Consider the following 57,671-nt stretch of genomic DNA (forward strand, 5'->3'; position numbering starts at 1 on the left):
GCAATTAAAGTATTAAAATATGAAAAATACACCTTATTATATTATGTCGAGACATGCAGGATGAAATTCAGCTAAAACAATGACAACAACGGAAAAAATCATGAAAAATAAAAAAAAGAATCCCTCTCCCGAATAAGGAGAGGGATTCCATTATAACATTTACTGTAAGAATATATTATTTAACAACAAACTTCTTACCGTTCTTGATGTAAACGCCACGCTGTGTAGCATTCTTCACCTGAACACCCTGGAGGTTGTAGATCTTGCCATCCTTAACAGCTTCTGTATTGTCTGTTACACCATCGATTCCAGTAGGAGTCTGCTCACCGAGGTATGTCAGACGGAAGTTATCAACACATACCCAGTCATTCTCACCACCATTTTCCTTGCTAATACCGAATGAAAGCATACCGTCGTCACCGACCTTAACAAGGAGGCTGTTCTTATAAGCACCTACCTGGAAATAGTTTGTAGCCTGTTCCGGATCGTTCGGAATCCAACCAACTGAAGTATTGCTGTTCCAACCGTATCCAGGTGCATAGTTTGCATACTTCTCAATTGTCACAAGTTTAGTTGATACTTCGTTCATGTCTGCATCATATGCATAGAGCTTAGCATTCTGCTGTGGCTCATAACCACCAGCTGCGATAGACTGTGTGTAATCAACCTCTGTGCAGTCACGATAGTAACCCTGAACTGAAAGAATGTAGTAACCAGCCTTCATGTCGTATATGCTCTGAGTAAGAGTGAGCGGATCCTGGTTGAAGCACTCGAATGCAAAGTCGGTCTTGTTCTGTCCACGACCATAGATAGTACCGTTAACATGCTCCCATGCATAGTCCTGGCCATCAACGTTATCCCAACCGCCTGTGATTTCATATTCACGCTGGTTGAAGTTAGGCATCTTGATGAGATAAGAAGCGTCAACAGGATTTTCCTCAGATGCAGCTTCGAGCAGAGCGTCGCGGTCTGCCTTTGTTACGAGAATCCAATGATTATCAGCAACATCTGCTCCACCCATATCTGTATCTACGGTAGCATAACGTCCCGGACGATATCCAAGATACACATTACCTTCAGCAATCTGCTCTTCACTTGCATTTGTACGTTTAATCAAATAAACGCCTTCAGAAACTTTCTCAAATGTCCAAGGATCCTGAGCGCCAGTATCGCAGTATCCACCATAGTTGAGATAATGTTCATTCTCACCATTGCGCAGACGTGTGTCTATAACGAAAGCACCTTCTGTCTCTGTAGCAACAAGTGTAACTTCGATACCCGGGAATCCGAGAGCTGCATGTGCTCCCCAGTCTTCACCACCGCAGAAGAAGCGCTTCTGACCTACGTTGTAGAGATAGAATGAACCAGCTGCAGGAACATTTCCCTTGAACTTGTTCTCCTGTCTGTCAGCTGCATTGAGGCGACGTGCCATGCGCAGGTTGTCGAGAGCAGAATTGATAGCATCTGCAGTAACACCATTTACAGCAACATCAGCTGCAGTTGTCATAGCCTCACCCTCAACTTTCTCATTCTGTGCAAGAGCTACAGTCTGCTTGAGGAAGCTTGCATTTGTGCTTGTCTCGTTGATAAGCTGAATTGCTGTTGTAATAGCTGTAGCAGCAGAACCGATGGCAGTAGCGTCAGAAGAGCTTGCATAAACATCCTTACCATTTGCCAGAGCTTCGTCGAACATCTTGTTGATGGCCTCAGTAGAGCGTGCTGTGCAAGCCTCTGCGTCCTTAATTGCCTGTGCAAGAGTTTCCTTAACCTGATCGATATCGATTGAAGAACCATAATATGTCAGTTTGAAGTTGTCAAGGATGATCCAGTCGTCGTTCACACCCTGTTCCTTCTTCACACCAATAGTAAGTGTACCATCAGCAACAGAAGTCTTGATCTCGTCGTTCAAATAAGCTCCATAGAACAAAGCATAAGAAGCCTGGTCTGTGCTGTTCGGCACCCACTTGCCACTCTCCATTACATCGAGGAACTCAGGATCGGTCATCTTTGCATTGTACTCATAACCGGTTTCTCTTGCATCCTTAGCACCGTCGAAAATAGACATAAGCGGAGCGCTTGAGCTGTTTGCATAATATGTAGCATAATGGTGTTCAGTTCCTGCAGAATAGAGGTCGTATCCGAAAGGATCAACTCCGTTCCAGTCCTTAACATCATCAGCAGAACCTTCACGGTAGTATCCCTGAACGCTGAGTCCGTATGTTCCTACCGGAAGTTCCTTAACTGTCTGAGTAATAGAAGCTGTATAAGAGCTCCACATCTCATACACACGGTTACAGTTCATCTGTCCGTTTCCGCCATGGCCCTGTGCAGGACCATGAGAACCAGAAGGAAGACCTTCTATAGAAATATTTCTTATCCACTTATTAAAACGCTCGTCCTTATCAGCGAAGTTAGGAGCATTCAAAAGCCATGTAGCGTCTGCACTGCCGTTGAGTTCGGCCTGCTGCTTCATGTATTCAAGACGCTGTTCCTTTGTTACGAGCTGCCATACATCGTTCTCGCCATCATTTGCGCCATCTACAGAAGTTGCAATCCATCCGTCTTCTCCTACATAAAGGTAAGGATAGTCACCTGTATTAGCACAAATTCTGAACGCATTGGATACACCAGCATCATCGGCAGGCTCAAGAATCCACTGTGTCACAGCATCACCCGTATCAAGATAAAGATTTGATGCGTTCATACTGTGGTTGCTACCGAACTTAGGATTGAGCTGGTACATATTGCCATACTCATCAAGTGCAAGACAGGTAACCTCCCAGTCAATACCTCTTGTTCCAACTTCAGCGCGTGTTGTCCACAATGTCGCATTGTTTGGTGGATCAGAAGCATGATCATCATTATTCTGCAGCCACTTACCGGACTTTACATTGTAAAGATAATAATCGGCTCCTTCGCCCACAACGGCAGAAGGCTGCGCACCGGTAAACGGCGAAGACAGCTGAGCCGACATGGTAGCACTACCAAGCAGGCCCAAGCCCAACATAAGTAATTGTTTTTTCATACTTAGCTTTAGTTTTAGTTAATAATATGATAAATCAATAATATCTTTAAAAAGGTATGCGACGTTCTTGAATACGCTGCATATTTATTTTCTCAGATAAAAATCAAGCTTCTTAATAATCTCAATAAAGGTCACCGATTTCCTTCACCATGCTCCTATGTTTTCAGCTATCGGTTTCTCTGTCAAGTTATTAGTTATTCAGTTTCATTTCAATAGTCGTCGGCAAATATATAAAATATTTGTTTAACAGAAGCATTATTGTGAATATTTATTAACACAATAAATGTTAAATATTATTTTACACATTATACCTGAGCACGTTCGTATGAAAACACCACACGGAAAACCGTGAGAGAAGAAACACCATACAGATGATGCACCGAAGCGCATCTGCCACTGCTAACAGAAAAGAAAAAGACAACGTGATTTTCATATACCCGAAGCATGTAACACTTATGTAATATATGTGTCACAGGAACGTAAAATAAAAATATGACCTTTGCAGCGCTGACAAAGAATTCATTAAAACAACAGAAGATACACCATATTTAATTAAATACAAATATCCACAATATGAGTTTAGCAAAAGTACTGGCGATTGCCGCATTCGGCACATGCATTGCCGGCAGTGTTTCTGCCCAAGAGAGCGATAAGACCGACTACAAACCAAATCTTCACGGAACGATAAGAGGCAAATACGAATATCAGACCGAAGAAGGAAAAGGGCGATTCCAGGTGCGCAACGCACGCATAAGCGTTGACGGCAACATCACTCCGATGATATCATACAAAGCGGAAATAGATCTTTGCGACGAAGGATCGATAAAGATGCTTGACGCATACACACGCCTGAAACCCATGAAATCGATGCAGTTCACGATAGGACAGATGCGTGTGCCGTTCACCATCGACGCCCACCGCTCGCCCCATCAGCAGTATTTTGCCAACCGTTCCTTCATTGCCAAGCAGGTGGGCAACGTGCGCGACGTCGGTGCGGCTCTTGGCTACGACTTCAACGTAGGATTCCCCATCAAGCTCGAGGCGGGAGTGTTCAACGGAAGCGGTCTGACCGACCAGAAAGACTTCTGGACAAACAACATCAACTTCTCGGCCAAGGCGCAGATGTTTTTCCCTCACGGATTCAACCTCACGCTGAGCACACAGAAGATCAGACCGGACCATATCAATGTGATGATGTACGACGCCGGAGCCTACTACCACAGCCACGGCTGGCACATCGAAGCCGAATATCTGCTGAAAAAATATGCCGACAACAAGTTTGACGACGTACATGCCTTCGATGCTTTTGCAAGCTACGACTTCAGACTGCGCAAGGGTGCACTCAGATACATCACTCCGCTGGTGCGCTATGACTACATGAGCGACCACAGCGACGGCATGCGCTACACCGACGGAGAGAAAGATCCGGAAGGTTCGCTCATCATCAACGATTACCAGCGCTCGCGTCTGACCGGCGGTCTGACACTGAGTTTCAGCAAACCGTTCATAAGCGACATAAGAATAAACTACGAGAAATACTTCTACCGTGACGGCGCAATAGCCAAACCGTCAGAGCGCGACAAAATTGTTGTGGAGTTCATGACGCGTTTCTAAAACTCCACAACATACATGCATCACTTCCATCTCCATGTCTTGGAGATAACGCGGCCGAGATAGCTGACCACGTGGAAAACTCTTGCCGGAAAGAAAGACTTTCCGGCAACTATTATTATAACGGCTACCAATATAAGCACTATTCCCACCGAAAGACGGAGCGTCAGCTGCTCGCCGAACACCATCACACCTATCACCACCGCCGTGAGCGGTTCGAGAGCTCCCATGACGGCCGTAGGCGTAGAGCCTATCTCATGAACAGATATCACCATCAGCACAAGCGAGAACACTGTAGGCAGAAGCGCAAGCATGAGCGCGCACATCCACATACGCGGTGTAGTGAGCATCTGTATGTGTATGCCTGTGATGAAAGAATTGGCAAGAATGGTGAGCATTCCGAAGAACAGCACATAAAAAGTGAGCTTCAGAGAAGATATGCGCAACGGCGACTTGTTCACCACAACTATGTAAATGGCATAACTGAGCGATGAAAGCATCACGAGCAACACGCCGACCGTACTGAGCGTAGCACCGCCGTCACCCTTATAAAGCAGGGCTATACCGGTAAGGGCAAGCACGATGGCGAATATAGCCGCAGCCGAAAGTTTCTCCTTGAACAGCACAGCCATTATGACCGCCACCATCACCGGATAGACAAAAAGAAGCGTCGAGGCAATGCCGGCATCCATGAAACAGAAACTGAAATAGAGCGTTATGGACGACGTGGAGAACACAACTCCAAGCACAGCGAGCAAAGCCAGCTCCTTCATACTGACAAGCAGCGACTTGCCCTGGGCCATCATCAGCATGCCAAGCATCACCACAGCGAGCGCGAAACGATAGAAAAGCACCGAGTTGGCGTTGATGTTGTCTTCATAAAGATACAAGGCTCCCAACGGGTTGGTGCCATAACACACTGCGGCTCCTATGCCGCACAGATATCCTTTCAACTTAGATTGCATAACAGAAATATAGTGTCAGTCCTGATTCTTTATTCTTATGAGCATGTTTGACAGAATGGCAGCCACTCCGCCTGTGGTGATACCTGACGAGAAGATGCTTGCCACTTCCTTGGGCAGGCCGGAAAGAATGTCGGGCACAAGCTCCACGCTAAGTCCAAGCGAGAAGCTGACAGCCATCACAAGAACCTCCTTGCGGCCTATCTTCTGCGATGCTATGATGCGTATGCCGGCTGTTGCCACCGTACCGAACATCAGCAGCGTGGCTCCGCCGAGCACCGGCTCGGGCATGAGCGAGAACACAAGACTGACGGCCGGGAACAGTCCGAGCAGCACAAGAAACAGCGCAATGAAATAACCCACGTAGCGGCTTGCCACACCGGTGAGCTGTATCATGCCGTTGTTCTGGGCGAAAATGGAATTGGGGAACGAATTGAACACCGCAGCAAGAAATGACGTAAGACCATTGGCCACCACTCCACCCGACACTCTCTTGTCGAACACCTTGCCCTCTACCGGTTCGCCCGAAATGAGCGAATTGGCGGTTATGTCGCCATAAGCCTCTATGGCCGTTATGACGAATATTATGCTCAATGATATGAAAGCCGACCAGTCGAAATCGATGCCATACTTGAACGGCTGCGGAAGATAGAAGCCCGAATAGCTGCCGGCAGCCGAGAAATCTATCATGCCCATGGTCCACGCCACGACATAACCCACCACAAGTCCTATCACAACCGAACTCATGCGCAGCATACGGTTGCGGCAACTGTTGAAGAACACGATGACCAGCAACACCAGTCCGGCCAGCATCAGATTGCGCATGCTGCCGAACGTGCCGTCGGCCATGGCGGCATTGCCTCCACCGCAGGCCGACACTCCCACCTTGATAAGGCAAAGTCCGATGAGCGTAACCACAATACCAGACACCACGGGAGTGATGATCTTGCGTGCATAGCGCAGCATACGGCCTATAATCACCTCGACAAACGAGGCTGCCATACATGTTCCGAATATAACGGCCGGACCGCCTACCATTCCGGCTGCTATCACAGGACCGATGAACGAATAGCTCGTGCCCTGGATGCACAGCAGTCCTGCGCCTACGGGTCCGAACCTGCGGCACTGCACAAACGTGGCAACACCCGAAGCGAACAGTGCCATCGACACCATGTAGCTTGTAGTGTGAAGGTCGAATCCCAACTGCGACGCAATGATGAGAGGCGGCGTCATTATGGCTACAAAGATTGCCAGCAGATGCTGCATGGCTGCAAAGATTGTCTCAAGCAACGGCGGTCTGTCGTTAAGAGCGTAGATTATGTCATTGTTTTTCTCCATATTCATGATATGTGTTTCATTTAGTCGGCAAAATTAGTAAAAAACATCGTAACACAAGAACGCGGCTCTGTAGAAATTCAGCAGCGGCAGGTTTCTACAGGAAACGGCGGCTTCAACAGCGAATCGGCGGCGCAGCTTTCTGCCGGAAAGAGGCCAATCAGGGCACTTACAGTTTTTAAGTATCCTGCGAATTTTCCGCCCGAGTTTTCTGTTCTACCCCGTTTATTTTTCGCGAATTTGCGCGCGGGCTCTCCTTCGGACGCAAATACGCGAAAAATAACAGCTTTGCGCAGTCCACTGAACATCAACAACTTACATTCAAGACAGATTCTTCCGTCATGCAAAAAGCACTGTTTCAGGGTGTGATACAGCCCATTTCAGGGGCTGAAACACACAATATCACACCCTGAAACAGACGTGATCAGACCCTAAAACGGGCATTATCGGAATGTGAAATGAATTGTCGGGGATTACGCTACTGGGTATACGATAAGACAGTAAAGCCCGAACGGGCCTTTCTTATGCTACATTCAACAATCTCTCACATCTGTTTCGCGATTTTATTTTGTCAAAAAAAAGTCAAGAAAAACTGTAAGTGCGTCGTCCAAGTTTTCTTTTAAAAAGCCTATATGAGGCGTGAGAAAAGACACGGTATATATGCACCGGCTGTGCGGTTATGATTTATCGGTTTCTGCAACGTAGATTTTACATGAGGGAAAACGCTGTCTGGTTTTATACCATCAGGCGTTACCCAGACGTTTTCCGTCACTCCGTGGCGGTTAATCAATAAAGGCCGTACACGTCGGATATCTGCCAGATCAAGGATACGCACCCGTCATATATACATAAAAAAACGCGCTTTCTCACGAAAGCGCGCTACCTTAAAGCTTACAATAATACCTAATACCTAATTGAAAAATTTTTGGTCTTCCTGTTAAATTTCTTCACCTAAATGGAACAAACCATAATATCTTATTCTCCTTCCGGAGCTTTGTCTATGAGATCCATAAACTGATCCAGTTTCGGAGTAATGATGATCTGTGTACGACGGTTACGCTGTTTTCCTACTTCTGTAGAGTTGTCTGTGAGCGGGTTGTATTCGCCACGTCCGCCGGCAGTAAGTCTCTTCGGGTTCACACCATAATGATCCTGCAGATACTGCACAACGCTTGATGCACGCAGACAGGAGAGGTCCCAGTTGTTGCGTATGTTCTTCATCAGCGGGCTTGAAGTGTTCACAGGCACATTGTCTGTATTACCCTCGATGAGCACGTCATAGTCTTTGTAGTCCATGATGATCTTGGCGATCTTGCTCAGAGTCTCTGCGGCACGGTCATTGATTTCGTAGCTTCCGCTCTTATAGAGCATGTTGTCGGCAAGCGAGATGTAAACTACACCCTTGAGCACCTGTACGTCAACTTCTTTCAGTTCTTCCTTGCTCAGAGAACGTGTGAGGTTGTTGGTAAGCACGAGGTTGAGTGAGTCAGACTTAGACTTCACCTCAACGAGATGACGTATGTACTGGTTCGACTCGTTGATCTGATCCACCAGCTTCGAAATGTTTATGTTGTTTGAGCCGGCGTTTGTAAGACTCTTGTCGAGCGACTGCTGCAAGGCTGCGTAATCCTTGTTCTGACGCTCCAGCTGATCCTGGAGTGACTGCACGCGTGCCTGTGCTGCGGCAAGCTGTGCGTTTGCGTCTGCCAGTTTATCTTTTGTGCTTTGATAGTTGCCCATCAGTTCTTTATTTTCAAAACGACAGTTCTCAAGATCCTTTTTGCTGGCACAGCCAGTCATGAGCATCATTCCGGCAGCAACAGCCAAAATAACTACGTTTGTTCTTTTCATAAATAATCGTTGTTTAGTTAATACATTATAAACTTTATCGTGAAGCTACATATAAGACGAATTAAACATAACAATGTTGCTCTTTATTTACACTGTTTAACTACATAAATAGTGTTTTAACATTATTTTTTAATTTTCGTTATATTAAGCATCAATATTCTTCTTAAAAAACGGCTGTCTTGCCCATAACAACAAGACAGCCGATCCGTCATATAATCCGGTCAATACCGGTTATTTGTAAAGTTCGAGTTCGTATATACGTGTTGTGCTTTCGTTCACAGACTGTGCCGGTCCTGTGACATACAAACGTACGTAACGGGCCTTAACCGGCTCGATGCTGCGCTCAACGTCGTTGCTCTTGTTGTCGTCTATCATGTCAACAGTCTTCCACTCTTCTGTCAGAGAGTTGCGAACCTGCAACAGACATGCACGTGTGATGTAATTAGATGCTTCAGAACCAGCGTTCACAATCTTCCATCCGCTGAATTCTTTTTCACTGCCCATGTCCAAAGCAACATAGTTAGGAGCTTTGTTTGTGTCACACCACTTTGTTTCCATGTTTCCGTCAACAAGTTTCTCGGCAGCCTCGCCGGCGTTCACCTGACCGGAAACAGAGATTACCTTAGCACCTTTGAGGATGTTTGTACGTGCAGCGCCAGTGTTTGCATCGTCCGACTTGTTGCCAGTACGGAACAGTTTGCCCGCAGGCTCTACAGTGTTGCTTTCATTCACTGCTGTAGCAGCAAACACTACGACATTCTTGTCAGCCGGAAGGATTATCTCGGTAGCACCCTTCGGTATGTCAATGCCATACTTGAACATATATGTGAATTCATATACGCGGTCTTCATATTCTGCATGACTGTGTGTGCCCACGTAAGCCACTTCGGCATCTTTCAGGTAACCCTTGGTGTGGCCTTCATGTCCCCACTGTCCTACGAAGCCTGTATAAGAAGGTACATTAACGGTCTGCTTGTTCTTTCCTGCTGTGAATGTGGCCTTACGGTCGCCGGCAGAAGATGCTGCAAGCAGATATACCTTATTATATTTGCCGTCGGCAGGCAGTTTGATAGTGTCGCCGTCGCATGCAAGTCCGTTGTTTGTATCCATTTCTCCGAATGTGAAGTGTACTCCGTCCACTGTGAGTCCGTCCTTCGGAAGAAGTTCTGCAGCATAGCTGTTGCCACCCTCAAAGTTACCGGCCGCACGGAATTCATTGTATGAGAAGCAGTTCTTGTTGAACGGCAGTTCCAGACTGCGTGCGTCAGCATAGCATACACCGGCTTTCTCTGATGCGTTGCCTTCGAGTTTCAGACGATATGTCTTGACACTGAACGGCTTGACATTCACACTGAGTTTGTTGCCGCTGAACGATGCAGCACCTATTTCCTTCTCTGTACCGTCAGACTCAACAGCCTTCACAATGTTGGAAGCGAATGTGAGGTTTGCAGTCTGAGCCTCCTTACCGGCAGTCTCATAAACACGCACTACGTATTCGTCACCTACCTCAGCCTTCTTCAACGCGCGTACTATCACGTTGTCATTGTCTGAAGATACGAATGAGAATTCACGTCCGAGATCACCTTTATGTTTCGGTGATTCGAATGCTCTGATCGGACTGTTGTAAACAGTTGCCATCTGCACGGCTTCTGTCTTGTTTAGTTTTCCCTCATGTCCTACAAGACTGTAGGTAAACTCATGATATCCGAAATCCTGACGATCCTGATAAGTGTATCCGCCGCCCGGTTTCGGTGAATAAAGGAGTGACAGACGTATTGTGTTGTCATTCGGTTTGTCCCAACCGTACTTAGAGTCGTTGAGTACGGTCACACCGTAATCGCCTGAACGGTCTGTCAGGTCTGTCCATTCGTGAGAATAAACCTCGTAGCTGTTCTCACGGTTGTTGCCACGCTCTACACTTCCAAGACCGATGTCGTATGTTGCCTTCTCATTGCTTACGCTGAGCGGGAACTGAACCTTGAGCAGAGCGTTGAGCGAACGCCAGTCAACCTCATTGTAGAAGTCGATGCGGTCTGCCATACTGCCCTCATACAAACGTATGTACTGGTTTATCTTTGAGTCGCCATAGCTCTTTGTCACACGCAGTGACTTGCGCAGCGGACCATTCTCAACCATTGTCACACTTACGTTCTCCTTTATATCCAGCGGAGCCTTGTCTACAGTGTGCTTGAGAATTTCCCAAGCCGGCCATGCCTCAGACTTACAGTCATCGAATATCACAAGGCCAATAGACTTGCCGGAAGCGACAAGTTCCTTACCGTTACGTTTGTCGATAAGTGACGATATGTTACCTATCTTGTCAACTGTAACCTTATAAACAGAGTTTTCTATTACGTTTGCAGCCTTCTCTACTGCAGGGGCTGCCTTACCTCCGGCCTTTACGCTGTATACAGAGAAACCTGTTCCCGGAACGTTTGCATCAACAAGCAGGCTGCGATTACCCTTCGAGTCGGTCACTACCTGTGATGCAACTTTGCGTCCCTTAGCGTCTGTCACATTGTATGATGCAGCCATATTCGGCAGAGTGATGCTTGTAACTGTGCTTACAGGGAAAGCCTGTGTGTTATACAAAACTACCGGAGTACCCGATACGTTTGTGTTCATTCTGTTTGCAACACCGCTTACCGCTGTGGTAAGATTGTTCGAGAAACGCTGCAATGAAATGAGTTCATCGTTCCATGAGAACTCATAAGCACGTGGGATACTTGTACCCGGCAGGTCATCATGGAACTGATGCAACAGCACGCGCTTCCAGCTTTCGGTAAGATCATTCAAAGGATACTCACCCTGACCGAGCCATTCTGCAACAACGGATGCACGCTCTGCAGCATCACCAAGTTGCTCATTCTGACGGTTATAGAGCTTCATTGCGGCCTGCGATGTGTAACATCCTGTACCATGAACATCCATGAACAGTTCACCGTCGTGCACGGGCAGTTCCGGATGATTCTCATACGGCAGGAAGTCCTTGTAGATCTGATCGCTTGTCGCACTTATTATTTCAATCGGACCGTCACCCTTAATTCCTTTTTCCAAAGCACGTACAGATGCCAGATTTGGCGAACCACCCATATCACCTGTTCCGTAATAACGGTACACCATGTTCAGTGGGCTCTCTGATATTTCTTTCTTCAACATGTCATTATGAGAAAGATCGCTGTCGGGGAATCTTTCGCCATAACCGAATCCGTGTGTCATCATTATACGGCTTCCGTCAATACCCTGCCACAATCCGATTGTGAACGGATATCTTTTTCCGCCCTCATAGAAAGCATGGTTTCTCCATCCGAGTTTCTGTGTAGAGAAACCGATGAGTCCGCAATGCTTTGCCAGTGTAGGAATGAAATAGCTGAATCCGAAACAGTCGGGCAAGAAAATGTCGGTGCTCTCCTTGCCGAACTCGCTGCGATAGAAACTCTGACCGAGCAGGATGTTGCGCAACCATGACTCAGGCGATACAATCATGGTCTCATTGGCATCCCAGCCACTGCCTGTAAGATGCCAGCGGCCGTTGGCGATGTACTTCTTCATCTTTTCGTATTGCAGTGGATAATACTCCTTCATCCACGAATACTTCACGGCACCCTCGAAATTAAATACATAATTCGGGTAATTGTCGAGCAGATAGAGGTTCTGGCTTATGGTATTCCATACATAATGCTTAATGGTGGTCTGAATGTCCCAGTTCCACTGAGTGTCCAAGTGGGCGTCAGCCACCATGTAGGCTTTCATTTTCTTGCCGTCGTTGCTCTGAGCCGACACAGTGCCGAGCGTCATGCACGAAGCAAGAGCCAATACTAAAAATTTTTTCTGCATAACAGTTTTTATTGAATATAATTAGGTTAAAATAAATCCGGATAAGATCAAGTTTTCACATGCAAAGGTAAACAGATAAATCCATTTACACGAAACAACTCATATATAAAAACAATCATAATATGAAAAACAATAAAAAAAAACGGAAAAATAGAGTTGCTTGCATAAAATTGTTCATATATTTCCATTTAATTACATAAATGTAAAATAACATACAACAATGTTGACATTTTGTCCTCTACACATCCATGCACACATTGTATATCAACATCAAAAGGAAGTCAGAACGGTGTCAGAAGCAACAAAAGAACACACAAACTGATTTTTCATGCCAATCACAGACCTTCAACAACCCATCCTAAAGCCACAATATAACATGTATGTAATATTATTTTTATCATATAGCACATTCTTTACAACAATTCCTTATCATTGTCATCCTTTTTATTCCTATATTTGTATATACCAAGCAAGAAACGTTTCATTTTGGTGCAATCAACCTGGATGTTTAATAAAAAACCTGCAAAAGCAAATAACCACAAACCATTACACGTACCCATTATGAAAAAATCAATCATCATGTCGCTGCTGACCGCAGCCTGTACCTTTACCGTTCAGGCACAGTCACCGGCAAAGTACGATCCTTCCGTACAGCCTAAGGAAATGCAGTATTTCACTCCCGCCGGCGGCAGTCAGTTCGTCGGAGACTGTATTCCATTCTTTCACGACGGCACATTCTATCTTTACTGGCTACTCGACGAAGGCCACCATGCCTCGCTCAACGGACTTGGCGGCCATCAGTGGTGTGTCAGTACAACACGCGACCTTAAGACATGGACCCACCATCCCATTGCCATCGGCATAGATGAAGACTGGGAGAAGTCCATATGCACAGGCTCCGTGGTGAGCGACGGCAACAAATTCTACGCCTTCTATGCCACACGTCTGCTCACGGCAGACAACAGTGTAAGCGAACAACTGAGCTATGCCACAAGCACAGATGCACTCACTTTTACCAAACAAAAGCCCAATCCGTTCTACACTTCCGCCCCTGGCTACAGCACACGTCATTTCCGTGACCCCAAGGTTACCATCGACGACAAAGGCATTTTCCACCTTTTCGTATCCAGCGAAAAGAACGAGGCTGACATAAACGAAGGTCACGGTTGCCTGGTACACATGACATCTTCCGACCTCAAGACATGGCAGATAGGCGAACCTGTGCTCTCCGGCACGATACAGGTGCCCGAATGTCCCGATTATTTCGAATGGAACGGCTGGTACTATCTTGTTTACGGTCAGGGCGGTGACACATATTATCTCAAGTCTCGCTCACCTTACGGCCCATGGGAATATCCTGAATCACAGGCATTGCTCGAACCGTGGATCAATGTAGCCAAGACCGCCGCATTCACAGGCGGGCGCCGCATTGTGGCCGGATGGGTGCCAAGTCGCAACGGCAACACCGACTTCGGAGGCGAACTCTTCGGCGGATGTGTGGCATTGCGCGAAGCCGTACAACTCGAAAACGGCGACCTTGCCACCAAATTCCCAGAAGAAGTGATGCCACACACAGCCGAACCGCTCAACCTAGACTTCATACCAACCGAAGGTGCCACCGTCACATCGCCCGGCAACATCACCGTGGACGCACGCGGCAACATCTGTGGAGCCCGTGCCACAGGCGTACCTTACAACTGCATCATAACACTCGACGTAATACCGTCAGGTAATTACGAGGAATTCGGAATGTTCCTGCGTTCGGAAGACAAGGGCATCAACAGTTACAAAATGTCATTCAATCCAGACAACCGCACCGTGCGTCTGCACGACTCTTCCATAAATGCCGTGACCGGACTTGACAAACCTATGAAACTCACCATTGTTATGAAAGACGACATAATAGACGTCTGCATCGACAACCGACGCTGCATCGTCAACCGTCTGCCGGAAAAGAAAGGCGGCCAACTGTGGTTCTTCGCACGCAATGGTGAAGTAAAATTTGAAAATATAAAGGTTTGTCCAATTGTCTGCAGTGACGATAATCTTGCAGAAAACACCTTACTTCCATCCTATCGTATAGACAAATCAAACTACAGTGTCACAGCCATGGTTTTCAACGACAATATTCATTGGAACGACTGGAGCGCAGTAAATGAAGGCAAGACTGGTGTCATCCTCGGCACGCCGCCCACTGACAGCAACGGCCGCAAGTGGTATGAAAACGGTTACACCCTGACCGATGACGGAAAAAGAAAATGGAACACCCTCATTGCTCCAATGGAGACAGGTTCTTGGGCAGACACAGACATTTCCGCAGACATCTATTTTCGAAGAGAGTTCAAGATAGACAAAAACATTGAAGGCCGCTTGATTATCAAGTCGGCCTTTGATGATGCCCCTTGTGAAATATACATCAACGGCACTCTCATCGAACAATATGCCGACGGAGATCCGGACGGATCACTTGCCGCACAACATCTTCTGACTGACGAGCAGATGAAACTAATAAAGACGGACGGTACACCCAACCTGCTTGCCATGCACGTACACAACGACTACGGAGGCTCCAACGCTGACGTAGGACTATATATAGCCGAAAAGCCATACACCATCCTGTCAACCCATGAATACGGTTCGCAATACAATAACATCATTGCTGCCGATTTATTCAATGACGGCAACAAACAAATATGGATAGCCGGCAACGACGGATTCGACGAAGATAAGCCTCACTGGCTGCTCAGAAAAGAGAACGGGGTGTGGAAACAGACGGAAGCGCCCATCAACTGTGTAGACCGTCCGTCACTCAGTGTGTGCGACTTCAACGGTGACGGAATAATGGACATTGTGTGTTTCGAAAACCGTCTTCCGTCCGATGAGGAGACAAGTACCGGCAAATACACATCAGACAAAGGCATTTATCTGGGCAACGGAGACGGGACTTTCAACAGAATGGAAGTCAATATAACCGGAGCGGAGGAGAATCTTCCGTCCAACTTCAGCCGTCCGTTCAACAATATGTATATGATCCGTTCAGGCGCAGTGGCTGACTTCAACAACGACGGACGACCCGACATCGTCGGCATAGGATATTCAGAAAACAACGTAGTGCTTATCAATGAAGGAACAGAAGGCGACCGCGTAACACTCAGACCTATATATTTCGACGACGGCATAATTGAAGGAAGCGCCGAAAGGCGAGGACGTTCCTTCAGTGAAGGTTTTGTCATGACAGCCGACTTTAACAATGACGGCTACTCAGACTTTATCGTTTCGTCCAACAACTGGGACTACCGACAGAATGTTGACGCAGACTGGGAACGGTTCACAGAGGTTTACCTCAATGACGGAACAGGTACAAAATTCAACCGTACTTACTGGGGCAGAAACAATCTTTCTGTATATAATGGAGGCATTGCCATTGCTGACTTCAACAACGATGGATTCCTCGATCTGTTTGTATCCGGTGACGGCGGATTCTGGCCAGGCACACCTAATGCTATAGAACTGACCGGCGCAAGTGATCAGGGATACTGGGAACATACGATGGTTTACATAAATGACGGCACCGGACACTTCAACACCATGCCTGAAGAAAAATTCGACCGTCTGAGAGTAAAGGCTCTCAATTCTGTTTCGAACATGGCCAACGCATTCGACTGGGATGGTGACGGCAACATAGACATTCTACACCAAGGATGGAGTCCTGACAATAACGAACAGGCAGGATATATCTGGATGAACAACGGTGATTCAGGATTCAGCCGCGAAACCGTATATGGAGGTGGTTCGGAGTCGTCTGCCATAATAGCCGACTGGGACGGCGACGGAGCAAAAGACATTCTCACCACAGGATATTGTGACAACCGCAATTTCATAGACCACAACTATTCAGACAGACGTACGTTCATCGTCACACAAAACAATAACGAAAGTGCCCTTCAACCGGAAGCTCCGGCCAGTGTGAGTGCCACTGCCGACAACGGATACGTTACAATAAGCTGGACTCCCGCAGCTTCCGCACCGAAAAACACCACCTACGAACTGTATATAAGAAATTCAGAAGGAACACTGCTAGGCAACTGCCGGGCATACACCGACAACGAACGCAACGGACAAAGAAAGGTCGAGGAGTTCGGTAATCTGGGCACTGTGAACAAAATAAGCTACAAGCTAAAAGATGACACTTATACTGTAGGCGTACAGGCCGTGAACGGACAGAGGGAAGGCTCGCGATTCACCACAACTACGTTCGTACTCGATAACGGCACACTCACCGACATAAGTGATATCCGTCAGGACGAGAACAGCGCCGACAGCCGGTCATACACTCTCAACGGACAATTCATAGGAAAGAACGCCGACAGTATGGGACGTGGTGTGTATATTGTGGACAACAAGAAGATTCTGAAGAAATAACAATGGCCACGACTGTGGCATGACTATACGGCGGTGCGCTTCCGCGCCATGCCGTCACTTTTTTCGGGCACGCGCTTTCCTGCACGTGCCTTTTTACATAGATATCTCTGGAGCACCTCACATCTGTGGCGCAAACTCCGTAGACTCCCTTTCCACCACACGGCCTGACAGCATCACACTGAGCGGCGTGCAGTCTTTATTCTCCACACGCCTCATCATCAGCTCCACACTAACCTCGGCTATCTCGTCGCACGGCTGAGTGTACGACGACAGTGCACATTTCAAGTGGCACGAATATTTCATATCGTCGAAGCCACACAGCAGATAGTCTGTTCCACACTTGTACCCGAGCGTCTCCAGCGACAACATCAATACGGCGGCCGTAGCATCATTGACACACACTATACCCGTATTACCTTTTATTATCGGCATGGCTGCCACCACACCGGTATCCTCCGGATTGCCGCACACCACATTGTTATCGAGAAAATAGAGTCCGGCTTCAAGAACAGCGTCGCGAACGCCACGCAGACGCATCACAGCCGAATAGGCCGTGTATGGACGATAGAAGAAGTAGATGTTCTTGCATCCGGCCTTTATCATTAGGCGGGCCATCTCCGTCGCCGCGTTGTAGTTGTCGAGCCCCACCACATCAAACCGGCTCCGTGCCGGAGGCGCCACGATGTCGCGGTCTATCAGTACGAGCGGTATGCCTGCCTCCTCCACTCGTCTGCATATGTCGAGATTGAGCCGCCCGGCATCGCTCACACGCTCCAGAGGCGAAAAGAATATTCCGTCAACATTTCTTCTTATGTAATTCTCGCAGCACAATTCTATCAGATTGCGTCTTATGTCCGCATTGCTTGCCGTAGCTCCATCCCACAGACAGTCGAAGCCCATTTCCTTCGAAAGACCGAGCAGCCGGTTGTTTATTGTTGCGAAAATCTCCGACTCGCCCGCACCCGGCAACAACAGTCCGAAGGTGTATGTGTCCTTTTCCGCCACGGCATGGTTCACCTGTGTGCCCCGTCCTCTTTTACGGTTCACCATGTGTTCCTTCTCCAGACGGTTGTACACCTTGGCTATTGTCGGCCTCGACACTCCATATTCGGCGGCGAGTACCGATTCCGGCGGCAGCAATGTGCCGTCAGCATATCCGCCGTTCTCTATGCGTTCGCGTATTATGGCATATATCGATTTGTAATTATGTTTTTCGCTCATTGTCCCAGGTTTTAAGCAGCAATTTGGTTTTACACTCCAAAATTAATAAATTTAAGGCGATTTCGGAGAAACAAATTCATATTAATGCACACAACATGGCAAAGCGCCATACCATCCCTACCCATGCGTCAGGTACCGACAGCTCTTCTAAAGAACGTTTTATGACGCGCACGGCATACGCCACAAAAACATCGGACGCGGCAAAATAAAAAGCCGGACAACAGAGTTATATATACAGGAAAACACATTTTTATGACAACAAAGCCACACATCTGCAATCCCATACGCACCCTTCCGTGCATAAGGAGTATGAGGGCGGCGGCCGCCACACTGGCCGTCATGGCCTCAACATGCGCCTGTGCACAGAGCGGCGACACGCCCGACAGCCTCAGGGCAGGATGGTCGGAGAAGATGGCAAGAAACCTTAATCTTGTGCTCGACAGCCTCGACCGGCGTCGCAGAAAGTCTGTCGACACAGCATACATATCAAGGCCGCCACAGCACTGGACCGTCAAACTGCGCATCAATATGTCGGGAAGCGACCTTAACACCCGCGGAAAGGTGGACGGCACGTCACTGAACTCAAAGCTGAAGACCGACACAAAACTGACAATAGGCGCAAGCATAAGCTACCGCGGACTGTCACTTGGCTTCGCACTTAACCCGGCCAAACTTGCCGGACGCAACAAGGACATCGAGATGAACTTCAATGCCTACGGCAACAGGATTGGCGGAGACGCCGTGATAGTGGCCGCAAAGACATACAAAGGCAATGTGCAGAGCGACGGCGCCTCATACGAGGTGGCACCCGGAACAGTGAGCATGAAGATGATAACGGCCAACGGCTATTATGCCTTCAACCACCGGCGGTTCTCCATACCGGCAGCTTTCACACAGTCGCAGATACAGCGTCGCAGCTGCGGATCGTGGCTGGCGGGACTCTCAGTGATGGCAGCCGACATAGAGACTGCGGCCGGAGCCCTGCCGGGAAGTCATGCGGGAGAACTGAAATTTGTAAGCGTGGCTGTGGGCGGAGGCTACGGCTACAATTTCGTGGCAGGCGGAAAGTGGCTGATACACATCTCGGCCGTACCGCAACTGATGGTCTACTACAAGAGCCGCTTCACAATAGGCGACACCCGACAGCACGCTCCGTTCCGTTTTCCAAGCATCACCAATGTGGGACGCATTGCCGCCATGCGCTACTTCGGAAACAGATTTCTGGGCGTATCGGCCGTGGTCAACACATTCTACATAGGCGACCGCGACCAGCTATTGGTCGAGAACGTGAAATGGAGAGCGCGCCTGTTCTACGGTTTCAGATTCTGACGCCTGCGGCACACAGACATTACGGATAACAAAAAGTTCCTGAAACAGTGTGGATTACGGATAAATTCGTATATTTGCGGACACTCACTAAACCTCATGATTATGAAGACTATGAAACGTAATCTCATTCTCACAGTCATGCTGTCTCTGCTGTTCACGGCCGTATCCGTGGCACAGGACAAGTCGTACCAACTGTCAAGCCACATCCTCGACATCAACAGCGGACGCCCCGCGGCAGGCGTGACGATAGTGCTGTCAAAGATGAATGCCGACAAGTCGTGGGCTGTCGTGGACCGGCGCACCACCGATGACAACGGCCGTGTGAAAGACTTTCTCGAACAGAAGGACGGCAAGGACAACACGGGCATCTACAAACTGACGTTCCTCACAGCGCCATACTTCGAAGCGCAGAAGCAGGAATCGTTCTATCCGTTCATCGACGTGGTGTTCCAGATAAAAGACAACAGCCACTACCACGTGCCCATCACGCTCTCGCCCTACGGTTATTCCACCTACCGCGGAAGCTGACGCGCACACCGCACCGCAACATTTCACGTACGGCCACTGCCGGTGTCACTCACCGAACGACACCGGCAGTGACTGACGCGACATACCATGAAGAACCCTAAACGGCTGATAATCACAGCCATGCATACCACCCGTGCCGCGCAATTTTATGCAAATTTTTATTAACATCTGTTTACATTTCAGACAACACATTTAACATTCCATTTTTCTTATTCCAGAAAAAATCACGCCCTCTGACGCCATCCGAAAAGCCCGCTCCGGGCATACTGCAATCCGTCCGCACGCCGTCCGCCATACAAAACAGCCCGTTTCACACCACGATACAGTCCGTTTGAGGGCCTGATATGGTCCGAATCACCACCTGAAACGACCCATAACGTAAGCTGATATAGACTCTTTCGCAAGACGATAGAGAGACATTTAAATCACAACGCCGTACAAGCACCTGATTGTCAACGACTTACAAAACTTCCGATTTTTCGCAAATTTTCGCGCAATACGGCTCTTAGTCTGGTTTAACGACATTTTCCGACAATTCCGCCGGAAAAGATTTAACAATTCGGGAGCAGTTTTCTGTTTTTTTAATTTACGACAGGGTGCAATATGCAGACGTCCGCATCATGTCAGGGTTCCTGCAGAAACAACAGATATAACACATCAAAACGCCGGCATACATCCAAAAAAGCATGTGCAGACATACCTGCCAGCGCAGGAAGATATTTTAGTACGCGGAATCGTGCGAATATATACTTACAATATACAATAATCAATGTTTCGCAGGCATAAAACCGCAATTATGCCTCCATAGTCAATTTTTGTTTCATAACCCTCGCAGGCAACACGATGCGGACACTTTTTACGTGTTTCACCACTACCATCCGACCGTAATCCATCACCTCACAGACAATTCCTCGCAATGGGCTCTGCCGAATATAATAATGCTTATCTACACATAATTGAAATATATGCTCCGCATTTTAAACAGAATATCAGAAAATTGGTGTATCTTTGCAGAAGATAAGATGCGGTTCGGCAGTATCAAGGCCGGTAAAACTCTGTTTTCCCGCCATGCTGTTGCACTCACCTTTCATTATCTTTGCAAAAGATAAGCTGCACCGGGCAACCAGAGAATAAGTTTCCTTTGCACTCGTCTGCACCATCCGTGCAACAAGAGAAGCGGCAGCACAGCACAACAACATTGAACACAACGAAACAAAACATTATAAATCATGATTCTCTTTTTCAAGACTTCCCAGCAGAGCGTGATTGCCACAGACGTGGACCATCAGCTCAGTAAAGACGAAATCAACGAACTTAGTTGGCTCTATGGTGACGCTGCGCTCATCGAGGGCGAAACGGTGGACGGTTGCTTCGTGGGCCCGCGCCGCGAGATGATCACTCCTTGGAGTACGAATGCCGTAGAGATCACACAGAACATGAATCTTCACGGCATTTCTCGTATAGAAGAGTTCTTCCCGGTTGAGAACGAGGACGCCGAGCACGACCCGATGCTGCAGCGTATGTACAAAGGACTCGACCAGAACGTGTTCACCGTGAACCACGAGCCGGAACCAATAAAGCACGTGGAGAATCTTGAGGAATACAACGAGCAGGAGGGACTGGCCCTCTCACCCGAGGAGATAGAGTATCTGCACAAGATCGAGGCACAGCTCAACAGACCTCTGACCGACTCTGAGATATTCGGATTCGCGCAGATAAACTCGGAGCACTGCCGCCACAAGATATTCGGAGGAACATTCATCATCGACGGCAAGGAGATGGAGTCGAGCCTCTTCGCCATGATAAAGAAAACGACACAGGAGAATCCCAACAAGATTCTTTCGGCCTACAAGGACAACGTGGCATTTGCCGAAGGACCGGTTGTGGAGCAGTTTGCGCCGGAGGATCAGTCTACATCCGACTACTTCCGCGTGAAGGACATCGAAAGCGTGATATCGCTCAAGGCCGAGACCCACAACTTCCCGACAACAGTAGAGCCGTTCAACGGTGCGGCAACAGGTACGGGCGGTGAGATTCGCGACCGTATGGGAGGCGGCACAGGTTCGTGGCCTATCGCAGGAACTGCTGTTTACATGACTTCATATCCGCGCTCTGAGAGCAACGCCGACGGCAGCATGGCACATGAGTGGGAAAAGATTCTGCCGGTGCGCAAGTGGCTGTATCAGACTCCGGAACAGATCTTGATAAAGGCATCCAACGGTGCGAGCGACTTCGGTAACAAGTTCGGCCAGCCGCTCATCTGCGGTTCGGTGCTCACCTTCGAGCATAAGGAGGGCGAAGAGAAGTATGCCTACGACAAGGTTATAATGCTCGCCGGTGGTGTGGGCTACGGCACACGCCGCGACTGTCTGAAGAAAGAGCCGCAGAAAGGCAACAAGGTTGTAGTCGTAGGTGGCGACAACTACCGCATCGGTCTGGGCGGTGGCTCGGTTTCTTCTGTAGATACCGGCCGCTATTCGAACGGCATCGAGCTGAACGCCGTGCAGCGTGCCAACCCCGAAATGCAGAAACGTGCATACAATCTGGTGCGTGCTCTGTGCGAGGAAGACACCAATCCGGTTGTCAGCATACACGACCACGGTTCGGCAGGACACCTCAACTGTCTGTCTGAGCTCGTAGAGGAATGCGGTGGAGAGATTGACATGACTAAGCTGCCGATAGGCGACAAGACACTTTCGGCCAAAGAGATAATAGCCAACGAGAGCCAGGAGCGCATGGGACTGCTCATCGACGAGAAGCACATCGAGCATGTACGCAAGATTGCCGAGCGCGAACGCGCCCCGCTGTACGTTGTAGGCGAGACAACCGGCGACGCACACTTCTCGTTCGTACAGGGCGACGGTGTACGTCCGTTCGACCTCGACGTGGCACAGATGTTCGGCCACTCGCCCAAGACCATAATGAAGGACGAGACTGTGGAACGTCACTATACAGACGCCGACTACTGCGACGTGACAAAGCAGCCTGAGAAACTCGACGAGTACGTAAGCAACGTATTGCAGTTCGAAGCAGTGGCTTGTAAAGACTGGCTCACAAACAAGGTGGACCGCTCCGTGACCGGTAAGATAGCCCGCCAGCAGTGTCAGGGACGCCTGCAGCTGCCGTTGAGCGACTGCGGAGTGGTGGCTCTGGACTACCGCGGACGCAAAGGTATTGCCACAGCTCTGGGTCATGCTCCGCAGGCAGGACTCGCTTCGCCTGAGGCAGGCAGCGTGCTCTCTGTGGCAGAAGCGCTGACCAACATCGTATGGGCGCCGCTGAGCGACGGACTGAAGAGCCTCTCGCTCTCTGCCAACTGGATGTGGCCGTGCCGCTCACAGAAGGGTGAGGACGCACGTCTCTACAGCGCCGTGAGAGCATTGAGCGACTTCTGTATCGCACTTCAGGTGAACGTACCGACCGGTAAAGACTCTCTGTCCATGACACAGCAGTATCCAGGCGGCGAGAAGATCATCTCTCCGGGAACAGTCATCGTGAGTGCCGGTGGCGAGGTGAGCGACATACGCAAAGTGGTTTCGCCTGTTGCAGTGAACGACAAGAACTCTTCATTCTATCACATCGACTTCTCCTTCGACAAACAGAGACTCGGAGGAAGTGCCTTCGCACAGAGTCTGGGCAAGGTGGGCGACGACGTTCCGACTGTGAAGAACCCCGAATACTTCGCCGACTGCTTCGAGGCAGTGCAGCAGATGATAGCCAAAGGCTGGATAATGGCAGGCCACGACATCAGCGCCGGTGGTCTCATCACCACTCTGCTCGAAATGTGTTTCGCCAACACCGAGGGCGGTATGCACATCAACCTGCACGACATTCAGGACGACGACATCGTGAAACTGCTGCTATCTGAGAACCCGGGCGTAATCGTTCAGGTGTCAGACAAGAACAAGGAAGAGTTCGCCAAGTTCATGGAAGACGAGGGCATAGGCTACGCAAAGATAGGTTATCCTACACCGAAGGAGCGCACCATCGTCATAAAGAAGGGCGACTTCGAACATACATTCGACATCGACGCGCTGCGCGAGGTATGGTACAACACTTCTTACCTGCTCGACCGCAAGCAGAGCTTCAACGGTTGCGCAGAACAGCGTCATGAGAACTACAAGAACCAGCCGCTGGAAATCAAGTTCAACGACAGCTTCAAGGGTACTCTCGAAAGCTACGGCATCTCTGCCGACCGCCGCGAGCGCTCAGGCATCAAGGCTGCCATCATACGCGAGAAGGGAACCAACGGCGAGCGCGAAATGGCTTACTCGCTCTATCTGGCCGGCTTCGACGTGAAGGACGTGATGATGACCGACCTCATCAGCGGACGCGAAACACTCGAGGATATCAACATGATCGTGTTCTGCGGAGGATTCTCCAACTCCGACGTTCTCGGCTCTGCCAAGGGATGGGCAGGAGCATTCCTCTTCAACCCGAAGGCCAAGGAGGCGCTCGACAAGTTCTATGCACGTGAGGACACTCTGTCGCTCGGCATCTGCAACGGTTGCCAGCTAATGGTTGAGCTCAACCTCATCAATCCAGAACACACAAGCCGCGCACGCATGCTCCACAACAACTCTCACAAGTTTGAGAGCGCATTCCTCGGACTGGACATACCGCAGAACAACAGCGTTATGTTCGGTTCGCTCGCCGGAAGCAAGCTCGGCATCTGGGTGGCTCACGGAGAAGGCAAGTTCTCTCTGCCTGAATCGGAGGACAAATACAACATCGTGGCCAAGTACAACTACAGCGGCTATCCTGCAAACCCGAACGGTTCCGACTACAACGTGGCCGGTATCTGCTCGGCAGACGGACGCCACGTGGCAATGATGCCTCACCTGGAGCGTGCCATATTCCCATGGCAGAACGCATGGTATCCGGCCGACCGTCGCAACGACGAGGTGACACCGTGGATCGAAGCGTTCGTCAACGCACGCAAGTGGATTGAGAAACACTGATAATTGAACACTCTTATAAGGAAACAGGAACGTGCAGACGTCGCCCGCAACATAAAGGGCGGCCGCGTTCCTGTTTCTTGCCCTGAATACGGAAGGAAGGCGGACACACGGCAACAGAGAACCGGCAGTCACGCCGCAGACACCTTCACGCATAACGGTAAAGACGACACAGAATCACATTTCAATACATGTCGAACATTTATATACAGTCATTCAAGACATTCTTCAAGATAGGTGCGTTCACGCTGGGAGGCGGATACGCCATGATTCCTATCATTGAGGCAGAGGTGGTAGACAAACACAAATGGATAAAGAAGGAAGAGTTTCTCGACCTCATAGCCATAGCGCAGAGCTGTCCGGGTGTGTTTGCCATCAACGTGAGCATATTCATAGGATACAAGCTGCGCAAGCTGAGAGGCGCACTGTGCACAAGTCTCGGCACTGCTCTGCCCTCGTTCATCATCATACTGCTCATAGCCATGTTCTTCAAGCGCTTTGAGGACAATGCCACGGTGGAAGCAATATTCCGCGGCATCAGACCGGCTGTGGTGGCACTCATTGCCGCTCCTACGTTCAGCCTGGCCAAAAGCGCGAACATAACGATAACAAACTGCTGGATTCCAATAGTCAGCGCACTGCTCATCTGGCAGATTGGAGTAAACCCGATATTCATAATCATTGCTGCAGGACTTGGCGGCTATCTTTACGGAAAACTGTTAAAACCAACGGAATGATATTCTTACAACTGTTCATAACATTCTTTCAGATAGGTCTTTTCGGCTTCGGAGGCGGTTACGGAATGCTCTCGCTCATACAGACCGAGACGGTGGTGAGACACCAATGGCTCACTTCGGCAGAATTTACAAACATTGTCGCCATCAGTCAGATGACTCCCGGACCTATCGGAATAAACTCGGCCACCTACTGCGGATACACCGCCGTGCACAACGCCGGATTCAATGAGGGCATGGCCATGCTGGGAAGCGCCACCGCAACGTTCGCACTCGTGCTGCCGTCGCTCATCCTTATGATACTTATATGCAAGCTTTTTCTGAAGTATATGCACACCCAGCCGGTGCAGGATGTGTTCAGCGGACTCCGTCCGGCAGTGGTAGGACTGCTCGGAGCTGCCGCTCTGTTGCTCATGACTAAGGAGAACTTCTCGTCTGTAGAGGAGAATCCGTGGCAGTTCTGGATAAGTGTCTGGCTGTTCGTAGCAACATATGTAGGCACAAAGGTGATGAAGATTAACCCCATAAAGATGATTGGCTGGGCGGCCTTCGCGGGCCTGATGCTGCTCTATTGAGCCGACAGGACACTACGCATAAGTCTGGTGTGAAATATAATAGCGGCGCCGACTATTTACAATAAAGTGCATATCGCGCTTCAATAAAGCCAATATCAGCCTCTGATAAAGCCCATTTCAGGCCCTAAAACGGCCCGTTTCAGGACTCAAAACGGCCCATTCCGCAAGCCCGAAAAGACCGTTCCGCAACAGGCTATACACAATGCGTGGAGGAAAGCCGGCAAACAACGGCAAATCATCAGACTTAAATCATACACGGAAAAAACGTCTATCATAACGTAATAAACAAAAACGCACGCTACAGGAAATACTCCTGCAGCGTGCGTTTTTTATGTGGCATGCATACGGCATGTGCCGTATGTACCGCCTGTCAATAGTTCTCTACATTTGCAAGATTCCAAAGATTGAGGAATGCAGCGCGCGTTATGTTCATCACCTTGTCGTAGTTGATGCGCAGAGCCTCGTCGCCCGGTTTGTGATAGTCGGGGTGGCCGTCGGTGTGATACCATATAATCGGTATGTCTTTCTTGGCGAACGAGGCGTTGTCGCTGCCTCCCACAGGTTTGTCCCACGGTCTGTAGTCAGGGTCGAGTCGCAAGCCGTATTCGGCGATGTCGCGCTTCAGCCATTCTCCGAAAGCCGGGTGGGCTTCGGTGAAGAAGTAAACCACGTGCTGCGGATTCTCCGGTTTGTTGTTTCGTCCTATCATGTCGAAATTGAGATAACCCTTTATTTTGTCGAGGAAAGGACACGTACGGACGAAGTGTTTCGAACCGTGCAGTCCGAGTTCCTCACCGTCCCAGAAAGCGAAAATCACGTTGCGCTCCGGCTGTATGCCGCTTTCTGCAAATGCGCGGGCTATCTGCAACACCGCGCTTACGCCCGAAGCGTTGTCGTCGGCGCCGTTGTATATGGAGTCACCGTCAACAGGCGTGCCGATGCCGAGGTGATCGAAGTGTGCTCCTATGACCACATATTCGTCCGATTTTCGTCCGGGTATCATGCCAAGAACGTTCGCCATATCCAGATTGACACTGTCTTTCTTCCACGTGAATTTCAGTGTCAGATCAAAAGGCTGCCTGTATTCGGCGTTTAGAGGGCGTATGCCGTACTGCCGAAGCATAGATTCGATGTATGCGGCGGCAATGCGCGAACTGTTCTCTCCGGCCTTACGCCCCATCATACAGTCGGAAGCGAGGAAACCGATGTGGGCTCTCGCAGCATCGACGGTTATGGTGTTCATGGCCGACTTCATCGCCGTCTTCACCTTTTTCGACTTCGGTGAATAAGGCCGCGAGGCATCGGCCGGCAGTGAAAACGCTGTCGCAACAATGCAGAATAATAACAATACTCTTCTTATCATATTCATTTCGTTTGATTGCATATCTATTTTTCTCCCCTTCTCGCGGACATTTCGTTTGGCAGTGTATCACCAGTCAGGCATCTGCTGCGTCTGTTCCGCCTCACGTCATCCGCGTCCGCCCTGCACCACCATATCCTTCACGTTCTTGCAGAAGCTGATGTCGGTGAGCAGATCTTCTATGTTCACGTGCATGCGATAGCGCCAGTAATGATGCGAGTTGGCCGGAACATTCACGCGCTCGGCGTCGGCATCCGGACGGCGCAGGCGTTCGTCAACAGCCATCCAGTCCTGTATGGCAATGACACATATCATAGACGGACACGCCATATGACGTCCGATGATTTCCCGTGCCAGCCATCCCGGCATGGGATGAGGTGCCTCGCCCTGCATGCCAAGCATCACGTTGTAATAATATTTGGCGCGTTCGCGGTCTTCATCCCACCACTGACGCATCGTGGCAGTGTCGTGCGTGGAGATGGTGCACACCGAACGGTAAGGGAATCTGTCGAGATTTGCGAAGCGTTCGCCCCATTGTTTCGGCATTGTCTGCAGCTCCAGACTGAGTATGCGAAGCTCATCCATCACCCATGCAACACATTCCGGCACCATGCCGAGGTCTTCGGCACACGCCAGCATGTTAGTGGCCTGTGTGATGACAGGCAGTTTCTTCATTGCCTCACGATACCAGAACTGATTGTTGCGGCGATAAAAATAATCGTCATAAAGACGGTTGAAAGCCTTTCGGTCGGCCTCTCCAAGCGCTTTATAGGCATAATCGAACTGTGCGGAAATGCGCGGATGGAACTTCAACGGTTCCCTGTGGTCGCGCACAAAAAGCACTCCACTCACAAGCGAACAGAGTCCGTCGCGCACCGCGAGATCTTCGGCTGACGTACAGTTTTCAAACGCCGCGTATATGAGACGCTGCGTAGCGTATTCCGGTTTCAGACGATAGACGTCGCTGTGGGAATGATCCAGATAAGTGTCGGCCACCTTTCCTGACTGTTTTCCGAACACTTCCTTAACGACATTCTCAGTGATGAACGGCTCAACAAAGAGCTGCTCACGGAAGTGCAGGCCGTATGCCTCTATCTCCTCACGCGTCAGTCCGAGCGACGGGGAGAAATGACCGATGCGTGCATCCACCGCTTCCACCGGAATCTCCCATATACGGAAGAAACCGAGAACGTGGTCTATGCGGTACGCATCGAAGAATACAGACATGTGACGGAGACGCCGTATCCACCAGAGGCAGCCGTCTTCAAGCATCCGCTGCCAGTTGTACGTAGGGAATTCCCAGTTCTGTCCGTTGTCCGAGAAGGCGTCTGGCGGTGCTCCCGCCTGTCCGTCGAGGTTGAAATATTCAGGTTCCTGCCATACGTCGCAACCGTTACGGTTCACTCCGATAGGTATGTCGCCTTTGAGAATCACGCCCTGCAAGACGGCATAATCGTGCACATCGCGCAACTGCGTGTACAAGATGAACTGTACGTAATAATAGAACGCGACATCCTGGAACATCTTGTTCTTCGGATCGGAAAGTGCTTTACGTTCGCTTTCATCCCAACGGTTGTGCTCCGGCCAGAGCTGGAACTCGGCCGTACCGTAACTGTCGCGCAGGCTGCAATAGCGTGCATAGGGCACGAGCCAGTAATTGTTGTCACTGAAGAACGCGGCAAACGCATCGGTGGAAAGTACTTTCCTGCCCTCCTGTTTATAAAGTATTCGCAGATATTCGAGCTTCGCCTTGCCCACACGCTCGTAGTCGATGGCCGGCAAAGCATTGAGTTCCTCACGCAAGGCCTCGTATTGCAGTCTGACCTTCTTGTCGGAAACAGGCGACAACCGCGACAGATCGGCATACTGCGGATGAAGCGCAAAGACGCTTATGCAGCTGTAAGGATAAGAATCTTTCCATGTATGTGTAGTAGTAGTGTCATTGACCGGCAGAATCTGCAAAACTCTCTGACCAGTCCGTGCCACCCAGTCCACCATCTTTCTCAGGTCTCCGAAGTCGCCCACTCCAAAGCTTTTCTCCGAACGAAGGGAGAATACAGGCACGAGCGTACCGGCAAGACGCCGCGGAGCTATGTCGAAATCGGCATTTCGCAGACTGTATGCCCTCACCTCACCGGGACGGCTCAGACACGTGCGGAACACTCTGTTGTTGCCCTTTTCCCAAAAAAATATGCCTTTGTCGGTATCATTCACAGCCACAAACTTGAACTCCAAGGCATTCTCCGAGAACAATGCGGCATCGAGATCTACCATCCATTCGTTGACGCTGTGTTCTATCATAGGCACACCTTCGGCCACATTCCACATACCGAGAGCATCATGATTGCCGGTGACAACCAGATGTTCGCCCTCCCGCAACTGCGGTGCATGCACAAGAAGGCGCACCACCGAGGTGTACGACGTAGGCGGAATCATCTGTAATTGAGCACGGTTGACGCAACCGGAAAAGGCGGACGAATAAAGCCATGAGGCCGACGGCATGTCCATCCACATGTCGTTGACTTCGTAGGAAGACGCTTTAAGCACCGAAAACTCAAGGCGGTGCATATAAAGCATCCATTCACGGCGCACCATACGTCCGCCGCTACTGACACTATAATAATAGGTTATTACGGGATGACTTTCCGAATGGAAGTTCTCGAGAGCACAACTCCAATGCCTGCCGTCTGCCGTTGACATGCGGTAAACACGCGGTTTACAATCGCTGCAATCCACACCAACGAAGACATTCAGCATCAATTCCTCACCCGAGACGGTGTTGTATTCGATATTAAATTTCAGTTTCATACGGTTTTCGATTGTCTTGTTAACGTTATTCACATACTGTCACACACCGTCAGCCATTGGCCGCGGCTGTCAGGACTGGACCCTGACATAGCATATTAGTTTACGCAAACTTACACAAAAAAATCGAAAATACGCACATTTTAAAGCAAGTTTATGCATTCATTCCGGGCGGAGAATGCACAAAAATACGTTACAGACTGATACACACCATCACACCCTCCGGCCCCACACCCACCGAATAGCGGCTGTGCTCACCCGTTATGAGATCGCCCAGACGATAGCCGGCTTCTGTGGCAAGAATGCCTATGGCTGCTCCCGCCAGCACGTCATCCCACTCATGGCGATGGCGGCGCACACGGTCGACAGCCGTCACCGCGGCGACACTGTAGCCGGCGACGCTTATCCACGGCGACACTTTGCCATACTCCTTGTGCAGTATGGTGGCACCGGCAAAGGCAAACGAAGTATGTCCTGAAGGGAAGGCATCGTATCCGGTACCATCGGGCCGACGGTCTTTTATCGCAGCCTTAAGTCCCCACGTAACGCCAACGGTTATCGCGCAGGATGCTGCCGTGTTCACCACAAGGCGTTTCCAGGAACTCGCACCCTCCACACCTGATACCTTCAGCGCGTATGTTGAGACAAGGGGTACCCAACGAAGATAATCGTCAATGCCGTCGCCACGATAGCTTTTATCCTGCGCACACGCCGGCACCACACTCATAATGAAAATAATAACAATAAGTTTCCTCATACCATAATAAAAGCAAATGCAGCCGGTCTGCAAAAGAAGGCAGGACGCGACAAGCGTTAATACAACATGTCCACGGGCAAACATGACACCGGGACATACAAAAAAGGGAATGTGCCATTGCTGACACACATTCCCATATTATATCAGTTCTTAATATTTCTCCCGAATAATGCAGTTGCTCATCAAGAATATCTGAGGATCTGTCCGGCACGGATACGCATTGTCTTGCGTATGCGGTTGAGCTTGCATATCTCATCCACCGTGACACCATACTTCTTAGCGATGCTCTCGAGTGTCTCTCCCGATGCCACCTTATGATAAAGCACCTTGCCTCCGAACTCCGAATCAGCTTCGCTGCTGTCGATGCCTTTCACCAGATCCGGTGTATAGCTTCCGTTGCCTATCTTACCGCGAAGACGTGTTGCTTCGCGCGATTCCTCTTCATAAGTATCCTTGTTGTAAACATAATAGTCACCGGTGACATCCTGCTCGCGGAAGTCGAACATCAGCGCCGGATTGAGCGCCACTCCGCAAAGACGTGTCTCGAAGTGCAGATGCGAACCTGTGCTTCGGCCGGTGTTTCCTCCTAGACCTATCGCCTCGCCGGCACGTACCACCTGATTTTCCTCAACGAGGTTCTTGGACATGTGTGCATAGGTTGTCTCCAGTCCGTTGTTGTGGCGTATCACGACATAATTGCCATAACCACCGCGCTCATATCTCACGATGCGCACCTTACCACTGAATGCCGCACGGATGGTGTCGCCGATATAAACTTTTATGTCAAGTCCTTTGTGTTCTCTTCCCCAGCGCCATCCGAAGTTGCTTGTCACTACGCGGCTCGGCGTAGGCATGCAGAAATGACGAAGGTCGATGCGGTAGCGGTCGGGCATTTCGGTTGCACGGTGAGCATAAGTATTGTCCCAGTCGTCGTAGAGTCTGGCTGCCGGAGACTCCATTTCCTCTCTGGCAGTGATATTCTTCAACATGATTGTGTCCACCGTTTTCATTTTCCTGTCGATGGGAGCCTGTCTGGCCAGAAGGTCCTGTCCCACGACCTGTGTTGCCGAAAATGCAAACAATGCGCCTATAAATAATTTTTTAACAAATCTTTTCAAAATCTTATTTTTTTAGGTGTCCAATATTAATATGGAATAAACGACTTATTCCCTCAAAAGGTATATAATGGACAAGAAATATTACACAAAATTTAAAAACATCACAAAGGTACAGGTTTTTTTTCAGAATTAGTTGTGGTTTAACAGATTTTATCTATTTTTTAGCAAACAAACTATAAATCAGACATTTATTGGCACTGCTGTTGCTTGCGTACGCACGACCCGCCGGCCGGTACACACAGCACCGCACAAAGGATGCGGTGTCAACTTATGGCGCCCCAGTTGACACTGTTGTCGCGCAGTTGTGCCAGCCGCTGCCACAACATACTGAACTCCGGACGCTCGCATTTCGGATCGGCTTCGATAATCTTCTGCGCCTCGTCGCGCGCCAACTGCACGAGCTGACCGTCGCGGGCTATGTCCGCAATCTTCAGATCGAAAGCCACACCACTCTGCTGCGTGCCTTCAAGATCGCCAGGTCCGCGCAGTTTGAGGTCGGCCTCGGCTATGCGGAAACCATCGTTTGTCTGACACATAATGTCGATGCGCTTGCGTGTTTCGGTCGAAAGTTTATAGCCGGTGACAAGTATGCAGTAGCTCTGATCGGCTCCACGCCCCACCCTTCCGCGCAGCTGATGTAGCTGGGAAAGACCGAAACGCTGTGCGTCGAGTATGACCATGACCGACGCATTGGGCACATTGACACCCACCTCAATAACGGTCGTGGCTACAAGAATCTGAGTCTCACCGCTCACAAAACGTCGCATCTCCTCGTCCTTCTCGGCCGGTTTCATGCGTCCGTGAACCTTGCTGAGCCGGCATTCGGGGAATATCTCACACAGAGCGGTGTATCCGTCCTCGAGGTTCTTGAGGTCGCTCTTCTCGCTCTCGCTTATCACGGGGAAGACAAAATAGACCTGTCGTCCGGCCTTTATCTGCTTGCGGATGCCGTCGTAAAGGCTCACGGTCTGGTTGTCATACTTGTGTATGGTGCACACAGGCTTGCGTCCGGGCGGCAACTCGTCGATTACGCTCACGTCGAGATCGCCATAAATGGTCATGGCAAGAGTGCGCGGGATGGGCGTGGCGGTCATCACGAGGATGTGAGGAGGATTGTCGCTCTTGCGCCAGAGGCGTGCACGCTGGGCTACTCCGAAGCGGTGCTGCTCGTCGATGACGGCAAGTCCGAGACGCGAGAAGCGCACGGTATCCTCTACCACGGCGTGAGTGCCAACGAGGATGTTCACCTTGCCGGCCACCAGTCCTTCGAGAACCTCGCGCCTGCGACGCCCTTTGACAGTGCCGGTGAGCAGTTCCACACAGACGTCCATGTCACCCAGAAACTGTCGTATGGTTTCGAAATGCTGTTCGGCAAGTATCTCCGTTGGTGCCATGATGCAGGCCTGAAAACCGTTGCCCACAGCTATGAGCATGGTCATGAGCGCCACGAGCGTCTTACCGGAACCAACATCACCCTGCAGCAGACGGTTCATCTGCTCGCCGGAACGCATGTCGTCGTGTATCTCATGCATCACACGCTTCTGCGCTCCGGTGAGCGGAAAGGGCAGACGCTCATGAAAGAACGTGTGCAACAGGTCGCCGGCGCGTTTGAGAACATAGCCCCGATAGTGGCGGCGACGGTCGCTCACGTAGCGCACAATGTTGAGCTGGACGTAGAACAGTTCCTCAAACTTGAGCCGTTGGCGCGCACGTTGCATTTCGTCCACGCTGTGCGGATAGTGTATGGCACGCATGGCCGCGTCGCGCGACACAAGATGCAACGGTCCCGTGATGAACGGAGGAAGCGTCTCCCGCAGCGGCTGCGACAGACGTGTGAGCAAAGTCTTGATTATCTTCTCGAGCGCATGGGAGTTTATGCCGTTCTTCTTCATGCGCTCGGTGGTAGTATAATATGGCTGGAGGCCCATCTGCGAGAGGTTCAGTTCCGACGCCTTGTCTATGTCGGGATGGGCAAACTGGAAACGTCCTCCGAAGATGGAGGGACGCCCGAAGACGATGTATTCCTCGCCAACCTTGTATTGCTGATATACATACTGTCCGCCGCGAAACCACACGAGATCCACAACACCCGTGCCGTCGCTGAAGTGGGCGACGATGCGTTTCTGCCTGATACCGGTGGCGAACTCCTCAAAACTGAGTATGCGGCCCTTTATCTGCACGAACGGCATGTCGCCCGTCAGCTCGCGGATGCTGTAAACACGGCTGCGGTCGATGTATTTGTAGGGATAATATTCGAGCAGTTGTCCCCACGTGGTGATGTTGAGATCCTTGCCCAGGATGTCCCTCCGTCGGGGGCCGACACCGGGCAGATACTTTATGTCCTGATCTAAAACTTCGCTCACTGGCGGGCGTTTAATAATGATTCGGCTATCTGAAGGTCGAACGGTGTGGTGAGCTTGATGTTCTCGCGGTTGCCCTCCACCATGACAACACGGTGGCCGGCGGCCTCCACCACCGACGCATCGTCTGTGAACGACTCGCTGTATGGACAGTCGAAGGCACGGCGTGCGAGAGATATGTCGAACACCTGGGGTGTCTGCACCACGCGATAGTCGCTGCGCAGCACATTGTGTCCGCTGCCGTCGGGCCGGACAAGGCGCAGTGTGTCGGTGACAGGCATCACGGGGATGGCCGCACCGTGAGTGCGCGCGGCGTCATAACAGCGGCGTATGACATCTGCCGATACAAACGGACGCACACCGTCGTGTATGCCCACAAGGCCCTCTGCACCGGCCGGAACGGCCATAAGACCGTTGCGCGACGAGGCAAAGCGCGTGTCGCCCCCGCTCACCACGGTGTGGCTGACGGCGAAAGAATGCTCACGGCAGAGGCTGTGCCAGTAGTCGTGCTGGCTCTCGGGCAGCACAAGAATGATGTCTGCTCCGGGCAAGGCCTCCGCAAAACGGCTAATGGTGCGCATCAGAACGGGTACTCCACCCACGGGCAGAAACTGTTTGGGCACGTCGCTGCCCATGCGCAGGCCCTTGCCGCCTGCAACTATTATGACGTAATCCATCGTTGTCGGTTGTTTGTCGTTGACCTGTAATATAATAAAAAACACCGGGCTGCAAGACCACATGTGCCTCACCGCCCGGAATATCTGTAAACGGCTTAACGCCAGAAGAAGCCCATGCCTTCGGCCACCTCACGTGCCTTTTCCTCACCGGCCATGAACTCAAGCAGCTTGTATGCGTAGGGCAGCGTTGCGGCCGGACCCTTGCCGGTCACGAAGTTGCCGTCGACGGTAACAAGTTCCGAGGTGTACTCGGCGCCTTCAAGATACTTGTCGAAACCTGGATAACATGTGGCGCGACGGCCCTTGAGCAGTCCCATACGGCCGAGAACCATAGGTGCGGCACAGATGGCTCCGATGAGCTTTCCGGCCTCGTTGTGTGCGGCAAGCACGCGGTGCAGACCCTCGTGCATGTCGAGTGTGGCAGAGCCGGGCAGTCCGCCGGGCATCATAAGCAGGTCGGCGTCAGAAAAATCTGCATCTTCGAAAAGAAGATCGGCCTTCACAGTGACACCGTGCGAGGTGCTCACCATCTCCGAACCGGTAACGCTCACTGTCTTCACTTCAACTCCTCCGCGACGCAGAACATCGACCGGACCCAGACCTTCGACTTCCTCGAAACCGTCGGCCAGAAACTCATATACTTTTGCCATTGTCTCTATGTTTGATTATGTTCAATTGCAAACTTACACATTTTTTTTGAAAATACAGTGACGCAAATATTTAAAAGAAACAAAATGAAGGCGCGGACACGACACAGAAAACAACGCTTTGGATTGCCACGGACTCACCACGGCATGGGCACGAAGGCGCAGCGCAAGGAGGAAAACGCAGATGTATATTTATGCAAAACTCGGAGGCGGAAATGAATATTTATACAGCGCCAACTTCACGAGAATCGAATATTTGCGAGCAACTGCGCGTCCGGCCGCAAATTCGCGAATTTTGAGAGGGTTGCACAACACATTGTGTTACAGCAGTTTACTCAATACGACAATCCGACAAGCTTTTCATCATGCTGCGAAAGAGCCTTTTTCAGGTGATGATATGAACTTAAACGCACCATGATACAGACCATTTCGCACCCTGAAAAAGGCTCTTCCGCAAAACGACAGCCGGCGACCGACAGATCCGGATATGAAAAACGACCTCGCCGATTGAACGGGCGAAGCCGATAAAGGGCTTTTCGGCGCGTGCCGGTTTTCTATTTTCAAAAAAATTTTTGTCAAAATATTTTACTTCCGCATTTGCATAAATATGCAGGAATGAGGCCGAAACAGGCTTTCCGGCGACGGAGGGTCAGCGACCGTCGAGCGCGAAGAAACGCCACAGCGGAGCAAGCATGGTGGCCTGCAGGAACTCGCCACGGCAGAGCATGTCGTAGATTTGGCTGCGCTCGAAACAATACACCTCGACGTCTTCCGTAGCGTCGAGATGCTGCGTATCCACCTTACTGACGCCCCGGGCCACGAAACAGTGGGTGATGTTGTTCTGTGTCGAGGCATTGGCCGTGAGCTGCATCAGTTCGTGCCATTTGCCTCCGGCATATCCGGTTTCCTCAAGCAGTTCGCGGCGTGCCGACTCTTCGGGGCTCTCACCTTGCTCGCACACTCCGGCACACAGTTCGAACGACGTGCGGCCGAGCCCGTGACGGTACTGACGTACGAGCACAAACCGGTCGTCGTCGGTGATGGCTATGATGTTGACCCAGTCGGGATATTCGAGCACATAATACTCGTCGTTCACTCTGCCGTCGGGCAGTCTCACTTTGTCGCGGCGTGCTGTGAGCCACGGCCTGCGGAAAATGTACTCGCTGTGGAGCACGTCCCACTTCATATCTTTCATATTGCAGTGTGTTTTTATATTGCCTGTTGCGATGCGGCAGCTGTGTCTGCGGCAGCCGTGCGGCGCGTCATGACAGGCTGGAGAATAAAAGGGGGAAGAAAAACTGACGGTCAGCGGCGGTTCCGCAGATGGCGTATGATGCTGTCGGCGGCTGCAAACAGCAGGGTGAGAACAAGCGAGCCAACGGCGTTGACAAGCAGATTTCCGTCTTTCCACTCGTCGTATGGAGAAAGGCGACGCACTATGCTGTTGGCTGCAAGAATGAGCAGGAACACCATAAGATAGTACAGAAGACGGCGCTTTCCGATATTTTTCATATCGCTATAAATAAAGTATTACATTATGTGTGATAATCCGCCGAAGACGTGCGGACGCTTCGCGCGGGACGCATGGCGTAATGATGGACCGACGTAACAAGGGCGTCAGTCGAGGTCGATATGGCTAACGCTCACCTTCTCGTGAAGGAATATCTGCGCACTCTCCCTGAACTTCTCCTCGCTCTCGGTGGTGAAGTAGCGGCATGTACCGCCCTGTGTTATGCAGGCTTCCATGTCCTTGTGGCGCTCAAGATAGTTCTGAAGGCTTTCGGCCACGTAGTGTCCCTGAGGCACTATGCGCACTCCGTCGGGAGCGTTCTTCACAATGCTGTTCATAAGGAGCGGATAGTGGGTGCAGCCGAGCACGATGGTGTCGATGAGCGGATCCTTGCGCATGAGCTGGTCGATGCGTTTCTTCACGAAATAGTCGGCTCCTGGACTGTCTGCCTCGTTGGCCTCCACGATGGCAGCCCACAACGGACAGGCCACGCCCGACACAACAACATCGGGGAAGAGCTTACCTATCTCGAGCGCATAGCTCTCGCTCTTGATGGTGCCTTCGGTGGCGAGAATGCCTACATGGCGGCTGCGCGTGAGACTACCGATATTCTCTGCCGTGGGACGGATGATGCCGAGCACGCGTCGCTGAGGGTCGAGCGCAGGCAGATCGCGCTGCTGTATAGTACGCAGAGCCTTGGCAGAAGCGGTGTTACAACCGAGAATCACAAGATGGCATCCCATGGAGAAAAGCTTCAGCACGGCCTGACGGGTGAACTGATAGACCACCTCGAACGAGCGCGAACCGTAAGGCGCGCGGGCGTTGTCGCCAAGATACATGTAGTCGTAGGCCGGCAGCAGCTGGCGGATACCATGAAGTACGGTGAGCCCTCCGTATCCGGAATCGAACACTCCGATGGGGCCCGGGGCTGAAGGAAACATACTGTCGGATTGTTTCATCATTGTATGTTAAGGGCTGTTCGGAGTAAAGGGTTGATGTTCTCGCCACAGGCGGGATCTACATAAGGACAAGCGTCGCCGTCGGTATTGAGTACAAAGGCGAAGCCACGTTCACCGCCTATGCGTCGCACAGCCTCGAATATTCTGGCACGCAGCGGTGCATAAGCGTCCTTACGGGCCTCCTCGAGCAACCGGGCGGCCTCTTTTTTGAAAGCAACGTTCTTTTCCATTATTTCCTGAAGCTCAGTCTGACGTTTGTACAGAATGGAAGGTATCAAATCACGCTGTGTCTCGAGAAACTCCTCATACTTGGCGTTGAATTCGCTCTCGGCACGTTTCATCTCCTCATCGTACTTCGCACGCAGATCGGAAAGGTTTTTCTGGGCGACTGCATATTCCGGCATTGCCGTGAAGATGGAGTCAAGACTGAAATAGCCATACCTCAGTGACTGTGCTCCGGCCATGGTGGCCGTGGCAAAAAAAACTAACAGAAAGAACAGCTTTTTCATAATATTCAGAAAAGATAAAAACTGTGCCATGACAATGATGGCACAGTCGGGTTGTTTTTTAAATATGTATTGCTTACTTCGTCTTGTTAAGCTCGGCCTTCACCTCTGCGGTCACGTCCTTGCTGAGAGTGTCGCTTACATAAGGTATTCCGGCTGAAAGGTCCATGATGTAAACATAACCTCCGGCCTTGCCTACAGCTTTGATTGCATCGAGCAGCTTGGTTGTGATAGGCTGCATCTTCTCCTGCTGTGCCTTCTGGAAAGCTTCTGAGTTGTCCTGATAAGCCTGCTGTATTTTCTGCTGCAGACCCATGAGCTCAGTTTCTGTTTCCTTCTGCTTTGTCTCGTTCATGGTTGACTTGTTCTTCTCGTACTCGGCAGCCTTACGCTGGAGTTCGTCCTGCATGGCCTTAAGGTCGTTCTCATACTGTTTGGCCGTTGCTTCGAGCTCACCGCGCACCTTGATGAGTTCCGGCATTGAAGCCATGATCTCCTGTGTGTTGAGATGACCGAACTTAGGTGTCTGTGCGAATGCTGCCAGCGGGGCAAACATGATCAACATTAAAATAAGCTTTTTCATTTTCTTTCTTTTGTTTATTGTGTTATTTATTTGATTTCTTTTGTGCAGCTAAGTGCTTCAAGGCTCGAGGCGCATCAGTTGGAGTAACCCAGCTTTTCGAGCACTTCGTTGCTGATGTCTATCTTAGGCGAGCCGAAGATGATGCCCGTATCGCTGGCGCGGTCGAGCACAAGCGAATAACCGCGCAGTTCGGATATCTCCTTCACTGCGTTGTATATTTCGTCCTGTATCGGAGTCATGAGGCTCTCACGTTTCTTGAAGAGCTCGCCCTCCGGACCGAAATACTTGCGCTTCAGTTCGCCGGCCTCCTTCTCCTTATTCATTATAGCCTCCTGACGTTCCTTCTTCTGCTCCTGTGAGAGGAACACTACTTCGTTCTGATAGTTCTTATACATGGTGGCCGCTTCGTTGCTGATGGCGTCAACCTCAGCCTGCCACTTCTTGGAAACCTGGTTCAACTGTTCGTTGGCACGTTCGTAAGCCGGAATGTTATTCAATATGTATTCCATATCGAGCAAGGCAAACTTCTGTGCCCCGGCTGTCATGGCTGTCATGGCCAATACGGCAATTATCAAAAGTTTTTTCATCTTATGTCCTCCTTGTTTTATTGTTAATAACATTTATATCATACATCCGTCATCAGAATTCCTGACCGAGGATGAAGTGGAAGTTGCTGCCACCCTTTGAACCGAACACCTTGTCGAAACCGTAAGCCCAGTCGATTCCCATCATACCGACCATCGGCAGGAAGATGCGGACACCGACACCGGCAGAACGCTTCATGTCGAACGGATTGAACTTCTTGGTGTCGTTCCATGCGTTACCGGCCTCGAGGAATGTCAGACCGTAGATTGTGGTGTTACCCAACAGGAACGGATAGCGGAGCTCAAGAGTCATGCGGTCGTAAGCATATCCTTCATATCCGTAAGGAGTAAGCGATCCGTTCTCGTATCCACGCAAACCGATGGTTTCCTCAGCGTAACCGGTAGAGTAACCTGTCATACCGTCACCACCCATGTAGTAGGTTTCGAACGGTGACTTCTTATACTTGTTGTAGCTGCCGAGCAGACCGAATTCAACACGTGTCATGAGCACGAAGCACTTCGTTCCGCCAGAAAGCGCAGTGAAGGTTCTTGCCTTGAGCTTCCACTTGTGGTACTCAATCCAGCGATATTTCTCCTGCTGTTCGCGATCGTAATTAGGCGACTGCGGATTGGTTGCGAGGTTCTTGTAATCCTTCTTGTCCCACATTGACCATGGCGGAGTGAGAGACAGTGAGAACAGGAACTCTGAACCACGACGCGGGAAGAGCTGGTTGTCTGTAGATACACGGCTGAGCGAGAACGTGAAGTTCAGGTTGTTGGAGTTTCCGTTGGTCAGAAGGAAGTAGCTCCAGTTCTTCAGCATGTAGCGTGTGTAGGCAAGCTGCAGCGACAGTGTGAAGTAGTCGTCCGGCCAGCGGAGCTGTTTTCCCCATCCTATCGAGGCTCCGAAGAGCTGCACATACTTGTCCGGATCGTAATAATTTTCATAATTATTGTATATGCTGCTGCCGTAACCGTACAGATAATTATAGTAGTTATTGAAATAAGCACTGTTGTAATAGTTGCTCGAAACGTCAGTCTGCTTAGAGTAGAACACGCCGACATTGAACTGGATCGGGCGTTTTCCACCAAACCAGTTGGTTGAATAGTTAACGTTGTAAGACTGATAGTAAGTACCGTTGGTCTGTGCTCCGAGCGAGAGAACCTCACCGTCGCCGATCGGCATGATGCCTCGGTGCTCGCGGTTCTTGTTGAACAGGTTACGCATAGAGAAGTTGTTGAGCTTCAAGCCCACACGTCCAATCACACCGGTCTGTCCCCATCCAAGCGAGAACTCCACCTGGTCGTTGGTCTTCTGCTCCAGATTCCAGTTGATGTCCACGGTTCCGTCTTCCTCATTAGGAACTGGTTCCGGACTTACTTTTTCCTCATTGAAGTGACCCATTGAGGCAATCTCACGTGCAGAACGCATCAGTGACTCTTTAGAGAAGAGGTCGCCCGGCTTCGTTCTGAGTTCGCGGCGCACTACGTTTTCATACAAACGGTCGTTACCGTTGATACGAACGCGGCTCACACGTGCCTGCGGTCCTTCGATAATACGCATCTCAAGGTCGATTGAGTCACCGTCGATATTGATTTCGGCAGGTGTAAGCGAATAGAAGATATAACCGTTGTTCCAGTACAGGTTGCCCACAGCATCCTCGTCTTCAGTAAGACGCTTGTTCATGAGTTTCTGGTTGTAGACATCGCCTTTCTTCATATCAAGCACCTTGGCAAGGAAGTCCGAAGAGTAAACGGTATTTCCCACCCATGTTATGTTGCGCAGATAATACTTCCGGCCTTCGTCCACCTTTATATAAATGTTGACATGTCTGTCATCAACATTCCACACACTGTCTTTCAGAATGACAGCGTCACGATAACCATGTTCGTTGTATTTCTCGATGAGTTTCTGCTTGTCACCCTTCCAGCGTTCGGGAGTGAACTTCTTGGATTTCAGGAAGGTAGATAGTTTTCCCGCTTCGTGAGTCTTTGAGAAAGCACCCTTACGGAACAGTCCACCCTTTATCTTGCCGTCAGTGAATGCCTCATTACCGTCGATAATGATGCTTCTGACCTTCATCTTCTGCTTTTTGTCGATTATGACATCGAGTATCACCTGATTCTTGTTTGTCACATCAGGACGCTCTACAATCTGTATCTCCGCATTCTTGAAACCTTTCTCATCGAAGTAACCCTTTGCAAGGAGTTTGGCACGGTCCAGAGTATTCGGTGTGACCTGCAATCCCTTGAGCAGTCCGAGCTTCTCTTCCATATCAGAACGCTCCGATTTCTTGATGCCGATATAGTTGACAGCAGAAACACGCGGATTGGCGCGCAGTCTGATATTAAGATAAGCCTTGTCGGCGACAAGCGAATCGACAACAATGGCAACATCAGAGAAAAGTCTGTAATTCCAGTATTTCTTGACAGCCTCGGTGAGCTCATTACCCGGCAACGAAATGGTCTGTCCGACCGACAGACCGGAAATTCCGGTGAGCATATAATCCTCATAGCCATCTATTCCGGACACCGTTATTCCGCCGATAGTAACGGTCCGCGGAGTACCGGCATAGGAAATGTCGGGATAAACTATTTTGTCCTGAGCACTGGCACAGACGCTGAAAATGAGCGCCGCCACGGCAATCAACAGCTTTCTTACATTCATAGTCGCTTATTAAAATCTTTCATCAAGAGAAGGAACAGTGCTTTTCGTCTGTTAAGTCACACTGAAATGTCCACCGTTCCGGTATAATTATCAATCTGTTTTTATATTTTACTGTTTTCAACGGAGCGTAACACTTTGAAGCACACACACTCCATATCATCACTGGTTGTTCTCGCCATCCACCTGATCGCCGGTCTTTCCGAAACGGCGCTGGCGTCCCTGATAGCTGATTATGGCCTTGTGGAGGTCATCCTCGCTGAAGTCAGGCCAATAAGTGTCGCAGAAATACAACTCACTGTAGGCAATCTGCCACAACAGATAGTTGCTCACTCTCACTTCGCCGCCGGTCCTTATAAGCAGGTCGGGGTCTGGCATGAAAGATGTGACGAGATTTTCCGACACCATGTCTTCATTTATATCATCCGGCGAAATGGCCTTTTCAGCCACACGCGCAGCAATGTTCTTTACGGCGCGTGTTATTTCCCAGCGTGCCGAATAGCTCAAAGCCACAATCATGGTCATAGCCGTATTGCCGGCGGTATGTTCTTCTGTTTCTGCAAGCTTGCGTCTCACCTCTTCCGGAAGACGGTCGATATCGCCGATAACACGAAATCTCACGTTGTTCTTCATGAATATTTCATCCTCGAGCGACGACAGTACAAGTCCCATGAGAGCGGACACCTCGTCGGCCGGTCTGTTCCAGTTCTCAGTAGAGAACGTATAGAGCGTGAGATACTTCACGCCCAGACGCGTACACTCCGACGTGATGCGTCTTACCGTGTCCACACCTGCCTGATGTCCGAAGCTGCGCGGTTTGCCACGTTCTGCAGCCCATCTTCCATTGCCGTCCATAATGATGGCAATGTGCTGAGGAACATTGTTTCTGTCTAAAACGTCAAGCATATAAGTCAGATATTTTACTGTTAGCAATAAAGGAATGTGCCGTCTGTCGTAAGCGCGTCACTCGTAGGCATTGTGACAAGTGCGGCACTTCGGCATGAAACTGTATGTGAGCGTTAGCTGCAAGGCCGAGTAGCAGTCGGTATTCTTGAACAGTCCGGTGCTCTTTATGCCGTAGGGATCCTTCACACCGTCGAGTTCATCGCTCAGCGAAAAGTGTATCGCCCACTCCAATCCAAGATTCAGTCTCTCTCCTATTTTATATTTCACGCCAAGTCCGATAGGAATATTGGCTGTGAAAACATTATCGTCATTTCCCGAAGCGTAGGTAGCGCCCAGGCCGCCGAAGACAAACGGCGTGATTCTTTTGGCTCCGCGATAGTCCTGTCCGGTGCCATACGGCCAGAAATTGTATTCATAAACCAGACTGACATCCACGAGTGTATTGCTGAAATCGTACACTTGTTCCTGATAGTCAGGATAATACGTCTGCACATCCTTCGACGATCCTTTCAGCTTGCCGTAGCTTCCGGTCAGCTTCAGACCCATATACGGATTGAACACCCGGCGCAACACAAGCGAGGCCATCGGTTGCATGTTCTTCAGAATACTTCCGTTGAAATCGCCTTCATAAGACATCATGCCCACTCCCGCACCTATTTCCATGCGATACTGATCATCGGTCTGTGCGCTGGCAAAGACCGAGCAGGCAGTCAGAAAAATCGTTATGAAGGTTTTTCTCATCTCATGTTATTCGATGAATACGTTATCTTCCTTTATCCATCCAAGACGGTTGGTGCGTCCACGCCACACCTGTCCGCTACCGCCACAGACAAACCAGATGAAGTTGTTCTTATCCACGGTTATCGCAAAAGAGTTCTGGTTCACGGTGATTCCGCTCGGAATTGTAACTACAGAGTCTTTCTGCCATGTTATACCACCGTCGGCACTGCGATAGAAATTATCAAATGCTCCATGATGTGTGCCTCCGATACTCTCGCCACCCACGGCCAGTATGCAGTTGTCGTAGCCCACTGTCTGTATGTTACGCAGGCGCGGGGCCTTGTACTTGTTGTCTGAAGAAACATTGTAATAAGTCCACGGCTGGTTCTCACTGAACTCTGCGCCCTCGTCAATCTTGCCCCATATCAGAGGAGTTATGTCCGACGGATAGTCCTCGGCGCTACGGTTGCCCACCATCACAACACGGTCTGTGTCGTCGTTTGTAGATATCGGAGCGCTCACAAATGTTATGTCCTGGTCAGGCAGGAGGTCCTGTGCGTCGTCAATGACAGAGAGCGACCATGTGTTGCCGTCGTCCTTAGACTCGACAAGACGGCCGTCTGCATCATAAGCATAGAGTTTGAAACGGCTTGCAGCAACAAGTTGTCTGAGCTGAGCCCGTCCGGCCACTACCCAAGCTTCGCCGTCGGCGGTCTTCATAATCTGACCGTTATCATATAAATAAACATATCCGTTGGTTGTAACAATGCTCTTGTATGCATCGGCCGACAATGCTACGCCAAGATTGGCGGTGATGTCTGTCCACGCCATACCGTTCTCCGAAGAATACACAAGAGTGTTGCTGCCGTTGCTTCCAAATACGAACAGATGTCCTTCTGTCGCAGCACTCTTCATGCCTTTGAGCTTTGCCAGATTGGCGTCGACGCCCATTCTTTTCCAAACGAATGAGTCAGCCTGTTCCTTATGTACGTTCACTCTTATGGTGTATTTTCTGTGTCCGGCTCCAGAGTTGCTGTATATATAGAAGTCGCGCGGCACAGAAAAGTCGATAGAGTCAGTGCTGGAGAAATATTTGAGAGAGTCGCTCGTCATGCTCTTTATTCCCACATATCCGGCATTTTTGGTGTTTATGTTGCACAACACCTTCTTTGCATCGATTCCGACAGGCAGAGAATCGGGATTATAAATCTCACATTTGATCTGATCAATATAGAATTCGTAACCGCTGCAGTCAACGGTTTTCTTATATGTACTGTCGAGTCCGTGTGATGATTTGGTGTGAAAATATTGGTTGAGGGTTCCGAGTGTGAACGATGTTATCGCGGTATCGTCGGCAAAGACGTAGTCACTGTCGTCGCCAAGACATGATGCCAGCGACAGTATTCCGCAAGCCAACATCATCAAAGGTATCAACTTCCTTTTCATTTTTCTACTCAAACTACTTTTAATTTTTAGCTGCAAATTTAATCAGAATTCTCCAAATAGAACTTTTTTTTGGTGCTTTATTGTGTTATTTATTGATTAAAGCGGTGTTTTTTAAGTTTGTTTAGTGATTAGGCCACACGGCTGATGTCTTTTTCACACAACGCACAGGCAGACCGTACACCCTGTGCACGCCGGCTTATAATATATAATAAGGTGTGTTTCATGGTGTTGCGTGACAAAAGAAAGAGGCGGCCTCCATAGTGGAAACCGCCTCCGTTTATGTGTTCAAGAAACTTTCTTAGAGTTTCGGACCTGCAGCTACGAGAGCCTTACCAGCCTCATTGCCTTCGTACTTAGCGAAGTTCTTGATGAAGCGTGCAGCCAGATCCTTAGCTTTCTCTTCCCACTTGCAAGCGCAATCGTATGTGTCGCGCGGGTCGAGGATCTTCGGATCAACACCCGGGAGTTCTGTCGGAACCTCAAAGTTGAACATAGGAATGGTCTTTGTAGGTGCGTTGTTGATAGAACCGTCAAGGATTGCGTCGATGATACCACGTGTATCGCGGATAGAGATACGCTTGCCAGTACCGTTCCAACCTGTGTTAACGAGGTAAGCCTTAGCACCGCTCTTCTCCATCTTCTTAACCAGTTCCTCAGCATACTTTGTAGGATGCAGCTCGAGGAATGCCTGACCGAAGCAAGCAGAGAATGTCGGAGTCGGCTCTGTGATACCGCGCTCTGTTCCGGCGAGTTTAGCTGTAAATCCAGACAGGAAGTAGTACTTTGTCTGCTCCGGAGTCAGGATTGATACTGGAGGCAGTACGCCGAATGCGTCAGCTGACAGGAAGATAACCTGCTTAGCAGCCGGAGCGTGGCTGATAGGACGTACGATGTTGTCGATGTGATAGATAGGATAAGAAACACGAGTGTTCTCAGTTGTGCTCTTGTCTGTGAAGTCGATCTTGCCTTCAGCGTCAACTGTTACGTTCTCGAGCAGAGCGTCGCGGCGGATTGCATTGTAGATGTCCGGCTCGCTCTCCTTGTCGAGGTTGATAACCTTAGCGTAGCAACCACCTTCGAAGTTGAACACACCGTTGTCATCCCATCCGTGCTCGTCGTCACCGATGAGCAGACGCTTCGGGTCTGTAGAAAGAGTTGTCTTACCTGTACCAGACAGACCGAAGAAGATAGCTGTGTTCTCACCGTTCTTGTCGCAGTTTGCAGAGCAGTGCATAGAAGCGATGCCCTTCAGCGGCAGGAAGTAGTTCATCATAGAGAACATACCCTTCTTCATCTCACCACCGTACCATGTGTTGATGATTACCTGCTCCTTAGATGTTACGTTGAATACAACTGCAGTCTCAGAGTTGAATCCGAGTTCCTTCCAGTTCTCAACTTTTGCCTTAGAAGCATTGTAAACGATGAAGTCCGGCTCGAAGTCCTCGAGTTCCTCTTCTGTAGGACGGATGAACATGTTCTTTACGAAGTGAGCCTGCCAAGCAACCTCCATGATGAAACGAACAGCCATACGTGTGTCCTTGTTGGCACCGCAGAATCCGTCGATTACATACAGTTTCTTGTTAGAAAGCTCTTTCTTTGCGATTTCCTTAACGGCAGCCCATGCTTCCTGAGAAGCCGGTTTGTTGTCGTTCTTATATTCGTCTGATGTCCACCATACTGTGTCCTTAGAGTTCTCGTCCATTACGATGAACTTATCCTTAGGAGAACGGCCGGTGTAGATACCTGTCATTACGTTTACAGCGCCAAGCTCTGTTACCTGGCCTTTGTCGAAACCTTCGAGGTCGCTTTTTGTCTCCTCCTCGAAGAGAACCTCATAAGAAGGGTTGTGGAGAACCTCAGTTGTACCTGTGATTCCGTACTTCTCTAAAACTGACTTATCAAATTTTGCCATTTCAATAAATATTTAGATGTGAAAAAATATCCTGTTACGTTCTTATTACAAGCGGTTTGTTCTTCTAAAACCGACGCAAAGTTATGAAAAAAGTAATAAAACCACAAACTTAATTATCACAAAAAAAAGCACAATAAATCTTTTTATGTTAAAGAACAAAAAAATTTTGCCGGCATATTCTTAATTGCAATTTGGAGTTGGCAAACTACAAAAGTTTTTTGATAAATTTGCATGCGTGAACATCACGCCGGCGCACCCCGCCACACACATCAGGCCGCACTGAAAAGCACCCTTGCGGCAACAGCGAAACAGGGGCGGCGCGTTGTCCGTACATTAATTATTAAATACAAACTTAAACGTCATGAAAATAATAGACTTCAGCCAGACAAACTCCATCATGAACCAGTATATGGCCGAGATGCGCGACAAGGACTATCAGCACAACCGGCTGCTCTTCCGCAACAACATCATGCGCATAGGCGAGCTCGAGGCCTACGAGATAAGCAAGACGCTCAGCTATGAGGAGCGCGACGTGCAGACACCTCTGGGCACATCCCGCGTCAGTGTGCCGTCCGACAAGGTGGTGCTGGCCACGATATTCAGAGCCGGACTGCCCTTCCACAACGGCTTCCTCAACATATTCGACCACGCCGGCAACGCCTTCGTGAGCGCCTATCGCGAGTACACCGACCAGTCGCACACCGACGTAAGCATACACGTTGAGTATCTCGCCACACCCGACATCGACGGCAAGACGCTCATCATTGCCGACCCGATGCTCGCCACCGGAGGCTCGATGGAGCTGGGCTACAAGGCGTTCCTCACCAAGGGCACGCCAAAGAACGTGCACGTGGCATGCGTCATAGCCGCACCCGAAGGCATCGAGCACATCAGAAAGACATTCCCCGACGACCGCACCACGATATGGTGCGCAGCCATCGACCCGGGACTGAACGAGCACAAGTACATCGTACCGGGCTTCGGCGACGCGGGCGACCTGTGCTACGGCGAGAAGATATGATGTCTGACTCGGACAAACGCCGCGTCACACATTTGTCAAAAAAAATTACAACTATTCGTCGTCAAGAGTGGCCGTGGAATCATCTGGGAAAATTCTGTCCGGAAATATTCTGAAAATAACGCGGCTGCACAACGCACTCACTATCAGACATTTATAAAAATCACATTTTTGCGAAGCCTCTTCTGCGGTGCAAAACAGCCTTTATCACACCGTGGAAGAGGCTTTTCCGTCATGCATTATGGTGCATACCGTCACGTGATACAGCACGTTTCAGCACCCGAAATGCACCATATCCCGCCGTCATGTGTTCCGCATGACACATCGACCGTCGCCACTACACATTCCGCCTCCGCCGGAAGAGTCTTTTCCGCAGCGCCTCAGCTCACAGAATGAGAGTTGCAGCCGGACTTTATTTGTAAAGAATTTTTACCGTCGCACCGTTCATCATCAAAGTATTCCGGCAGCCTGATGTACGCCCACTCTTTACATATATTTATTTGCGAGTTAGACAAATTATGCTTATATTTGCTTTCTAAAACTATCACAATGGCGTCAGAAAAACTAAGATTTGCTATTTTCGGAAACACTTTTCAGAGCAAAAAGTCAGCTTCGATACAGAAAGTCATCTATCACCTGGAGCGGCACGGTGCGCAGATATACATCGACCGCCCGTTCTACGACTTTCTGAAACACTACGGACAGATGCCTGCCGGCTCGCCCAAAGTGTTCGATGCCGACGGCTTCGACGCCGACTTCGCCATATCCATGGGCGGCGACGGCACGTTTCTGAAGACAGCTGTGCGCGTCGGTATAAAGAACATCCCCATACTGGGTGTCAATACCGGCCGGCTGGGATTCCTTGCCGACGTCATGCCCGAAGAGTTCGGCACCGCCATAGACGCCATATACGACGGTCACTACACCACCGAGAACCACACGGCTCTGATGGTGCGCACCGACACAAAACAGCTGCGCGGCGAGCCATTCGCGCTCAACGACATAGCCGTACTCAAGCGCGACAACGCATCGATGATAAGCATACGCACATGCATCGACGGCGAACACCTCGTCACCTATCAGGCCGACGGACTCATAGTGTCCACACCGACAGGTTCGACGGCCTACTCGCTGTCTAACGGCGGACCCATCATAGTGCCGCGCACCAACACCATGTGTCTCACACCGGTGGCTCCGCACAGCCTCAACGTACGCCCGATAGTGATAAGCGGCGACAGCACCGTGACGCTGAGCGTGGAGTCGCGCTCGCACAATTTCCTGCTGGCCGTCGACGGACGCAGCGAGACTCTCACCGAAGGAACATCCATAACCATTGACAAGGCACCGTTCATCACAAGCATAGTGAAGCGTCCCGGACACAACTACTTCGCATCGCTGCGCGAGAAGATGATGTGGGGAGCCGACAAACGCAAGGACTGAAACGCCACAACCATACGCCCCTCAGGCACAAAGACGCTCATGTCATGAAAATAAGGCAGATACTCAAGATACCGGACACGCAATACACCACCACACAGATAATGAAATGGCTGTGGGGACAATGGCGCGGCAACCGTCTGCAAGCGGTGCTCAACGCCGCCACGGGCATTGCACAGGTTGTCACAAGTCTGTCGCAGGTGTGGGCCGTCAAGCATGCCATCGACGTGGCGTCGGGCGTAGTCAAAGGTTCCATCTACAGCGCCGTGGGCATGATGGCGGCACTCATACTGTGCGACTTCGCACTCAACATCACGTCTGTATGGGTACGCAACATTCTCGGCATAAAGGCGCAGAACCGCATGCAGCAGCGCATGCTCGACCGGATACTGCGCTCCGAATGGCGCGGACGCGAGATACGCCACTCCGGCGACGTGCTCAACCGTCTGGAGTTTGACGTGAACAACGTCATCAACTTCCTCACCGAGACAATCCCCAACACGCTTTCTGTCATCGTGATGTTTGTCAGCGCCTTTGTATATCTGTTCCTCATGGACAAGGTTCTGGCTCTTGTCATCGTGGTGCTCATCCCCGTTTTCCTCATCGGCAGCAAGGTTTATGTGGGCCACATGCGCCGTCTCACACGTTTCGTGCGCGACTCCGACAGCAAGGTGCAGAGCGTATTGCAGGAGACTGTGCAGCACCGCATGCTCATAAAAACGCTCGAGAACGACCGCAACATGATAGACAAGCTGGAACGCACGCAGTGCGAACTGCGCCAGAATGTGGTGAAGCGCACGTCGTGCTCGGTGTTCTCAAACCTCGTGCTCAACACCGGCTTCGCCGCAGGCTACCTTCTTGCGTTCCTGTGGGCGGCCCTTCGCATGTCGCAGCACACACTTACCTTCGGCGGAATGACGGCATTCCTGCAACTTGTCAACAAGATTCAGACTCCCGCACGCAGCCTCACCAAGCTTGTGCCGGCATTCGTCAGCGTGCTCACTGCCTCCGAGCGTCTCATGGAACTTGAGGAAAATCCGCTCGAAGAACAGGGCGACCCCGTGCGGATGGACGGTCCGTGCGGCATACGCCTCAACAATATCACCTATCTGTACGACGGTGGCTCGCGCAACGTCATCGAAAATCTGAGCCACGACTTCCAGCCCGGTTCGTGCACGGCCATACTCGGCGAGACCGGCGCCGGCAAGACTACGCTCATCAGAATAATCCTCGCCCTGCTCCACCCGCAGCAAGGCACGGCCGAGATATACAACACCTCATCATCCCACACGCTCTCGCCGCTCGTGCGCTGCAACATGGTGTACGTGCCGCAGGGCAACACACTCATGAGCGGTTCCATACGCGACAACCTGCGCATGGGAAAGGCCGACGCCACCGACGAGGAAATGAAGGCGGCCCTTGAGAAAAGTTGCGCATCTTTCGTAAACGATCTTCCCGACGGACTCGACACTCTCTGCACCGAGCAGGGCGGCGGACTGAGCGAAGGACAGGCGCAGCGCATAGCCATAGCACGCGCACTGTTGCGCAACCGTCCGGTGATGCTCTTCGACGAAGCGACATCAGCTCTCGATCCCGACACCGAGTGCCGCCTGCTGCAGAACATCATGAGCGACCGCGGCAAAACCATCATATTCATAACCCACCGTCCGGCCGTCATAAAATATTGCGACCACACCCTGAAGGTGGAACGCAACGACCAGTCATGAAAAACAGAAATTATGGTTTTTCTTTCACCCGCTGCAACCACAGCCACTCGCATGCAGTCTAACCTATAAAAAGCTCAGACATGTCAATAATAACACTAAGGGACATAAACAAGACCTACCGCGGCGCGCAGCCGCTCCACGTGCTCAAGGGCATCAACCTCGACATAGACGAGGGCGAGTTCGTATCCATCATGGGTGCGTCGGGCTCAGGCAAGTCCACACTGCTCAACATACTCGGCATTCTCGACAACTACGACTCAGGCGAATATCTGCTTGGCGGAACGCTGATAAAGGACCTCTCGGAGAAACGCGCGGCCGAATACCGCAACCGCATGATAGGTTTCATCTTCCAGTCGTTCAATCTCATAGCCTTCAAGTCGGCCGTGGAGAATGTCGAACTGCCTCTGTTCTATCAGGGAGTTGGCCGCAAGAAACGTCATGCCATGGCCATGGAGTATCTCGACAGACTCGGTCTGGCACAGTGGGCCGACCATTATCCCAACGAACTCTCCGGCGGACAGAAACAGCGTGTGGCAATAGCGCGGGCCCTGATAACACGTCCGCAGATAATATTGGCGGACGAACCCACCGGAGCGCTCGACTCAAAGACGAGTGTGGAGGTGATGGAACTGCTCAAGAAACTCAACGCTGAGGAGCACATCACCATAGTCGTAGTGACACACGAAAGCGGTGTGGCCAACGAGACAAACAAGATAATACACATCAAGGACGGCCTGATAGGCAAGATAGAGGAGAACCTCGACCACAACGCAAGCCCGTTCGGCACGTCGGGAATAATGAAATGACAGATGACCTATGCGTGACATGATAGCCGAAATACTCACCACGGCAGGGCGCAACAAGCTGCGCACCGCGCTGACGGGCTTCTCCGTGGCATGGGGAATATTCATCATCATCTTCCTGCTCGGAGCAGGAAACGGACTGCTCAACGCCGTTGTGCAGAACTCGGGACAGTTTCTGGACAACTCGATGATTGTCTACGGCGGTTTCACATCGAAGCCTTACGACGGCCTGAAAGAGGGACGCCACATCGAACTCAACGACAACGACATATCCACAACGCGCAACAACTTCACCGGAAACGTGGAGACAACCGGTGCCGAAATATCACAGTCGGGACTCAACATAATCTTCGGCGACGAATACGTGAGCGGCAACAGTCTGTGCGGAACCTATCCCAACAAGGCTGAGATAAACAAGATAAACATGCTGTACGGCCGTTTCGTCAACATGACCGACATACGCGAGCAGCGCAAAATAATCGTTCTGAGCGAAGGACAGGCCAAGGAACTCGCACCGCACGACATCAGTTCGCTCATAGGACAGACGGTGAACGTTGGCGGATTCGCATTCCGTGTGGTCGGCATTTACAAGGACGATAACAGCCGGATGAACACCGACGCCTACACGGCATTCACCACTTTGAGAACCATGTACAGCCGCGGCGACAAGGCTGACAGGATTTTCTTCACCTTCGGAGGGCTCGAGACGATGGAGGCAAACGAGAAATTCGAGGCCGGATACCGCGCCAACATCAACCGCAACCACCGCGCCGCACCCGACGACGAGGAGTCGGTATGGCTGTGGAACCGCTTCACACAGAACCTGCAGATGAACACCGGAACCGACATCATACGCACAGCACTGTGGATAATAGGTCTCTTCACGTTGCTGTCGGGCATCGTCGGGGTGTCCAATATCATGCTCATCACCGTGAAGGAACGCACACATGAGTTCGGCATACGCAAGGCCATCGGCGCCAAACCGTGGTCTATACTGCGGCTTATTATAACCGAAAGCATCATCATAACAACCTTCTTCGGATACATCGGAATGATTCTCGGCATAGCGGCAAATATGTATATGGACGCCACCATAGGCCACCAGCAGGTGGACACGGGACTGTTCGAGGCGGCAATGTTCGTCAACCCCACAGTAGGTCTGGACGTATGCATACAGGCAACGCTTGTCATGATAATCGCAGGAACCGTCGCCGGACTTGTACCGGCACGCCGTGCGGCAAACATCAGACCGATAGAGGCGCTGCGGGCAGAATGACACATACCATCAGTATACGGCATAAACAAACAGAAACTACACGGAAATGAAAATAGACATCGACAGATTCAGGGAGATACTCGACACACTCACGAGAAACAAAAGCCGCACGTTCCTCACCGGATTCGGCGTGTTCTGGGGCGTGTTCATGCTTGTCGGCCTCATCGGAGGCGGCAGCGGACTGAAGGAAATGCTGTCGAACAACTTCGAGGGATTTGCCACCAATGCGGCCATAGTGTTCGCGCAACCCACTACCAAAGCGCACAACGGACTGCGCAAAGGACGTAAATGGACCATGACATATAAGGATGTGGACCGCCTGAAGGCTCAGGTACCTGAACTGGACGTAGTCACGCCGATGCTGTCGAGATGGAACGGCAACGCCACTTTCAGCGACAAGAAGAGCAGTTGCACCGTAAAGGGAACTCTGCCCGACTACACCCGCGTGGAAAGTCCGCAGATGTACTACGGCCGTTACATCAACGACATGGATATAAGCCAGCGCCGCAAGGTGTGCGTCATAGGCAAGAAGGTGTACAAGACGCTGTTTCCGGGAGGCGGCGACCCGTGCGGACAGCTCATCCGTATAGACTCCATATATTATAATGTAATAGGAGTCGACTACGCCGCAGGCAACATGAACATCAACGGAAGTGCCGAAGAGAGTGTCATTGTTCCGCTCTCACTCATGCAGCAGGCGTACAATCTGGGCGACAATGTCGACCTCATATGTGCCACGGCAAAGCCCGGTACAAAGATGGACGAGATATCGCAGCGTATGCGCGAGGTGATAGCGAGGGCACACAACGTGGCTCCCGACGACGAGAAAGCCGTCACCGTGTTCAACACCGAACTGCTTTTCGGTCTGCTCGACAGCCTGTTCTCCGGTGTCAACTTCCTAATCTGGCTTGTCGGCATAGGCACTCTGCTGGCAGGAGCAATAGGTGTTTCGAACATCATGATGGTGACAGTGCGCGAACGTACCACCGAGATCGGCATACGGCGAGCCATAGGCGCCACACCGATGGACATCCTTTCGCAGATAATAAGTGAGAGTATCATACTCACGGCCGTGGCAGGTATGAGCGGAATACTGTTCGTAGTGATAATCCTGCAGATGCTCGAGGTGGCCAACACAAGCGACGGCATCACCACAGCTCATTTCCAGATAGACTTCTGGACGGCCGTCGGCGCGGTGGTGATGCTCAGCGTTCTGGGCGTGCTGGCGGGACTTGCGCCGGCTGCAAGAGCCATGAGCATAAAGCCGGTTGACGCAATGAGAGACGAGTAATGCACACAACCGTGCCGCGCTCTGCCCTCTTCCGCACATGAAAATGAACCGTATGGCTCGGCCATATACATATTATAATAAGCAAACAAACACAAAAACAGATATGAAAAAGTACTTCAAGTTCATAGTCGCAGCTATTATCGCCTTGATATTCATAGGCACATTCGTGTTTCTCTATGTGAAATCGCTGCCGCAACCGGTGGCCTACAATGAGTTCACACCCAAAATAACCGACATCAGAAAGACCACGGTGGTGACGGGAAAGATAGAACCGCGCAACGAGGTTGCCATCAAACCGCAGATATCCGGCATCATCAGTGAACTGCTGAAGGAAGCGGGCAACACAGTGAAGGAGGGCGAAGTGATTGCCAAGGTGAAGGTTATCCCGGATATGGGACAGCTCAGTTCGGCACAGGCACGCCTGCGTCTTGCCAACATAAACGTGAAACAGGCACGCACAGACTACGAACGCGAGAAGGTGCTTTACGACAAAGGACTGGTGTCGGCAGACGAATATGACAAGATAGCACAGGCCTACCGTCAGGCTGAAGAAGAGGTTGCGGCAGCCGAGGACAACCTACAGGTGGTTCGCGACGGTGTGTCGAAGAGCAACGCCAGCGCCAGTTCCACCCTCGTGCGCTCAACTATCACAGGCGTAATACTCGACATTCCGGTAAAGGTGGGCAACTCCGTCATACTGTCAAACACATTCAACGACGGTACGACAATAGCCTCCGTGGCCGACATGAACGACCTCATATTCCGCGGAAACATCGACGAGACCGAGGTGGGACGCCTTGTCACAGGCATGCCTATGAAGTTGTCAATCGGCGCATTGCAGGACAAGACGTTCGAAGCATCACTCGAATACATATCACCGAAGGCTGTTGACAACAACGGAGCCAACCAGTTTGAGATAAAGGCGGCCGTGAAGGTGGCAGACAGCAAGAACATACGAAGCGGCTACAGTGCCAATGCAGAGATAGTGCTCGCACAGGCAAAGAACGTGCTCACCATTCCGGAGAGTGCCATTGAGTTCGAAGGCAACGACACATACGTGTATGTCGTGAAAGGTGAAGGCGACGAAAAGACATACGAACGCCGCAAGGTTACCACAGGATTGAGTGATGGCATCAACATCGAAATAAAGAAAGGATTGACTCAGAAAGACAAGATCAGAGGTCCGAAGATAATAACCGAAGACCAGAAAGAGCAGTAATGTGACAACGGAAAAGCGCGTATGACACCGCACGCACGCCGTAATCGCTCTTCCACAAAAGTCTTCAGCCGGCAAAAGAAAGCCACAAAGGAATGATGATAAAAAACAGAAGCGGCCGCAGGAACATCAAATTCTGCGGCCGCTTCTTTGTATTTCAGCATTTTGTTTGCTTTAATTCATAAGTGCCTTTTCATTGTTCCGACAACGCGCATCGCTTATTTCTCAACCACGTTGCCGTCCCATATCGACTTCACTTTGTAAACCTCAAGGCTGCTTATCTTTATGTTGTTACCCCAGAACACGTAACCTTCCTTGTTCGTACTGCGCACGTCGAGTCCCATGGAGTATGAATACAGTCCGCCGTCGATGAACACCTCAGCCATGCTGCGGTCCATATAAACATCCGCCGTAAGCATCATGCTGCCCGGATCGTCGGTTGCATAGAACTCACCGTTCAGTCGGTTGCCGTTCAGATCGTAGTTCACTATGCGCTGTCCGCGGTAGCTCAGTCCTGCATCGGTAGCGTGACTCATGTGCAGAGTCATGCGTATGCGCAGCACGTCGTTGCCGTCAAACTGTTTCATCACGTCATTAGCCTGCTGCATGTTCAGGTCTTCGCCAGAATAAACCTTGGTGAACAGCTGCTCCACTTCCCTTACAGGACGACTTGCAAGGCGCAGTCCGCTCTTGGTGGTGAACAGCATCTGCTCCTGCGGAAGAAGCATACAGCCGTTGAAAGGCATGCCGTCGAACGAGATACGCCCCCATGCTATCTTTATCACACGGCCGTCGTTGGCCGGTATGTTGTTGAACACCTGTGCGGCATACGCGCTTCCATTGAGATTGCATTGCTTCGGACCGTCGGGCGTAAAGCGCTTTCCGTCGAACGAACCTATCATGTAAGTGCCAGATGCACCCCACATCACCCACTTCTTGTTGCCGCCATTTCCATCGACAGCCACCTCAAAAAGTTCCGGGCACTCCCAGAATCCGGTGA

General features: G+C 50.6%; 39 protein-coding genes (1 of these 39 running past the window's edge). 14 read left to right on the plus strand and 25 right to left on the minus strand.

Going from position 1 to position 57,671, the window contains the following annotated elements:
* Window positions 1-175 precede the first annotated feature (175 nt).
* The gene (locus WKT13_RS12115; RefSeq protein ID WP_340324071.1) at window positions 176-3,025 is read right to left on the minus strand and encodes a hypothetical protein; all 2,850 of its coding nucleotides are present in this window, start codon (window positions 3,023-3,025) and stop codon (window positions 176-178) included.
* Window positions 3,026-3,598: 573 nt separating this feature from the next.
* Here WKT13_RS12115 and WKT13_RS12120 point away from each other — a divergent pair.
* Window positions 3,599-4,639 (plus strand): porin, encoded by a 1,041-nt coding sequence (locus tag WKT13_RS12120; RefSeq protein ID WP_340324072.1) that lies wholly within the window; start codon window positions 3,599-3,601, stop codon window positions 4,637-4,639.
* Between the two features lie 20 nt (window positions 4,640-4,659).
* Here the strand turns inward: WKT13_RS12120 and WKT13_RS12125 are convergent, their stop codons facing one another.
* From WKT13_RS12125 to WKT13_RS12140, 4 genes are all read right to left on the minus strand, one after another.
* Window positions 4,660-5,601: a DMT family transporter gene (locus WKT13_RS12125; RefSeq protein WP_340324073.1), complete on the minus strand. Its 942-nt coding sequence runs from the start codon at window positions 5,599-5,601 to the stop codon at window positions 4,660-4,662.
* Between the two features lie 15 nt (window positions 5,602-5,616).
* Window positions 5,617-6,942 carry a nucleobase:cation symporter-2 family protein gene (locus tag WKT13_RS12130; protein ID WP_340324074.1) on the minus strand — a complete coding sequence of 442 codons (1,326 nt, stop codon included), beginning with the start codon at window positions 6,940-6,942 and terminating at the stop codon, window positions 5,617-5,619.
* 966 nt (window positions 6,943-7,908) lie between these two features.
* A complete protein-coding gene (locus WKT13_RS12135) occupies window positions 7,909-8,784 on the minus strand; it encodes an OmpA/MotB family protein (protein ID WP_298620479.1) in 876 nt (291 codons plus the stop codon).
* Between the two features lie 231 nt (window positions 8,785-9,015).
* The gene (locus WKT13_RS12140) at window positions 9,016-12,621 is read right to left on the minus strand and encodes a glycoside hydrolase family 38 C-terminal domain-containing protein (RefSeq protein ID WP_445323606.1); all 3,606 of its coding nucleotides are present in this window, start codon (window positions 12,619-12,621) and stop codon (window positions 9,016-9,018) included.
* Between the two features lie 561 nt (window positions 12,622-13,182).
* On the opposite strand from WKT13_RS12140, the gene WKT13_RS12145 reads away from it, so the two are divergent.
* Window positions 13,183-17,043, plus strand: coding sequence for an FG-GAP-like repeat-containing protein (locus WKT13_RS12145; protein ID WP_340324075.1), 3,861 nt, complete (start codon window positions 13,183-13,185; stop codon window positions 17,041-17,043).
* A gap of 117 nt (window positions 17,044-17,160) precedes the next feature.
* Here the strand turns inward: WKT13_RS12145 and WKT13_RS12150 are convergent, their stop codons facing one another.
* Entirely contained in the window at window positions 17,161-18,264 is a 1,104-nt protein-coding gene (locus WKT13_RS12150; protein WP_298620475.1) for a LacI family DNA-binding transcriptional regulator, read from the minus strand.
* A gap of 252 nt (window positions 18,265-18,516) precedes the next feature.
* Between WKT13_RS12150 and WKT13_RS12155 the strand changes: the two genes are divergently transcribed.
* The 5 genes from WKT13_RS12155 to WKT13_RS12175 all read left to right on the plus strand — a co-directional run bounded on the left by WKT13_RS12155 (window position 18,517) and on the right by WKT13_RS12175 (window position 26,388).
* A complete protein-coding gene (locus tag WKT13_RS12155; RefSeq protein WP_340324076.1) occupies window positions 18,517-19,593 on the plus strand; it encodes a DUF4421 domain-containing protein in 1,077 nt (358 codons plus the stop codon).
* A 102-nt stretch (window positions 19,594-19,695) separates the two neighbouring features.
* Window positions 19,696-20,121, plus strand: a complete 426-nt coding sequence (gene uraH, locus WKT13_RS12160; RefSeq protein ID WP_340324077.1) for a hydroxyisourate hydrolase — start codon at window positions 19,696-19,698, stop codon at window positions 20,119-20,121.
* A 1,229-nt stretch (window positions 20,122-21,350) separates the two neighbouring features.
* Window positions 21,351-25,082, plus strand: coding sequence for a phosphoribosylformylglycinamidine synthase (purL, locus tag WKT13_RS12165; protein WP_340324078.1), 3,732 nt, complete (start codon window positions 21,351-21,353; stop codon window positions 25,080-25,082).
* A 188-nt stretch (window positions 25,083-25,270) separates the two neighbouring features.
* Window positions 25,271-25,816, plus strand: coding sequence for a chromate transporter (locus WKT13_RS12170; protein ID WP_298620468.1), 546 nt, complete (start codon window positions 25,271-25,273; stop codon window positions 25,814-25,816).
* Entirely contained in the window at window positions 25,813-26,388 is a 576-nt protein-coding gene (locus WKT13_RS12175; protein WP_340324079.1) for a chromate transporter, read from the plus strand. The genes WKT13_RS12170 and WKT13_RS12175 overlap by 4 nt, the downstream gene beginning before the upstream one ends.
* A 370-nt stretch (window positions 26,389-26,758) precedes the next feature.
* Here WKT13_RS12175 and WKT13_RS12180 read toward each other — a convergent pair whose 3' ends face one another.
* From WKT13_RS12180 to pckA, 18 genes are all read right to left on the minus strand, one after another.
* Window positions 26,759-27,751, minus strand: coding sequence for a M20/M25/M40 family metallo-hydrolase (locus WKT13_RS12180; RefSeq protein ID WP_340324080.1), 993 nt, complete (start codon window positions 27,749-27,751; stop codon window positions 26,759-26,761).
* Window positions 27,752-27,856: 105 nt separating this feature from the next.
* On the minus strand, window positions 27,857-30,556 hold the full coding sequence (locus WKT13_RS12185; RefSeq protein ID WP_340324081.1) for a 4-alpha-glucanotransferase: 2,700 nt from the start codon (window positions 30,554-30,556) through the stop codon (window positions 27,857-27,859).
* A gap of 190 nt (window positions 30,557-30,746) precedes the next feature.
* Window positions 30,747-31,310, minus strand: coding sequence for a phosphatase PAP2 family protein (locus WKT13_RS12190; protein ID WP_340324082.1), 564 nt, complete (start codon window positions 31,308-31,310; stop codon window positions 30,747-30,749).
* Between the two features lie 182 nt (window positions 31,311-31,492).
* On the minus strand, window positions 31,493-32,428 hold the full coding sequence (locus tag WKT13_RS12195) for a peptidoglycan DD-metalloendopeptidase family protein (RefSeq protein WP_445323607.1): 936 nt from the start codon (window positions 32,426-32,428) through the stop codon (window positions 31,493-31,495).
* Between the two features lie 263 nt (window positions 32,429-32,691).
* Window positions 32,692-34,791, minus strand: a complete 2,100-nt coding sequence (gene recG, locus WKT13_RS12200) for an ATP-dependent DNA helicase RecG (protein ID WP_340324083.1) — start codon at window positions 34,789-34,791, stop codon at window positions 32,692-32,694.
* The gene (locus tag WKT13_RS12205) at window positions 34,788-35,465 is read right to left on the minus strand and encodes a 2-C-methyl-D-erythritol 4-phosphate cytidylyltransferase (protein ID WP_340324084.1); all 678 of its coding nucleotides are present in this window, start codon (window positions 35,463-35,465) and stop codon (window positions 34,788-34,790) included. Before WKT13_RS12205 ends, recG begins: the two co-directional genes overlap by 4 nt.
* Window positions 35,466-35,560: 95 nt before the next feature.
* Window positions 35,561-36,115, minus strand: a complete 555-nt coding sequence (locus WKT13_RS12210) for a DJ-1 family glyoxalase III (RefSeq protein WP_298620455.1) — start codon at window positions 36,113-36,115, stop codon at window positions 35,561-35,563.
* Between the two features lie 646 nt (window positions 36,116-36,761).
* Window positions 36,762-37,307 carry an NUDIX hydrolase gene (locus WKT13_RS12215; RefSeq protein ID WP_340324085.1) on the minus strand — a complete coding sequence of 182 codons (546 nt, stop codon included), beginning with the start codon at window positions 37,305-37,307 and terminating at the stop codon, window positions 36,762-36,764.
* A 110-nt stretch (window positions 37,308-37,417) separates the two neighbouring features.
* The gene (locus WKT13_RS12220; RefSeq protein WP_298620453.1) at window positions 37,418-37,624 is read right to left on the minus strand and encodes a hypothetical protein; all 207 of its coding nucleotides are present in this window, start codon (window positions 37,622-37,624) and stop codon (window positions 37,418-37,420) included.
* 105 nt (window positions 37,625-37,729) lie between these two features.
* A complete protein-coding gene (gene murI, locus WKT13_RS12225) occupies window positions 37,730-38,581 on the minus strand; it encodes a glutamate racemase (RefSeq protein WP_340324086.1) in 852 nt (283 codons plus the stop codon).
* Window positions 38,581-39,090 (minus strand): OmpH family outer membrane protein, encoded by a 510-nt coding sequence (locus tag WKT13_RS12230; protein WP_340324087.1) that lies wholly within the window; start codon window positions 39,088-39,090, stop codon window positions 38,581-38,583. Before WKT13_RS12230 ends, murI begins: the two co-directional genes overlap by 1 nt.
* Window positions 39,091-39,163: 73 nt before the next feature.
* Window positions 39,164-39,670 (minus strand): OmpH family outer membrane protein, encoded by a 507-nt coding sequence (locus WKT13_RS12235; protein WP_298620447.1) that lies wholly within the window; start codon window positions 39,668-39,670, stop codon window positions 39,164-39,166.
* A gap of 74 nt (window positions 39,671-39,744) precedes the next feature.
* Complete coding sequence (locus WKT13_RS12240; protein WP_298620446.1) at window positions 39,745-40,257, minus strand: OmpH family outer membrane protein; 513 nt, start codon at window positions 40,255-40,257, stop codon at window positions 39,745-39,747.
* Between the two features lie 52 nt (window positions 40,258-40,309).
* Window positions 40,310-42,922 carry a BamA/OMP85 family outer membrane protein gene (locus WKT13_RS12245; RefSeq protein ID WP_298620445.1) on the minus strand — a complete coding sequence of 871 codons (2,613 nt, stop codon included), beginning with the start codon at window positions 42,920-42,922 and terminating at the stop codon, window positions 40,310-40,312.
* Between the two features lie 159 nt (window positions 42,923-43,081).
* The gene (locus tag WKT13_RS12250) at window positions 43,082-43,825 is read right to left on the minus strand and encodes an isoprenyl transferase (protein WP_298620443.1); all 744 of its coding nucleotides are present in this window, start codon (window positions 43,823-43,825) and stop codon (window positions 43,082-43,084) included.
* A 57-nt stretch (window positions 43,826-43,882) separates the two neighbouring features.
* The gene (gene porG, locus WKT13_RS12255; protein ID WP_298620442.1) at window positions 43,883-44,566 is read right to left on the minus strand and encodes a type IX secretion system protein PorG; all 684 of its coding nucleotides are present in this window, start codon (window positions 44,564-44,566) and stop codon (window positions 43,883-43,885) included.
* 6 nt (window positions 44,567-44,572) lie between these two features.
* Window positions 44,573-45,991: a DUF6242 domain-containing protein gene (locus WKT13_RS12260; protein WP_340324088.1), complete on the minus strand. Its 1,419-nt coding sequence runs from the start codon at window positions 45,989-45,991 to the stop codon at window positions 44,573-44,575.
* Between the two features lie 298 nt (window positions 45,992-46,289).
* Complete coding sequence (pckA, locus tag WKT13_RS12265) at window positions 46,290-47,903, minus strand: phosphoenolpyruvate carboxykinase (ATP) (protein WP_298620438.1); 1,614 nt, start codon at window positions 47,901-47,903, stop codon at window positions 46,290-46,292.
* Window positions 47,904-48,264: 361 nt separating this feature from the next.
* Between pckA and upp the strand changes: the two genes are divergently transcribed.
* From upp to WKT13_RS12300, 7 genes are all read left to right on the plus strand, one after another.
* On the plus strand, window positions 48,265-48,924 hold the full coding sequence (gene upp / locus WKT13_RS12270; RefSeq protein WP_340324089.1) for a uracil phosphoribosyltransferase: 660 nt from the start codon (window positions 48,265-48,267) through the stop codon (window positions 48,922-48,924).
* Between the two features lie 546 nt (window positions 48,925-49,470).
* Entirely contained in the window at window positions 49,471-50,361 is an 891-nt protein-coding gene (locus tag WKT13_RS12275) for an NAD kinase (RefSeq protein WP_298620436.1), read from the plus strand.
* 44 nt (window positions 50,362-50,405) lie between these two features.
* A complete protein-coding gene (locus tag WKT13_RS12280; protein ID WP_340324090.1) occupies window positions 50,406-52,085 on the plus strand; it encodes an ABC transporter ATP-binding protein in 1,680 nt (559 codons plus the stop codon).
* Window positions 52,086-52,171: 86 nt separating this feature from the next.
* The gene (locus WKT13_RS12285) at window positions 52,172-52,891 is read left to right on the plus strand and encodes an ABC transporter ATP-binding protein (protein ID WP_298620498.1); all 720 of its coding nucleotides are present in this window, start codon (window positions 52,172-52,174) and stop codon (window positions 52,889-52,891) included.
* Between the two features lie 10 nt (window positions 52,892-52,901).
* Window positions 52,902-54,164: an ABC transporter permease gene (locus tag WKT13_RS12290; protein WP_340324091.1), complete on the plus strand. Its 1,263-nt coding sequence runs from the start codon at window positions 52,902-52,904 to the stop codon at window positions 54,162-54,164.
* 46 nt (window positions 54,165-54,210) lie between these two features.
* Entirely contained in the window at window positions 54,211-55,455 is a 1,245-nt protein-coding gene (locus WKT13_RS12295) for an ABC transporter permease (RefSeq protein ID WP_298620429.1), read from the plus strand.
* Between the two features lie 103 nt (window positions 55,456-55,558).
* Window positions 55,559-56,674 (plus strand): efflux RND transporter periplasmic adaptor subunit, encoded by a 1,116-nt coding sequence (locus tag WKT13_RS12300; RefSeq protein ID WP_340324092.1) that lies wholly within the window; start codon window positions 55,559-55,561, stop codon window positions 56,672-56,674.
* A 215-nt stretch (window positions 56,675-56,889) separates the two neighbouring features.
* Here the strand turns inward: WKT13_RS12300 and WKT13_RS12305 are convergent, their stop codons facing one another.
* Window positions 56,890-57,671, minus strand: the 3' end of a protein-coding gene (locus WKT13_RS12305) for a glycoside hydrolase family 32 protein (RefSeq protein WP_340324093.1). The gene runs 886 nt beyond the window's last position; only the last 782 of its 1,668 coding nucleotides appear in the window; its start codon lies beyond the right edge, outside the window; its stop codon occupies window positions 56,890-56,892.

The sequence above is a fragment of the Prevotella sp. HCN-7019 genome, assembly GCF_037890215.1.
Lineage (GTDB): Bacteria > Bacteroidota > Bacteroidia > Bacteroidales > Bacteroidaceae > Prevotella.

Excerpts from the sequence above, each read along its gene's own strand:
- WKT13_RS12115 (WP_340324071.1), bottom strand. The coding sequence starts at position 3,025 with ATGAAAAAACAATTACTTATGTTGGGCTTGGGCCTGCTTGGTAGTGCT.
- WKT13_RS12120 (WP_340324072.1), top strand. The coding sequence starts at position 3,599 with ATGAGTTTAGCAAAAGTACTGGCGATTGCCGCATTCGGCACATGCATT.
- WKT13_RS12125 (WP_340324073.1), bottom strand. The coding sequence starts at position 5,601 with ATGCAATCTAAGTTGAAAGGATATCTGTGCGGCATAGGAGCCGCAGTG.
- WKT13_RS12130 (WP_340324074.1), bottom strand. The coding sequence starts at position 6,942 with ATGAATATGGAGAAAAACAATGACATAATCTACGCTCTTAACGACAGA.
- WKT13_RS12135 (WP_298620479.1), bottom strand. The coding sequence starts at position 8,784 with ATGAAAAGAACAAACGTAGTTATTTTGGCTGTTGCTGCCGGAATGATG.
- WKT13_RS12140 (WP_445323606.1), bottom strand. The coding sequence starts at position 12,621 with ATGCAGAAAAAATTTTTAGTATTGGCTCTTGCTTCGTGCATGACGCTC.
- WKT13_RS12145 (WP_340324075.1), top strand. The coding sequence starts at position 13,183 with ATGAAAAAATCAATCATCATGTCGCTGCTGACCGCAGCCTGTACCTTT.
- WKT13_RS12150 (WP_298620475.1), bottom strand. The coding sequence starts at position 18,264 with ATGAGCGAAAAACATAATTACAAATCGATATATGCCATAATACGCGAA.
- WKT13_RS12155 (WP_340324076.1), top strand. The coding sequence starts at position 18,517 with ATGACAACAAAGCCACACATCTGCAATCCCATACGCACCCTTCCGTGC.
- uraH (WP_340324077.1), top strand. The coding sequence starts at position 19,696 with ATGAAGACTATGAAACGTAATCTCATTCTCACAGTCATGCTGTCTCTG.
- purL (WP_340324078.1), top strand. The coding sequence starts at position 21,351 with ATGATTCTCTTTTTCAAGACTTCCCAGCAGAGCGTGATTGCCACAGAC.
- WKT13_RS12170 (WP_298620468.1), top strand. The coding sequence starts at position 25,271 with ATGTCGAACATTTATATACAGTCATTCAAGACATTCTTCAAGATAGGT.
- WKT13_RS12175 (WP_340324079.1), top strand. The coding sequence starts at position 25,813 with ATGATATTCTTACAACTGTTCATAACATTCTTTCAGATAGGTCTTTTC.
- WKT13_RS12180 (WP_340324080.1), bottom strand. The coding sequence starts at position 27,751 with ATGATAAGAAGAGTATTGTTATTATTCTGCATTGTTGCGACAGCGTTT.
- WKT13_RS12185 (WP_340324081.1), bottom strand. The coding sequence starts at position 30,556 with ATGAAACTGAAATTTAATATCGAATACAACACCGTCTCGGGTGAGGAA.
- WKT13_RS12190 (WP_340324082.1), bottom strand. The coding sequence starts at position 31,310 with ATGAGGAAACTTATTGTTATTATTTTCATTATGAGTGTGGTGCCGGCG.
- WKT13_RS12205 (WP_340324084.1), bottom strand. The coding sequence starts at position 35,465 with ATGGATTACGTCATAATAGTTGCAGGCGGCAAGGGCCTGCGCATGGGC.
- WKT13_RS12210 (WP_298620455.1), bottom strand. The coding sequence starts at position 36,115 with ATGGCAAAAGTATATGAGTTTCTGGCCGACGGTTTCGAGGAAGTCGAA.
- WKT13_RS12215 (WP_340324085.1), bottom strand. The coding sequence starts at position 37,307 with ATGAAAGATATGAAGTGGGACGTGCTCCACAGCGAGTACATTTTCCGC.
- WKT13_RS12220 (WP_298620453.1), bottom strand. The coding sequence starts at position 37,624 with ATGAAAAATATCGGAAAGCGCCGTCTTCTGTACTATCTTATGGTGTTC.
- murI (WP_340324086.1), bottom strand. The coding sequence starts at position 38,581 with ATGAAACAATCCGACAGTATGTTTCCTTCAGCCCCGGGCCCCATCGGA.
- WKT13_RS12230 (WP_340324087.1), bottom strand. The coding sequence starts at position 39,090 with ATGAAAAAGCTGTTCTTTCTGTTAGTTTTTTTTGCCACGGCCACCATG.
- WKT13_RS12235 (WP_298620447.1), bottom strand. The coding sequence starts at position 39,670 with ATGAAAAAGCTTATTTTAATGTTGATCATGTTTGCCCCGCTGGCAGCA.
- WKT13_RS12240 (WP_298620446.1), bottom strand. The coding sequence starts at position 40,257 with ATGAAAAAACTTTTGATAATTGCCGTATTGGCCATGACAGCCATGACA.
- WKT13_RS12245 (WP_298620445.1), bottom strand. The coding sequence starts at position 42,922 with ATGAATGTAAGAAAGCTGTTGATTGCCGTGGCGGCGCTCATTTTCAGC.
- WKT13_RS12250 (WP_298620443.1), bottom strand. The coding sequence starts at position 43,825 with ATGCTTGACGTTTTAGACAGAAACAATGTTCCTCAGCACATTGCCATC.
- porG (WP_298620442.1), bottom strand. The coding sequence starts at position 44,566 with ATGAGAAAAACCTTCATAACGATTTTTCTGACTGCCTGCTCGGTCTTT.
- WKT13_RS12260 (WP_340324088.1), bottom strand. The coding sequence starts at position 45,991 with ATGAAAAGGAAGTTGATACCTTTGATGATGTTGGCTTGCGGAATACTG.
- pckA (WP_298620438.1), bottom strand. The coding sequence starts at position 47,903 with ATGGCAAAATTTGATAAGTCAGTTTTAGAGAAGTACGGAATCACAGGT.
- upp (WP_340324089.1), top strand. The coding sequence starts at position 48,265 with ATGAAAATAATAGACTTCAGCCAGACAAACTCCATCATGAACCAGTAT.
- WKT13_RS12275 (WP_298620436.1), top strand. The coding sequence starts at position 49,471 with ATGGCGTCAGAAAAACTAAGATTTGCTATTTTCGGAAACACTTTTCAG.
- WKT13_RS12280 (WP_340324090.1), top strand. The coding sequence starts at position 50,406 with ATGAAAATAAGGCAGATACTCAAGATACCGGACACGCAATACACCACC.
- WKT13_RS12290 (WP_340324091.1), top strand. The coding sequence starts at position 52,902 with ATGCGTGACATGATAGCCGAAATACTCACCACGGCAGGGCGCAACAAG.
- WKT13_RS12295 (WP_298620429.1), top strand. The coding sequence starts at position 54,211 with ATGAAAATAGACATCGACAGATTCAGGGAGATACTCGACACACTCACG.
- WKT13_RS12300 (WP_340324092.1), top strand. The coding sequence starts at position 55,559 with ATGAAAAAGTACTTCAAGTTCATAGTCGCAGCTATTATCGCCTTGATA.